The sequence below is a fragment of the Burkholderia sp. NRF60-BP8 genome (assembly GCF_001522585.2).
Classification (GTDB): domain Bacteria; phylum Pseudomonadota; class Gammaproteobacteria; order Burkholderiales; family Burkholderiaceae; genus Burkholderia.
Map to the genome: position 1 here is coordinate 631,406 of NZ_CP013374.1, position 57,671 is coordinate 689,076.

Annotated in this window: 49 protein-coding genes and 2 pseudogenes (2 of these 51 running past the window's edge); 26 read left to right on the forward strand and 25 right to left on the reverse strand. The window is 66.7% G+C overall.

The window, feature by feature from the left end; all coding sequences use genetic code 11:
• Positions 1-698: the 3' portion of a LysR substrate-binding domain-containing protein gene (locus WS54_RS32490; RefSeq protein WP_059781970.1), read on the forward strand. 193 nt of this gene lie to the left of the window's left edge; 698 of the gene's 891 nt are visible here — the last part of the coding sequence; the start codon falls outside the window, past its left edge; it ends in the stop codon at positions 696-698.
• 22 nt (positions 699-720) lie between these two features.
• On the opposite strand, the gene WS54_RS32495 is transcribed toward WS54_RS32490, so the two are convergent.
• On the reverse strand, positions 721-1,572 hold the full coding sequence (locus WS54_RS32495) for a LysR substrate-binding domain-containing protein (RefSeq protein ID WP_059781972.1): 852 nt from the start codon (positions 1,570-1,572) through the stop codon (positions 721-723).
• Positions 1,573-1,683: 111 nt separating this feature from the next.
• Here WS54_RS32495 and WS54_RS32500 point away from each other — a divergent pair, with 111 nt between their 5' ends.
• Entirely contained in the window at positions 1,684-2,331 is a 648-nt protein-coding gene (locus WS54_RS32500) for a LysE family translocator (RefSeq protein ID WP_034209446.1), read from the forward strand.
• Between the two features lie 60 nt (positions 2,332-2,391).
• Here the strand turns inward: WS54_RS32500 and sfnG are convergent, their stop codons facing one another.
• The 3 genes from sfnG to WS54_RS32520 form a co-directional block, all read right to left on the reverse strand.
• A complete protein-coding gene (gene sfnG / locus WS54_RS32505) occupies positions 2,392-3,495 on the reverse strand; it encodes a dimethylsulfone monooxygenase SfnG (protein WP_034208865.1) in 1,104 nt (367 codons plus the stop codon).
• Positions 3,496-3,532: 37 nt separating this feature from the next.
• Positions 3,533-4,093: an FMN reductase gene (gene msuE / locus WS54_RS32510; protein WP_059781976.1), complete on the reverse strand. Its 561-nt coding sequence runs from the start codon at positions 4,091-4,093 to the stop codon at positions 3,533-3,535.
• A gap of 184 nt (positions 4,094-4,277) precedes the next feature.
• The gene (locus tag WS54_RS32520; protein ID WP_080747843.1) at positions 4,278-4,571 is read right to left on the reverse strand and encodes a hypothetical protein; all 294 of its coding nucleotides are present in this window, start codon (positions 4,569-4,571) and stop codon (positions 4,278-4,280) included.
• Here WS54_RS32520 and WS54_RS32525 point away from each other — a divergent pair.
• Both WS54_RS32525 and WS54_RS32530 read left to right on the forward strand, forming a co-directional pair.
• Positions 4,570-5,706, forward strand: coding sequence for a sigma-54 interaction domain-containing protein (locus tag WS54_RS32525; protein WP_082725101.1), 1,137 nt, complete (start codon positions 4,570-4,572; stop codon positions 5,704-5,706). The genes WS54_RS32520 and WS54_RS32525 overlap by 2 nt on opposite strands.
• A gap of 241 nt (positions 5,707-5,947) precedes the next feature.
• Complete coding sequence (locus WS54_RS32530; protein ID WP_034208863.1) at positions 5,948-7,648, forward strand: dihydroxyacetone kinase family protein; 1,701 nt, start codon at positions 5,948-5,950, stop codon at positions 7,646-7,648.
• 16 nt (positions 7,649-7,664) lie between these two features.
• On the opposite strand, the gene WS54_RS32535 is transcribed toward WS54_RS32530, so the two are convergent.
• Positions 7,665-7,952, reverse strand: coding sequence for a DUF1330 domain-containing protein (locus WS54_RS32535; RefSeq protein ID WP_034208862.1), 288 nt, complete (start codon positions 7,950-7,952; stop codon positions 7,665-7,667).
• Between the two features lie 261 nt (positions 7,953-8,213).
• Here WS54_RS32535 and WS54_RS32540 point away from each other — a divergent pair, with 261 nt between their 5' ends.
• Positions 8,214-9,599, forward strand: a complete 1,386-nt coding sequence (locus tag WS54_RS32540) for an MFS transporter (protein WP_059781978.1) — start codon at positions 8,214-8,216, stop codon at positions 9,597-9,599.
• Positions 9,600-9,900: 301 nt separating this feature from the next.
• Positions 9,901-10,833, forward strand: coding sequence for an MBL fold metallo-hydrolase (locus tag WS54_RS32545; protein ID WP_059781980.1), 933 nt, complete (start codon positions 9,901-9,903; stop codon positions 10,831-10,833).
• Positions 10,834-10,974: 141 nt separating this feature from the next.
• Here WS54_RS32545 and WS54_RS32550 read toward each other — a convergent pair whose 3' ends face one another.
• The 11 genes and pseudogenes from WS54_RS32550 to WS54_RS32600 all read right to left on the reverse strand — a co-directional run bounded on the left by WS54_RS32550 (position 10,975) and on the right by WS54_RS32600 (position 22,307).
• Positions 10,975-12,369: an aspartate aminotransferase family protein gene (locus WS54_RS32550; protein ID WP_059781981.1), complete on the reverse strand. Its 1,395-nt coding sequence runs from the start codon at positions 12,367-12,369 to the stop codon at positions 10,975-10,977.
• Positions 12,370-12,389: 20 nt separating this feature from the next.
• Positions 12,390-13,868, reverse strand: coding sequence for an NAD-dependent succinate-semialdehyde dehydrogenase (locus tag WS54_RS32555; protein ID WP_059781983.1), 1,479 nt, complete (start codon positions 13,866-13,868; stop codon positions 12,390-12,392).
• 121 nt (positions 13,869-13,989) lie between these two features.
• On the reverse strand, positions 13,990-14,460 hold the full coding sequence (locus WS54_RS32560; protein ID WP_034208857.1) for an Lrp/AsnC family transcriptional regulator: 471 nt from the start codon (positions 14,458-14,460) through the stop codon (positions 13,990-13,992).
• 1 nt (position 14,461) lies between these two features.
• Positions 14,462-15,499: a N(2)-acetyl-L-2,4-diaminobutanoate deacetylase DoeB gene (doeB, locus tag WS54_RS32565; RefSeq protein ID WP_059781985.1), complete on the reverse strand. Its 1,038-nt coding sequence runs from the start codon at positions 15,497-15,499 to the stop codon at positions 14,462-14,464.
• 3 nt (positions 15,500-15,502) lie between these two features.
• Positions 15,503-16,711, reverse strand: a complete 1,209-nt coding sequence (doeA, locus tag WS54_RS32570; RefSeq protein ID WP_059781987.1) for an ectoine hydrolase DoeA — start codon at positions 16,709-16,711, stop codon at positions 15,503-15,505.
• A gap of 10 nt (positions 16,712-16,721) precedes the next feature.
• Positions 16,722-17,726 carry a cyclodeaminase gene (locus WS54_RS32575; RefSeq protein WP_059781989.1) on the reverse strand — a complete coding sequence of 335 codons (1,005 nt, stop codon included), beginning with the start codon at positions 17,724-17,726 and terminating at the stop codon, positions 16,722-16,724.
• A gap of 1 nt (position 17,727) precedes the next feature.
• Positions 17,728-18,699, reverse strand: a complete 972-nt coding sequence (gene eutB / locus WS54_RS32580) for a hydroxyectoine utilization dehydratase EutB (protein ID WP_034208853.1) — start codon at positions 18,697-18,699, stop codon at positions 17,728-17,730.
• Positions 18,700-18,806: 107 nt separating this feature from the next.
• Positions 18,807-20,219, reverse strand: a complete 1,413-nt coding sequence (gene ehuR, locus WS54_RS32585; RefSeq protein WP_059781990.1) for a MocR-like ectoine utilization transcription factor EhuR — start codon at positions 20,217-20,219, stop codon at positions 18,807-18,809.
• Between the two features lie 146 nt (positions 20,220-20,365).
• Complete coding sequence (locus tag WS54_RS32590; protein WP_059781992.1) at positions 20,366-21,208, reverse strand: HpcH/HpaI aldolase/citrate lyase family protein; 843 nt, start codon at positions 21,206-21,208, stop codon at positions 20,366-20,368.
• A gap of 65 nt (positions 21,209-21,273) precedes the next feature.
• Positions 21,274-21,408, reverse strand: a pseudogene (locus WS54_RS32595) (acyl-CoA dehydrogenase family protein); the annotation flags it as partial.
• A 38-nt stretch (positions 21,409-21,446) separates the two neighbouring features.
• A complete protein-coding gene (locus tag WS54_RS32600) occupies positions 21,447-22,307 on the reverse strand; it encodes an FAS1-like dehydratase domain-containing protein (RefSeq protein ID WP_059781996.1) in 861 nt (286 codons plus the stop codon).
• 322 nt (positions 22,308-22,629) lie between these two features.
• Between WS54_RS32600 and WS54_RS32605 the strand changes: the two genes are divergently transcribed.
• From WS54_RS32605 to WS54_RS32635, 7 genes are all read left to right on the forward strand, one after another.
• A complete protein-coding gene (locus tag WS54_RS32605; protein WP_034208849.1) occupies positions 22,630-23,109 on the forward strand; it encodes a MarR family winged helix-turn-helix transcriptional regulator in 480 nt (159 codons plus the stop codon).
• On the forward strand, positions 23,106-25,229 hold the full coding sequence (locus WS54_RS32610; RefSeq protein ID WP_034208848.1) for an FUSC family protein: 2,124 nt from the start codon (positions 23,106-23,108) through the stop codon (positions 25,227-25,229). Before WS54_RS32605 ends, WS54_RS32610 begins: the two co-directional genes overlap by 4 nt.
• 34 nt (positions 25,230-25,263) lie before the next feature.
• Positions 25,264-25,476 carry a DUF1656 domain-containing protein gene (locus WS54_RS32615; protein WP_006481008.1) on the forward strand — a complete coding sequence of 71 codons (213 nt, stop codon included), beginning with the start codon at positions 25,264-25,266 and terminating at the stop codon, positions 25,474-25,476.
• A 1-nt stretch (position 25,477) separates the two neighbouring features.
• A complete protein-coding gene (locus tag WS54_RS32620) occupies positions 25,478-26,446 on the forward strand; it encodes an efflux RND transporter periplasmic adaptor subunit (RefSeq protein WP_034208847.1) in 969 nt (322 codons plus the stop codon).
• A complete protein-coding gene (locus WS54_RS32625; protein ID WP_059781998.1) occupies positions 26,443-27,954 on the forward strand; it encodes an efflux transporter outer membrane subunit in 1,512 nt (503 codons plus the stop codon). Before WS54_RS32620 ends, WS54_RS32625 begins: the two co-directional genes overlap by 4 nt.
• Positions 27,955-28,137: 183 nt before the next feature.
• Positions 28,138-28,563: a TOBE domain-containing protein gene (locus WS54_RS32630; protein ID WP_059782000.1), complete on the forward strand. Its 426-nt coding sequence runs from the start codon at positions 28,138-28,140 to the stop codon at positions 28,561-28,563.
• Positions 28,564-28,638: 75 nt separating this feature from the next.
• A complete protein-coding gene (locus WS54_RS32635; protein WP_059782001.1) occupies positions 28,639-29,226 on the forward strand; it encodes a nitrogen fixation protein NifQ in 588 nt (195 codons plus the stop codon).
• A 342-nt stretch (positions 29,227-29,568) separates the two neighbouring features.
• Here the strand turns inward: WS54_RS32635 and WS54_RS34340 are convergent.
• Both WS54_RS34340 and WS54_RS32645 read right to left on the reverse strand, forming a co-directional pair.
• Positions 29,569-29,865 (reverse strand): annotated as a pseudogene (locus tag WS54_RS34340) (EamA family transporter); the annotation flags it as partial.
• A gap of 255 nt (positions 29,866-30,120) precedes the next feature.
• Complete coding sequence (locus WS54_RS32645; protein ID WP_059782005.1) at positions 30,121-30,792, reverse strand: ProQ/FinO family protein; 672 nt, start codon at positions 30,790-30,792, stop codon at positions 30,121-30,123.
• Positions 30,793-31,436: 644 nt separating this feature from the next.
• Here WS54_RS32645 and WS54_RS32650 point away from each other — a divergent pair.
• The gene (locus tag WS54_RS32650; protein WP_059782007.1) at positions 31,437-32,021 is read left to right on the forward strand and encodes a DUF2889 domain-containing protein; all 585 of its coding nucleotides are present in this window, start codon (positions 31,437-31,439) and stop codon (positions 32,019-32,021) included.
• Positions 32,022-32,129: 108 nt separating this feature from the next.
• Here the strand turns inward: WS54_RS32650 and WS54_RS32655 are convergent, their stop codons facing one another.
• Complete coding sequence (locus tag WS54_RS32655) at positions 32,130-32,621, reverse strand: flavodoxin family protein (RefSeq protein WP_027786281.1); 492 nt, start codon at positions 32,619-32,621, stop codon at positions 32,130-32,132.
• Positions 32,622-32,795: 174 nt separating this feature from the next.
• Positions 32,796-33,449 (reverse strand): TetR/AcrR family transcriptional regulator, encoded by a 654-nt coding sequence (locus WS54_RS32660; protein ID WP_059782008.1) that lies wholly within the window; start codon positions 33,447-33,449, stop codon positions 32,796-32,798.
• 83 nt (positions 33,450-33,532) lie between these two features.
• Here WS54_RS32660 and WS54_RS32665 point away from each other — a divergent pair, with 83 nt between their 5' ends.
• The 4 genes from WS54_RS32665 (at position 33,533) to WS54_RS32680 (ending at position 39,094) form a co-directional block, all read left to right on the forward strand.
• Positions 33,533-34,657 carry an MBL fold metallo-hydrolase gene (locus WS54_RS32665; RefSeq protein WP_059782010.1) on the forward strand — a complete coding sequence of 375 codons (1,125 nt, stop codon included), beginning with the start codon at positions 33,533-33,535 and terminating at the stop codon, positions 34,655-34,657.
• Positions 34,658-34,784: 127 nt separating this feature from the next.
• Complete coding sequence (locus WS54_RS32670) at positions 34,785-35,801, forward strand: AraC family transcriptional regulator (protein ID WP_059782012.1); 1,017 nt, start codon at positions 34,785-34,787, stop codon at positions 35,799-35,801.
• A gap of 1,573 nt (positions 35,802-37,374) precedes the next feature.
• Positions 37,375-38,070, forward strand: a complete 696-nt coding sequence (locus WS54_RS32675) for a ParA family protein (protein WP_059782014.1) — start codon at positions 37,375-37,377, stop codon at positions 38,068-38,070.
• The gene (locus tag WS54_RS32680; protein WP_059782015.1) at positions 38,063-39,094 is read left to right on the forward strand and encodes a ParB/RepB/Spo0J family partition protein; all 1,032 of its coding nucleotides are present in this window, start codon (positions 38,063-38,065) and stop codon (positions 39,092-39,094) included. Before WS54_RS32675 ends, WS54_RS32680 begins: the two co-directional genes overlap by 8 nt.
• 93 nt (positions 39,095-39,187) lie before the next feature.
• Here the strand turns inward: WS54_RS32680 and WS54_RS32685 are convergent, their stop codons facing one another.
• Both WS54_RS32685 and WS54_RS33835 read right to left on the reverse strand, forming a co-directional pair.
• Positions 39,188-40,504 (reverse strand): replication initiation protein, encoded by a 1,317-nt coding sequence (locus tag WS54_RS32685; RefSeq protein WP_034208836.1) that lies wholly within the window; start codon positions 40,502-40,504, stop codon positions 39,188-39,190.
• Between the two features lie 1,982 nt (positions 40,505-42,486).
• Entirely contained in the window at positions 42,487-42,780 is a 294-nt protein-coding gene (locus WS54_RS33835) for a hypothetical protein (RefSeq protein WP_159086718.1), read from the reverse strand.
• A gap of 132 nt (positions 42,781-42,912) precedes the next feature.
• Between WS54_RS33835 and WS54_RS32695 the strand changes: the two genes are divergently transcribed.
• Positions 42,913-43,227 carry a hypothetical protein gene (locus WS54_RS32695; protein ID WP_059498804.1) on the forward strand — a complete coding sequence of 105 codons (315 nt, stop codon included), beginning with the start codon at positions 42,913-42,915 and terminating at the stop codon, positions 43,225-43,227.
• Positions 43,228-43,405: 178 nt separating this feature from the next.
• On the opposite strand, the gene gcvA is transcribed toward WS54_RS32695, so the two are convergent.
• On the reverse strand, positions 43,406-44,311 hold the full coding sequence (gene gcvA, locus WS54_RS32700; protein WP_059782018.1) for a transcriptional regulator GcvA: 906 nt from the start codon (positions 44,309-44,311) through the stop codon (positions 43,406-43,408).
• Positions 44,312-44,452: 141 nt separating this feature from the next.
• Here gcvA and WS54_RS32705 point away from each other — a divergent pair, with 141 nt between their 5' ends.
• From WS54_RS32705 to WS54_RS32725, 3 genes are all read left to right on the forward strand, one after another.
• Complete coding sequence (locus tag WS54_RS32705; RefSeq protein ID WP_034208833.1) at positions 44,453-45,751, forward strand: adenylosuccinate synthase; 1,299 nt, start codon at positions 44,453-44,455, stop codon at positions 45,749-45,751.
• Positions 45,752-46,042: 291 nt separating this feature from the next.
• Complete coding sequence (locus WS54_RS32715) at positions 46,043-46,993, forward strand: LysR family transcriptional regulator (protein ID WP_059782019.1); 951 nt, start codon at positions 46,043-46,045, stop codon at positions 46,991-46,993.
• Positions 46,994-47,270: 277 nt separating this feature from the next.
• Positions 47,271-48,242, forward strand: coding sequence for an aliphatic sulfonate ABC transporter substrate-binding protein (locus WS54_RS32725; RefSeq protein ID WP_059782021.1), 972 nt, complete (start codon positions 47,271-47,273; stop codon positions 48,240-48,242).
• 60 nt (positions 48,243-48,302) lie between these two features.
• Here the strand turns inward: WS54_RS32725 and WS54_RS32730 are convergent, their stop codons facing one another.
• Entirely contained in the window at positions 48,303-49,283 is a 981-nt protein-coding gene (locus WS54_RS32730) for an AraC family transcriptional regulator (protein ID WP_059782023.1), read from the reverse strand.
• Positions 49,284-49,870: 587 nt separating this feature from the next.
• On the opposite strand from WS54_RS32730, the gene WS54_RS32740 reads away from it, so the two are divergent.
• From WS54_RS32740 to WS54_RS32755, 4 genes are all read left to right on the forward strand, one after another.
• Positions 49,871-50,764 (forward strand): LysR family transcriptional regulator, encoded by an 894-nt coding sequence (locus tag WS54_RS32740; protein WP_059782025.1) that lies wholly within the window; start codon positions 49,871-49,873, stop codon positions 50,762-50,764.
• Positions 50,765-50,975: 211 nt separating this feature from the next.
• Entirely contained in the window at positions 50,976-52,214 is a 1,239-nt protein-coding gene (locus tag WS54_RS32745; RefSeq protein WP_059826936.1) for an efflux RND transporter periplasmic adaptor subunit, read from the forward strand.
• Between the two features lie 15 nt (positions 52,215-52,229).
• On the forward strand, positions 52,230-55,421 hold the full coding sequence (locus tag WS54_RS32750) for an efflux RND transporter permease subunit (protein WP_059826938.1): 3,192 nt from the start codon (positions 52,230-52,232) through the stop codon (positions 55,419-55,421).
• Positions 55,422-55,423: 2 nt separating this feature from the next.
• The gene (locus tag WS54_RS32755; RefSeq protein WP_108042052.1) at positions 55,424-56,932 is read left to right on the forward strand and encodes an efflux transporter outer membrane subunit; all 1,509 of its coding nucleotides are present in this window, start codon (positions 55,424-55,426) and stop codon (positions 56,930-56,932) included.
• A gap of 132 nt (positions 56,933-57,064) precedes the next feature.
• Here WS54_RS32755 and WS54_RS32760 read toward each other — a convergent pair whose 3' ends face one another.
• Positions 57,065-57,671, reverse strand: the 3' portion of a protein-coding gene (locus tag WS54_RS32760; protein WP_034208825.1) for a dienelactone hydrolase family protein. 107 nt of this gene lie beyond the right edge of the window; 607 of the gene's 714 nt are visible here — the last part of the coding sequence; its start codon lies off the right edge, out of view; the stop codon is at positions 57,065-57,067.

Genomic DNA, 57,671 nt, shown 5'->3' on the forward strand with positions numbered 1-57,671 from the left:
CCGACGTCGGCCGCCGCTACTTCGGCGAGCTGACCGGCGCGCTCGGGCGCATCCGCGGCGCGACGTTGCAGGCGATGTCGCATCGGGCGGGCGCCGGCTCGCTCCGGCTGGCCACGTTGCCGACCTTCGGGTCGAAATGGCTGCTGCCGCACCTGCACGGCTTCTATGCCGCACATCCGGGCGTGACCGTGCACCTTCATTCTCGAATCGGCGCGATCGATTTCCTCAACGACGACCTCGACGCGGCGATCACCGTCGGCACCGGCGACTGGCCGGGCCTGCATGCGCATCGGCTGTACAACGAGTTCCTGATCGCGATCGCGCCGCCCGTCGCGGGCAGCGGCCGCAAGGCCGACGCGCGCACGCCGGCCTGGGCCGCGAAGCAGACGCTGCTGGGCGTGACGAGCAATCAGCAGGCCTGGGCCGAGTGGTTCTCGCACTATCGGCTCGATCATCGCAAGATGCGCATCGGCCCAAGTTTCGAGCTGACGTCGCATCTGATCCAGGCCGTGCATGCCGGAATGGGGATCGGGCTGGTGCCGAAGGTGCTCGTGGAAGACGAATTGAGCCGTGGCGAGCTCGACTCGATCGGCGACGCGATTACCAGCCAGCGCAGCTATTACCTCGTCTACCCGCCGGGCAACGAAACGCTGCCGTCGCTCGTCGCCTTCCGCGAATGGCTGCTGACGTCGTGCTGACGCGCCGCCGGCGATGGGCCGCTCAGGCGCGCCATTCGCCGAGAATCTGCTCGGCGAGGTAGTCGCACGGCGGGCGCGCGGACTGCGCGCTGCGGGCGAGCACGACCTCGAGTTCGCCGAGCGACGGTAGCCCGTGGCTCTCCGTCAGCTGCAACAGGTGATCGGGCACGCAGCAGCGCGCGAGCGGCGCGACGGCGAGACCGGCCTCGACCATGCTGAGCAGGCCGAGAAAGCTCGGGCTTTCGTATGACATCCGGTACGGAATCTTCCGCCGGTTCAGCGCCCTGACCGCGTGATCGCGGGCCATGCTGCCGCCGTGCGTGAAAAACGCCACCGGCAGCGGCCGCTCTTCCCACACGTCGCGTTTCGGCGAGCCGGCCCAGACGAGCGGCTCCATCCGGATCAGCTCGCCCGTCACGCCCTTGATTCGCGTGAGGCACGCGAGGTCGACCGTGTTGTCCTTCAGCATCGGCACGAGCGCGCTGCTCGGCTGGCCGATCACGCGCACTTCCACGCGCGGATGCATCGCCGCGAACTTGCCGAGCACCTGTGGCAGCAGCGACGAGATGTAGTCGTCGGGCACGCCGATCGTCACGCGGCCGCGCATCTCCGGACGCACGACCGACGCCCACGCCTCGTCGCGCATCGCGAGCATCCGGCGGCCGTAATCGGCGAGCATCCTGCCGTCGTCGGTCGCCGTCACGTTGCGCGTGTCGCGGATGAACAGCGGCTTGCCGAGCGCGTCTTCCAGCGTCTTGATCTGCATGCTCACCGCCGACGGCGACCGGTGCACGGCCTGTGCGCCCTGCGCGAACGATCCGGATTCCGCGACGGCCACCACCATCGCGAGCACATCGAGGTCGAGCTTCTTCATGACGATTCAGAAAAACTGATCAATCGATTCAGTTTATCCCGTTTTACTGTTCACCTCCATCGCCGGACAATCGACGCCATCAGCACTCATTCGATGCAGGAAGCGGAAAACATGCACACGTCCGGATCGCTCTACGGGTTTCTCGTCATCGGCGGCATGCTCGCCGTCACGCCGGGGCCGAACATGGTCTACGTGATGTCGCGCTCGATCGCGCAAGGGCGGGCGGCCGGGCTCATTTCGCTCGCCGGCGTGATGATCGGCTACCTGTTCTACATGTTCGCCGCCGCGTTCGGCATCACGACGCTGTTCATGAGCGTGCCCTATGCGGGCAGCGTGCTGGGCGCGGTCGGCGCAACCTATCTGCTGTACCTCGCATGGCAGGCGGTGCGGCCCGGCGGCCGCTCGCCGTTCGAGGTGAAGGCGCTGCCGGCCGAGCAACCGCTGCGGCTGCTCGCGATGGGCGCGACGACCAGCGTGCTGAACCCGAAGCTCGCGATGCTGTTCGTGTCGCTGCTGCCGCAGTTCATCGACTACGGACGAGGCAGCGTGTTCGGCCAGTCGCTGTTTCTCGGCTCGCTGCTGATCGCCGCGTTCGCGTCGGCCAACGGGCTGGTGGCGCTCTGCTCGAGCGGCCTCGCGACGTTCCTGCACGGCCGCCCGACGCTGCTGCTCGCGCAGCGCTGGGCGATGGGCATCATCCTCGGCAGTCTCGGCGTGCAGATGGTGATCGAGGCATCGAGGCTGGCGGGCGTCGCGTGAACGTCGCGCCGCCGCGCGGTCCTGCGCGATCGCGGACCACGCGCGTGCGTCGGACGGGCGTCACGCGGCAACGGCCTGCCGCCGCGCCTCCAGTTCGCGCACGAGCGGCAGCACGCGCCGGCCGAAGTATTCGACTTCCTCGATGAAGTGCAGGAAGCCGGCCAGCACGAGATCGACACCGATCGCCTTCAGCGCGACGATCCGCTCGGCGATCTGCTGCGGCGTGCCGATCAGGTTCGTGCGAAAGCCGTCGTTGTACTGCACGAGATCCTCGAACGTCGATTTCGCCCAGTTGCCCTCGCCTTCGGGCGAGGCCTTGCCGGCCTCCTTCACCGCATCGCCGAACGCGTGCACCGCTTCGACGTGCGCATGCCGGATGATGTCGTCGAGCACGGCCCGCGCTTCTTCCTCGGTGTCGCGCGCGATCACGAACGCATTGACGCCGATGCGCACGCGATGGCCGTTCGCGGCCGCCTTCGCGCGAATGTCGTCGATCTGCGCCTTCAGGTTCTCCGGCGTATTGCCGTTCGTGAAATACCAGTCCGACACGCTCGCCGCGTTGTCGCGCGCCGCGCGCGAGCTGCCGCCCTGGAAGATTTCCGGATGCGGCTTCTGCACCGGCTTCGGGCTCAGCGTGTAATCGTTGAAGCGGTAGAAGTCGCCCTTGAACGTGAAGTTGTCCTGCGTCCAGATGCCCTTGAGCGCCTGGATGAATTCCTTCGAGCGCCGATAGCGTTCGTCGTGCTCGAGCCACGGCTCGCCGATCGCGGTGAATTCGCCCTTGAACCAGCCGCTCACGACGTTGATCGCGATGCGCCCGTTCGAGATGTGGTCGATCGTCGCGAGCTGCTTCGCGACCACGGCCGGATGCCACGGCCCCGGCAGGATCGCCGCGAGCACCTTGAGCTTGGTCGTCGCATGCAGCAGCGCCTGGCTGAACGACACCGACTCGTGCTGGTATTCGGCGCCATAACCGGCCGTGAAGCGGATCTGGCTCAGCGCATAGTCGAAGCCGGCCGCTTCGGCCGTGCGCGCGAGCTTCTGGTTGTATTCGAGGCTCCAGTCGGTGCGCTGCTCGATCGTACTGACGACGAGGCCGCCGCTGACGTTCGGCACCCAGTACGCGAATTTGACGCCGTCGGCGGAAGAGTCGGAAAGGCTCATGAAAGTGTCCTGGTCGAAGGGGAAACGAAAAAGCGGCTTACGCGGCCGCGGCGGAAAGCGCGTGCTGGCGCAGTTGCGGCACCGCGCGGTCGACGGCGAGCGCGATGCGCTCGCGCAACGCCGGGCTCGCGATCTGGTACCGGTCGAAATCGCTTTCGGATGCGTACACGCCGATCGGCAGCGTGCGCGCCTGGAAGAAGCTGAACAGCGGGCGCAGCTGGTGGTCGATCACGAGCGCATGACGCTCGCTGCCGCCGGTGGCCGCGAGCAGCACCGGCACGTCGACGAGCGCGTCGTGGCGCACGAGGTCGAACAGATGCTTGAAGAGGCCCGTGTACGACGCGCGATACACCGGGCTCGCGACGACGAGCGCATCGGCCGTCTCGATCGCGCGGATCAGCGCGTCGAGATCGGCCGGCACCTGCGCGCGCGTGAGCGCGCCGGCCAGCCGGCTGCCGATCTCGCCGAGTTCGATCAGCCGCGCGTCGATCGACAGCGCGGCGCCGAGCGCCGTGACGATCGCGTCGGTCAGCGCCAGCGTGCGCGACGGCCGCTGCAGGCTGCCCGATATCGCGACGACGTTGAGAGGGTGGCTCATGCGATGCGTTCCCGTGGTGAAGCCGCATGCAGTGCGGCGATACCGGTTCGGGTCAGCAAGGAGCGTGCCATTGGCGCGGATGCGTGAAGGAAATTTCATCTGGATGACGAAATTTTTTGCCATCGCCCGCCGGCACTGGCGTTCCGCCAAATGCGCGATAGTGGCAAGCATCCCGGCTCACGCGTCACATCGATATTCCGCGCCACGATGAACCGGGCGCAGCGGATTTGCTGATGCACTGCTGATCAGGCAGCAACGCATCGCGCGCGCCAGCGTCGAATTCGACGCTTCGACGTCGTCGCACCGCCGCTCTTGCTCGCCATTGCAGGTTCCGCAGCAATCGCGCTTTGGTTATCAGAAATCGATGCTTTTCGCGCGCGGCGAAACGTTCAACACTCTGCTGACTACGCAGCAGCCACACCGCGGCGCCCGCCGGCACGGGCCCGCTTTGCCCGGCCATCCAACGGTTCATCGCCATGACTTCCATTTCCGCATCGCCGCGCCCGTTCAATCTTCGCGTCGTCGCCGCGTCCCGCGACCCGGCCGGACTTCAGCCCGCCGGGCACGCGGCGCCGGTGCTCACGTTGCCCGAACGTCACGCGCCGGCCCGCGCGCATGCGCAGGTGTTCGCCGATCCGCATTCGCTCGCGCTGCTCGAACAGGTTCGCCGCGTCGCGCCGAGCGACGCGAACGTGCTGATCGTCGGCGAGACGGGCACCGGCAAGGAGCTGATCGCGCGCCACGTGCACGCGCTCGGCGCGCGTCGCGACGGGCCGTTCGTCGCGGTGAACTGCGGCGCCTTCTCCGACACGCTCGTCGACAGCGAACTGTTCGGTCACGAGAAAGGCGCGTTTACGGGCGCGTTCAGCGCGAAGCCCGGCTGGTTCGAAGCCGCGCACGGCGGCACGCTGTTTCTCGACGAAATCGGCGACTTGCCGCTCGCGATGCAGGTCAAGCTGCTGCGCGTTCTGCAGGAGCGCGAGGTCGTGCGGCTCGGTTCGCGCACGGGCATTCCGGTCGATGTCCGGGTGGTCGCGGCCACCAACGTCGACCTGCAGCAGGCGGTTGCGGCCGGGCGGTTTCGCGGCGACCTGTTCTACCGGCTCAACGTCGTGCAGCTCGCGGTCCCGCCGTTGCGCGAGCGCCCGGGCGACATCCTGCCGCTCGCGCGCCACTTCTTCGACATTTACCGCGACCGGCTCGGCGGCGGGCCACGCCGCATCGATGCACGCGCCGAGCGCCGGCTCGAGGCACACGGCTGGCCCGGCAATATCCGCGAACTCGAGAACGTGATCCATCACGCGCTGCTGGTGAGCCGGCACGACGCGCTGCAGGACACCGACCTGCACATCGCGCCGTCGTGCCTGCCGACCGCTGCCGCGCCCGCAGCCGGTTCGTCCACCGACGCGCAGGCAGCGCTCGAACACGCGCTGCGCGACCTGTTCGACGAAGGGCACGGCAATCTGTTCGAACGTATCGAGGACACGGTGATGCGTGTCGCGTTCGAATTCAGTCACCGCAACCAGATCCGGGCCGCGCAGTTGCTCGGCATCAGCCGTAACGTGCTGCGTGCGCGGCTGATTCGCGCGAAGGCGATTTCCGCGCTGAAATAGCGGCGCCGCCGCTGCGCCCCCGGGCGCCATCGCGTCGCGATCTGCGCCGCGACGTCCGAACCTGATGTATCGTGGCGCGAAGCGCACGCTTCGTTGCCCGCCCCGCGTCCGGTCGCCCGTCATGCGACCGTCGGCGACCGGCAACGGGTCACGCACGATCCTCCGCAACACGAAAACGAAAGTCGTCCGGCGCCCGTGCGCGCCCGGCCGAACCCCGTTCACCCGTCCGGAATCCGTCGCCATGAAAAAGCTTGTGAACCGCCCGTCCGACGTCGTGCGAGAAATGCTGGAAGGCATCGCGCGGCAATCGCCGCATCTCGCGATCCTCGGCGACGAGCATGTGCTCGTCCGCCAGCCGCTGCCCGAGCCGTCGCAGCGGCCGGTCGCGATCCTGTCCGGCGGCGGCAGCGGCCATGAGCCCGCGCACGGCGGCTATGTCGGCGAAGGGATGCTGAGCGCGGCCGTGTGCGGCGAAGTGTTCACGTCGCCGTCGACCGACGCCGTGCTCGCCGCGATCCGCGCGAGCGCCGGCCCGAACGGCGCGTTGCTGATCGTGAAGAACTACACCGGCGACCGGCTCAATTTCGGGCTCGCCGCCGAGCTTGCGCGCGCGGAAGGCATTCCGGTCGAAACCGTCATCGTCGCCGACGACGTGTCGCTGCGCGGCCGCGTCGAGCGCGGCCAGCGACGCGGGATCGCCGGTACCGTGCTGATCCACAAGCTCGCGGGCGCTGCCGCCGCGCGCGGGCTGCCGCTCGCCCGCGTCGCGAGCATCGCGCGCGACGCGGCGGCCGAGCTCGGCACGATGGGCGTCGCGCTCGACGGCTGCACGATCCCGGGCGCCGACAAGTCCGGCTTCAGCCTCGCCGATCACGAGATCGAGCTGGGCCTCGGCATCCACGGCGAGAAAGGCGTCGAGCGCCGCGCGCCGCTGCCGGCCGATGCGCTGGCCGACACGCTGCTGTCGAGCATCGTCGCCGATCTCGTGCTCGACCGCGACGAACGCGTTGCGCTGTTCGTCAACGGCCTCGGCGCGACGCCGGACATGGAACTCGCGATCGTGCTGCGCGCCGCGTTCGACAACCTGAGCCGGCGCGGCATCGTCGTCGCCCGCGCGTGGGCCGGCACGTTCCTGTCCGCGCTGAACATGCCCGGCTGTTCGATCTCGGTGCTGCGGCTGAACGACGAGCGCGCGGCGCTGCTCGATGCGCCGACGCAGGCGCGCGCATGGCCGGGCGGCGGCCTCGTGAACACGCGGATCCGCGTGGCCGCGGCCGCGTCGCAGGACGCGCCACCGCCGCCGCTCGATGCGGCCGGTCGCGCGTGGGCCGCGCGCCTGCAACCGGCGCTGCACGCGGTCGCGCAGACGCTGATCGATCACGAGCAGACGCTGACGGATCTCGATGCGGCAGCCGGCGACGGCGATCTCGGCGCGAGCATGCGGCGCGCCGCGCAGACGATCCTCGAATTGCCCGACACCGCGTACGGCACGCCATCGGGTGCGCTCGCGGCGCTCGGCGCCGCGTTGCGCCGCGCGATCGCCGGCAGTTCCGGGCCGTTCTACGCGACCGCGCTGCTGCGCGCGTCGCGCCGGCTGGCCGACATCGCCGAGCCGTCGCCGCGCGACTGGGCAGCGGCATTCCGCGCGGCGGTGGATTCGATCGGCGAACTCGGCGGCGCGCGGGCGGGCGACCGGACGATGCTCGATGCACTGGTGCCGGCCGTCGACGCATTCAGCCGCGCGCTGGACGGCGATCGCGATCCCGCGAGCGCATGGATGGCGGCCGTCGAAGCGGCCGAGCAAGGTGCGCAGGAAACGGCGCGCATGACGCCGCGCGCGGGGCGGGCAAGCTATCTGGGCGAGCGGGCGATCGGTACGCCGGACGGCGGGGCGGTGGCCGTCGCGTACTGGTTGCGGGCGTTGCAGCCGCACGTCCGGTAACGACGCGCGGCCGCGTTCAGACGCCCTCGACCAGCACCGCGCGATAGCGGGCGCCCTTGAACCGATGCTGGACGACCCGCTGGTATTCGGGGCCGTGATACCACGCGTGCGCGGCCTCCTTCGACGGGAACTCGACGATCACGACGCCTTCCGGGCCGTCCCCCTCGAGAATTTCCTGCGGCCCGTATGCGGCGAGCACCTTCACCGGATGGCCGGCAAGGGTCGCACCGACCTGGCTCGAATAGGTGTCGAGCTCATGCTGGTCCTGCGTGCTTTCCCGCGTAAAAACGATGTAGGTCGCCACGATACGCGCTCCTGATGGAAGGTGAAAAAAGGGACGCCACGCGCTGCACGGTCCGATCGACCTGCATGGCAGCGTGCAGCTTACCGCCGTTCGCCGCCCGGCGCCGCGAAGCGCCAGCGGCGGCCCGCGCCAGCCCCCAGCCCGGCACGGGAAAACCCCGATCCCCACATCGTCCTATGACATCCGGCATCGCAAATTGGCGGGATTACTTTGATCCTCGTCGGCGCCCGCCCGGGCGCATGCTGATAGCGAGGATCCCTCATGCGATACGTGCCATCGTGGACTTCCGTTTCCGCCGCGTCGTCGACTCCCGACGACGCGACCACCCAACGCGGCGACGAGCCGCACTGTCTGCCGCGGGTCGCGATCGCGGCCGCCGCCCTCGGCAATGCGACCGAATGGTTCGATTACGGTATTTACGCGTACGGTCTCGCGTACATTTCCGCCGCGCTGTTTCCCGGCAACACCGCGAGCGCGACGCTGTTCGCACTCGGCACGTTCGCGATCTCGTTCCTGATCCGCCCGCTCGGCGGCCTGTTCTGGGGGCCGCTCGGCGACCGGCTGGGCCGCAAGCGCGTGCTCGCGCTGACGGTCCTGACGATGTCGGGCGCGACGTTGCTCGTCGGCCTGCTGCCGAGCTACGCGACGGCCGGCTGGCTCGCCCCGGCCGCGCTGATCGTGCTGCGCATGGTGCAGGGGTTCTCGACCGGCGGCGAATACGGGGGTGCGGCCACCTTCATCGCCGAATACGCGCCCGATTCGCGGCGCGGCCTGTGCGGCAGCTTTCTCGAATTCGCGACGCTCGCCGGCTTCTCGCTCGGCGCGTTCCTGATGCTCGGCTTCGCGCTGCTGCTCGGCGATTCGGCGATGCATGCGTGGGGCTGGCGCCTGCCGTTCCTGGTCGCGGCGCCGCTCGGCCTGATCGGCTTCTATCTGCGCTCGCGCCTCGAGGAAACGCCGGTATTCCGCGAACTCGAGGAACAGGCGCACCGCCGCGAGAAAAACGTCCTCGCCGCGCTGCCGATCCGGTTGCTGCTGGTGCGCTACGCGAAGCCGCTGCTGCTGCTCGGCGGGCTCGTCGTCGCGCTGAACGTCGTCAACTACGTGCTGCTCGCGTACATGCCGACCTACATGCACAAGGAGCTCGGCGTCAGCGAGAACATGTCGCTGCTGATTCCGCTGATCGGCATGCTCGCGATGATGGTGCTGCTGCCGTTCGCCGGCTGGCTGTCGGACCGCGTCGGCCGCAAGACGATGTGGTGGATCTCGCTCGTCGGGCTGTTCGTCGCGGCCGTGCCGATGTTCACGCTGATGACGCACGGTCCGCTCGGCGCCTTCATCGGCTTCGCGGTGCTCGGCGTGCTCTACGTGCCGCAGCTCGCCACCATTTCCGCGATGTTCCCGGCGATGTTCCCGACCCACGTCCGGTATGCGGGCATGGCGATCGCGTACAACGTGTCGACGTCGCTGTTCGGCGGCACCGCGCCGATCGTCAACGACTGGCTGATCGGCAAGACCGGCAACGCGCTGATTCCCGCCTACTACATGATGGCCGCCTGCGCGGTCGGGCTGATCGCGCTGCTGGCGGTGATCGAGACGCGCGGGTGTTCGCTGCGCGGCGACACTCTTCCCGGCCAGCCGGGCTGACCCGCGCGCCGGCGGCGCCCGGCTTCCCATAAACGGCATCCATTGCATCGCCCGCCGTCCGGCAACGGACGGCGGGCGATGTGCATTTCGAGCGGCGAAGCCCGCTGTCGGATTGTTGTCGCCCGGACAACACGATGTGCACGCGTGCAACGCTGTTGGCGTGTGTCGGCCGTCACTACAATCGCTGGCAACGTTCGATCGAAATCCGGTCGAACCGAAGCGCGCGATCGTCACGATCGCGCTCGCGAACCGCGCAGCGTCGCGCGGCTCGATCCCCACTCGACGAACAGGATTACTGAACATGAACGCACCCATCCGCAACGTCCAGCCCGTCATCGCCCGCTTGGGCAACGAAGGTTCGGGCGAGCTCGTTTCGTCCCGCTACGCCGTGCGCATCGGCGAAGTCGATGTCGTGCTGATCAGCGACGGCGTGCTGCCGCTGCCGACTTCCACCATGTCGACCAATGTGAGCGAAGCGGACCGCAACGCATGGTTCGACGGCCGCTTCCTGCAACGCGACATGTTCGACTGGGCGCTCAACATCGCGCTCGTGCGCAGCGGCGATCGCCTGATCCTGATCGACTCGGGCGTGGGCGACGGCTTCGAATACTTCACGCGCGCCGGGCGCTCGGTCATGCGTCTGGAATCGGCCGGCATCGACCTGGCCGCGATCACCGACATCGTGATCACGCACATGCACATGGACCATGTCGGCGGGCTGAACGTCGACGGCGTCAAGGCGAAGCTGCGCCCGGACGTACGCATTCACGTATCGGCCGCGGAAGTGGCGTTCTGGAAAAATCCCGACTTCAGCAAGACGGTGATGCCGGAAACCGTTCCGCCCGCGCTGCGCAAGGCGGCGGCGCGGTTCGTGGAACTCTATGGCGAGAACATCGTGCAGTTCGACCGGACCGTGGGAGTCGCCGCGGGCGTGTCGGCGCGGGTGACGGGCGGCCATACGCCCGGGCACTGCGTGGTCGACGTCGCATCGAACGGAGAAAAGCTGACGTTCGCGGGCGACGCGATTTTCGAGGTCAACTTCGACCATCCCGACTGGCAAAACGGCTTCGAACACGATCCGGACGCGGCGGTCGACGTGCGTATCGCGCTGTTCAACGAAGCCGCGGACACCGGTGCGCTGCTCGCCGCGGCCCATGTCGCGTTCCCGTCCATCGGCCATGTTGCAAGGCACGGCGACGGGTTCCGTTTCGTTCCAGTCGTGTGGGACTACTGATGATATGTCGGTAGCCGACGTGCACCTCAGGCGATGCACCGACGCCTTTTCCAGACCGTATCGGCAAGAAAAAACGCCGCCGCACTTGCATGCGGCGGCGTTGCATCGCGCGCCGAAGCGCGCATCAGGACCGCTCGAACATCACGCGACGGCCGACAGGTTCCGCTCGGCAACCTCGTCCACTGCATCCTTGACGATCGCGACGATCTCGTCGGCCTCTGCCCGCGTCATCACGAGCGGCGGCGCGAAACCGAGAATGTCGCCGTGCGGCATCGCACGCGCGATCACGCCGCGCTGCAGCGCGGCCGCCGACACCTGCGCGCCGATCTTCAGCGCGGGATCGAACGGCGTGCGTGCGTCCTTGTCGGCCATGAACTCGAGCGCGGCCAGCATGCCGACGCTGCGCACCTCGCCGACGAGCGGATGCGCGCCGAACGCGTCGCGCAGCTTCGCGCCAAAGTAGCCGCCGACGTCGGCTGCGTTGCCGACCAGGTTCTCGCGCTCCAGGATCGCGAGGTTCGCGAGCGCGGCGGCCGCGCATACCGGATGGCCCGAATACGTCCAGCCGTGCCCCATCGGCCCGTGCTCCTGCGAGCCGCGCGCGATCACGTCCCACACCTTCTCGCCGACGATCACGCCCGACAGCGGCGCATAGGCGCTCGTCAGACCCTTCGCGACCGTGATCAGGTCGGGCGCGATCCCGAAGTGCTGCGCGCCCATCTTCGAGCCGAGACGCCCGAACCCGCACACGACTTCATCGGAGATCAGCAGGATGTCGTGCCTGCGCAGCACGGCCTGGATCGCGGGCCAGTAGCCGGCCGGCGGTTCGATGATGCCGCCCGTGCCCATCACCGGCTCCGCGATGAAGGCGGCGATCGTGTCGGCGCCTTCGCGGGCGATCAGCTTCTCGAGTTCGTCGACGCAGTACGCGACGAACTGCGCTTCGTTCATGCCGGCCGGCGCCTTGCGATACCAGTGCGGACACACCGTATGCTTCACGCGATCGATCGGCAGGTCGAAATGCTGGTGGAAGCTCGGCAGGCCCGTGAGGCTGCCCGTCACGATGCCCGAGCCGTGATAGCCGCGCTCGCGCGAGATGATCTTCTTCTTGTTCGGGCGGCCGAGCACGTTGTTGTAGTACCAGACGAGCTTGACCTGCGTCTCGTTCGCGTCGGAACCCGACATCCCGTAATAGACCTTCTTCATCCCCGCCGGCGACCAGTCGATGATGCGCGACGACAGCTCGATGATCGCGTCCGACGCGTGGCCGACGTACGTGTGGTAATACGCGAGCTGCTTCGCCTGTTCGTACATCGCGTCGGCGACTTCGGTGCGGCCGTAGCCGATGTTCACGCAGTAAAGGCCGGCGAACGCGTCGATATAGCGCTTGCCCTGGTGATCCTCGATGCGGATGCCTTCGCCGCCGCGCACGATCTTGCCCGGCAGCGCGCCGGTCTCGTGATCGTATGCGTGCGTCGACGGGTGCATGAAGTGGGCGCGGTCCTCGCGCAGCAGTGCGTCGATCGATTTTTGCATGATGTGCTCCTTTGAATGGGTCAGGCCGTCGCCGCAACCGGCAGGCCGAGATTGCCGAGGCAGAAGTACTTGGTTTCGGTGAACGGCTCGAAGCCCTCGGTGCCGCCTTCGCGCCCGAGGCCCGACGCCTTCATCCCGCCGAACGGAATCGGCGCGCCGGTGAATTTCACGCCGTTGACCGACACCATCGCGAAATCGAGCCGCCGCACGAGCTGGAAGATCGTGTCGATGCGCGTCGCGCATACGTAGGCGGCGAGGCCGTACTCGGTGTCGTTGGCCGTTTCGACGGCTTCGTCGAGCGTGTCGAACGCGCTGACGGCCGAGATCGGCGCGAAGTTTTCCTCGTCGACCACGCGCATGCCGGGCGCGGCATCCGCGATCACGGTCGGCTCGTAGAACCAGCCGCCGAGCGCATGCGGCCGCCCGCCCGCGACGATGCGCGCGCCGCGTGCCCGCGCATCGTCGACGCGCGCCACCGTCGCGTCGAACGCGGCCTGATGCATCAGCGGACCGACGTCCACGCCCTGCTCGAACGCGGGCCCCGTCTTCAACGCGCGCACCGCGTTCGCATACCGTTCGACGAAGGTGTCGTACAACGGGCGCGCGACGAGTATCCGGTTCGCCGCGCAGCAGTCCTGCCCCGACGTCTGGAACTTCGCGCCGACGGCAATCCGCACCGCCTGGTCGACCTCCGCATCCTCGGTCACGATCAACGGCGCATTGCCGCCCAGTTCGAGCGCGATCTTGCGGATGCCGGCCTTCGCGGCGGTTTCGGTCACGAGCCGTCCGACCCGCGTCGAGCCGGTGAAGCTCACCGCACGCACGCGCGCGTCGCCGACCAGCGTTTCCATCGCCATCTGCGGCTCGCCGAGCACCACGTTGAACACGCCGGCCGGGAAGCCTGCCTCGTCGGCGAGCTGAGCGAGCGCGAGCGCCGAGAACGGCGTTTCGTGCGCGGGCTTCACGACCACGGTGCAACCGACCGCGATCGCGGCCGCTGCCTTGCGCGTGATCATCGCGGCCGGGAAATTCCACGGCGTGATCAGCGCCGCGACGCCGACCGGCTCCATCACGGTGCCGAGATGCGCGCCGTCGATGTGGGTCGGAATCGTGCGGCCGGCGACGCGCTTCGCCTCGTTCGCGAACCATTCGACGAAGCTCGCCGCATAGCGGATCTCGCCGCGCGCTTCGGCCAGCGGCTTGCCCTGTTCCAGCGACAGCAGCGCGGCCAGATCGTCGACGTGACGCAGGATCAGCGCGTGCCAGCGCAGCAATGCCGCGCTGCGCACCGCTTGCGGCGTCCAACGCCAGCTTCCGTACGCGCGCTGCGCGGCGTCGACGGCCGCGACGATCTGCGCGCGTTCGAGCATCGGCACGTGGCCGATCACCGCCTGGTCGGCGGGGTTGACGACGGCGACCGTCGCGGCACTGTCGCTGTGGATCCAGCGACCGTCGACGTAACAGGTCGACTTGAACAGAACGGGGTGTCCGGGCAGCATGCTGCGTCTCCTCGTTGGTGGGCACGGACTTCATTGTGTCGCGCCCGCGCATGCGGAAATTTCGGTTTGCACCGCCTGAAATGCCGGTTTTTTCCGTATTGCCACGCGCCGGCGCGAACTTTCACAGCCAGTCCGGCGCGCCGCCGGATCCGCACTTCACGACCTTCGTCACGATGTACGTGAAGTAGCGCTCGATGCCGAGGTCTTCCATCAGCAACGCATCGATGAAGCGCTGGTAATGGTCGATGTCGCGCGCGACCACGTGCAGCACGTAGTCGACGCCGCCGCCCGTCGCATAGCACTGCGCGACCTCGGGCGCCGCGGCCACGCGATCCTCGAAGCGCCGCATGTCGGGTGCCGTGTGCCGCGACAGCGTCACCTCGACCACGATGCGGCTGCCGGAGAACGCGCCGATCCAGTCGACGTCCGCGCGATAGCCGCGAATCACGCCGCTTTCCTCGAGCTTGCGCACGCGCTCCCAGGCCGGCGAAATCGACAGGTTCACGGCCTCGGCGAGCTTCGACTTCGTGATGCGCCCGTCGCGCTCGAGCAGGCGCAGGATCGCGAGGTCGTATCGGTCGAGCTTGATCACGTTATGCGTCGCCCCAGGCCGCCACCGGGATGTTGCGCTCGACGATGTCGGCCACCACCGCGATCGTGTCGCCCGTCTGCACGATGCCCGGAAAATGCCGCGCGGCGAGCAGCCCGCGCCGCCGTGCGACGTATTCGACCGGCGTGACGCCCGTACGGTCGATGTCGTGCACGCGCGCGAGCACGTCGCCGGCCTCGACCTCGCTGCCCAGATCGACGCACATCTCGAGCAAGCCGCGATGCTCGCTGGTCGTGTAGCAGGCGCCGTCCGGCATGTCGAGCAGCGTCGTCGTGCGCGGCGCGCCGCCCGCGCCGGCGCGCCGCGCGAGCACGCCGGCATGCGCGAGAAAGCCGCGCACGCCACGCTCCGCGATCGCGACGCTCGCCGCCGTCGACGTGCCGCCACCGCCCAGCTCGGTCGACACGAACACCTTGCCGGCTTCCTCCGCCGCGCTGTCGTACAGGCCGACGCTGTCGAGTTCCAGCATGCGCATCGAATACGGCGCGCCGAACGCGCGCATCGCGCGCTCGCAGCGCGCCTCCTGGTCGCGGTCTTCCAGTACGTGAATCGCCGCGAACGGCACGAAGTCGAGCGTGCGGCCGCCCGCGTGAATGTCCAACACGTGCGTCGCGAGCGGCAGCAGGTGGCGCTGGAAGTAATCGGCGATCTTCTCGGTCACGGTGCCGTCCGGCCGGCCCGGGAAGCTGCGGTTCAGGTTGCCGGCATCGATCGGCGACGTGCGGCAACCGGCGCGGAACGCCGGGTAGTTCATGAACGGCACGACGATCACGCGGCCCGTCACGTCGGCCGCCTTCAGCGAACCGGCGAGCTTCGACAGCGCGACCGGCCCTTCGTATTCGTCGCCGTGATTGCCGCCGGTCAGCAGCACCGTCGGCCCGTCGCCGCGTTTCACGACGGTCACCGGAATCATGATCGCCCCCCACGCGGAATCGTCGCGCGAGTAAGGCAGCTTCAGGAAGCCGTGCTGTTCGCCGTCCGCGTCGAAATCGACGGTCGGTGTAATCGGAGAAGCACGCATCGCCTACTCCTTCACGAACAGCTTGCGCGGCACGTTGCAGAACGTCTCGACGCCGGTCTCGGTGATCAGGATGCTTTCCGTGATCTCCAGCCCCCAGTCGTCGAGCCACAGCCCGGGCATGAAATGGAACGTCATGCCGGGTTCGAGCACCGTACGGTCGCCCGGACGCAGGCTCATCGTGCGCTCGCCCCAGTCGGGCGGATAGCTCGCGCCGATCGGATAGCCGCAGCGGCTGTCCTTCTCGATGCCCGCGCGGCGCAGCACCGCGAAGAATGCGTTCGCGATGTCCTCGCATACGTTGCCCGGCTTCGCGGCCGCGAGTCCCGCTTCGATGCCCTCGACCACCGCGCGCTCGCCGTCGATGAAGTGCGCGGGCGGCTTGCCGAGATAGACGGTGCGCGACAGCGGGCAGTGATAGCGGCGGTAGCAGCCGGCAATCTCGAAGAACGTGCCGGCGCCGCGCGAGAACGTCGAGTCGTCCCAGGTCAGGTGCGGCGCGGCCGCGTCCGCGCCGGTCGGCAGCAGCGGGACGATCGCCGGATAATCGCCGCCGAAGCCGTCCGCGCCGCCGATGCCGGTCGCATAGATCTGCGCGACCAGGTCGCTTTTCTTCATGCCCGGCTCGATCGTCTCGACGATGTGCGCATGCATCCGCTCGACGATGCGCGCGGCCACGCGCATGTACTCGATCTCGCGCGGCGACTTCACCGCGCGCTGCCAGTTGACGAGTGCGGTCGCATCGAGCCAGCGCGCGGCCGGCAGATGCTGCTGCAGCGACGCGTACGCCGCCGCGCTGAAGTAGTAGTTGTCGAGCTCGACGCCGATGCGCAGCGTGCTCCAGCCGCGCGCCGCGATCACCTCGGTCGACAGGTAATCCATCGGGTGGCGCGCGGTCGACTGCACGTAATGATCGGGATAGCCGACGATATTCTCGTGCGCCATGAACGCGGTGCGCTTCGCGCCGTTCGCGTCCTGGCCGCGGCCGAACCACACGGGTTCGCCGTCCAGCGCCAGCAGCACGCACTGGTGCACGTAGAACGACCAGCCGTCGTAGCCGGTCAGCCAGCTCATGTTGGTGGGGTCGGTAACGATCAGCAGGTCGATGCCGGCCCGCTCCATCGCCGCGCGCGTCTTCGCGATGCGCGCGGCATATTCGCTGCGCGCGAACGCGAGACGCGGCGCGGCGTTCTGGGTTTCGATGACTGCGGACATCTGTCTCCTCTCAAGTCGTGAGGTCGTTGTGAAAAATCGTGCCCACTTCCGCCGCGCGGGCGCGTTGCAGCGCGAGCACGGCAATCGCGGTGTCCTGCGCGCCGGTGCCGGTCAGGTCGCAGATCGTGATGTCGTCGCGATGCGTGCGGCCGTCGCAACGGCCGGTAATCACTTCGCCGAGTTCGGGAAACACGGCGTCGGCCGCGACGGCCCCGGCCGCGATCGCGTGCGCGAGTTCGCCGGCCACGCGGGTCTGCTGCAGCCGGTCGCAGAAATAGCGTGCGGCGCCGAACACCGACGGCGCGAGTTCGGTCTTGTAATCGGCGTCCGAACCCATCGCCGTCACGTGCAGCCCGGGATGCAGGTCTTCCGCGTGCACGAGCGGTGCGCGGCTCGGTGTGGTCGTCACCGCGATGTCCGCGTCGGCCAGCGCCGCTCGCACCGAGCGCGCGACCGTCGCGTCGATGCCGTGCGTCGCGCGCACGTCGGCCGCGAATGCCGTGGCCCGCGCGGTATCGCGCGCCCACACCGTCACGTGCGTGATGTCGCGCACGAGCCTCAGCGCGGCGAGCTGCAACCGCGCCTGCTCGCCCGCGCCGACGATCGCCGCGCGGTGCGCATCGGCCCGCGCGAGCCGGCGCGCGGCCACCGCGCCGGCCGCCGCGGTGCGTACGGCCGTCAGGTAGCCGTTGTCGAGCAGGACGGCCTCGGTCAGGCCGGTGCGCGCGGACAGCACGAGCATCAGCCCGTTCAGGCTCGGCAGCCCGAGCGACGGGTTGTCGAAAAAGCCCGGGCTGACCTTGATCGCGAAGCTGTCGAAGCGCGGCAGGTACGCCGTCTTCACGTCCACTTCGGCGTCGCGCGCCGGCAGCGCGAGATTCAGAATCGGCGGCATTACGACCGCGTCGGTCGCGAGCGATGCGAACGCGGCCTCGACCTGGTCGATCGCGGCGAGATCGAGCGGCACCAGCGCACGCAGTTGCGCCTGACCGAGCAACGTGACGGGATGGGCCATGTCAGTTCTCCGAAACGAGCCGGCGATGCACGGCCATGTCGATGTTCGCGCCGCTCACGACGACCACGATCGGGCCGTTGCGGTCGCGGCGCACGATCCGCTCGTCCAGCAACGCGGCGAGGCCGACCGCGCCCGCACCTTCGACGACGAGCCGCTCTTCCCGATACGCATGCGCGATGCCGCGTGCGATGGACGGCTCGTCGAGCAGCACGACGTCGTCGGCCAACGCGCGCGTCATGTCGAACGTGTAGCGATTGTCGAGGCCGATGCCGCCGCCGAGCGAATCGGCCAGCGTGGGCTGCTCGTCGACGTCGACCGGGCGGCCGGCCGCGAGGCTCGCGTGCATCGCGGCGCCGCGCACCATCGATACGCCGATCACCTCGATCGGCGGCCGGATCGCCTTCGCGGCAAACGCGACGCCGCTGAACAGGCCGCCGCCCGACAGCGGCACGACGAGCGTCGCCGTATCGGGCAGCGCCTCAAGTATCTCGACGCCGATCGTCGCCTGGCCCGCGATGATGCGCGGATCGTCGAACGGCGGCACGTACGCATGGCCTTCGTCGCGCGCGAGGCGCCGCGCTTCGACCTGCGCGTCGTCCTGGCTGTCGCCCGCGATCACCACGCGCGCGCCGAGCGCCGCGACTGCGTCGACCTTGTTGGCCGGCACCAGCGACGACATGCAGACGGCCGCGTCGATGCCGAGCGCGCGTGCCGCATGCGCGACCGCGCGGCCGTGGTTGCCGGTCGACGCGGTGACCACGCGCGTCACGCCCTGCGCCGCGAGTTCCGCGAGCGCGTTGGTTGCGCCGCGCAGCTTGAAGCTGCCGGTCGGCTGCAGCGTTTCGAGCTTCAGGTGGACGGGCGCGCCAACGCGCGCGGACAGCGCGGCGGACGCGACGAGCGGCGTACCGTCGGCGCGCCCGGCGAGGCGGCGGCGCGCACGGTAGACGTCGGACAGCGACAGGAAGGACATGGAACGCACGCCTCGCGACGAATGTGATGCGATCCAGTCTAATGTTCCAAATCGCGCTTTCGAATGTCCTGATACATTGCGCGCGACGTCGCGGCAGCGCCGCCGGTTCAGTGGAAATCGTTCAGGTGCGGATACTGTTCGAACACGCCCGCGATGGTCTCGAGCGCCGCGTTGCATGCGGCATCCGACGTTTCGGCGCCGATGCAGACGCGCACCGCGTTCGGCCGCTCCGTGCCGCCGACGAGAAACGGATCGGGCGACGTCACCGCGATCTTGCGGGTGCGCAATTCGCGAACGAGCCGCTCGGCCTGCCAGTAGTCGGGCACGCGCAGCCAAGCCGAAAGCGCGTTCGGGTGCGCACCGAGCACATACGGCCCGAGCGCGGCCTTCACCATCTCCTGGCGTACCGCGAGCCGCCGGCGCTGCAGTTCGACGAGCCGCCGCGCGGTGCCGTCGGCGATCCAGCGCGTCGCGATCTCCGCGATCGGCGACGTCGCCATCCAGCTGCTCACGCGCAGCACGCTCTCGACGCGCAACGCGAGCCGCCGCGGCATCGCGAGATAGCCGGTGCGCAACCCGGTCAGCACCGATTTCGTCATGCTCGTGCAGTAGAAGCCGAGCTCCGGAATCAGGCCGGCGATCGGCGTGCCCGTCTTCTCCGGGAGCGGGCCGTACACGTCGTCCTCGATCACGTACACGCCGTAGCGCGTCGCGATGCGCGCGATCGACCGCCGCCGCGACTCGGTCATCAGCGACACGGTCGGGTTATTGAGGGTCGGCGTACACACGAGCGCGCTGATCCGCTCGCCGTCGCACATCTCCTCGAAATGTTCGGGACGAATGCCGTGCTCGTCCATCTCGAGCCCTTTCAGCGTAAACCCGAGCACGTTCGCGGAGCCGATCACGCCGTGATCGGTCAGGCTCTCGCACAACACGGTATCGCCCGGCCCGACGATCGACGCGAGCGCGAGAAAGATCCCGTGCGCCGCGCCGTTCGTGACCAGCAGCGATTCGCGATGCACCGGCATGTTCAGCGACGCGAGCCACGCGGCGCCGGCGTCGCGATGCGCGTCGAGGCCGGCGATCGGCCGGAACGAGCGGATCCACGGCTGATCGTCGGTGCCGGCCAGCGCCGCGCACACGCTTCGCCACGCGGCATCGTGCTCCGGCGTGTGCACGATGCGGGCGATCGAGAAGTCGACCAGTTCGCGCTCGGTCGTATCGAGGATGTAGTTCGACATCGATTCGGTCACGCGCGCGGCCACGAAGCTGCCGCGGCCGACCTCGCAGCGGATCAGCCCCTGGCGCTCCAACTCCTTGTATGCGTTGGTGACGGTCTGCACGCTGACGCCGAGGCTCGACGCGACGTCGCGCTGCGGCGCGAGCCGCGCGCCCGGCGCAAGCGCGCCGTTTTCGATGTCGCTGGCGATCGCCTTCACGAGCCGCTTGTATTTCGACTCGATGCCGTGCACCGCGCCGATCGCGTCGCGCCAGCCTGCCGATACCTCGGTCCGTCCCATCTCGATGTCTCCGTCGTGGCTTGCGCATGGTCGCTCAGAAAGCCACCCCGAAAATATTGTCCTAGTGCAATCGCGCGCGAAAGCAGGACTTGCGGGTCGAATCGGCGGTGCAATCGGCGTGCCCGGCAAGGGGACGGGCCGGTCTTTTATTGTTCGGACGAATGTCGCGGGCTGCCTACCCGCGCAGAATGGGCCAGAATGCGCCGCGCCTTCAGGATCACCGGCGTGTCGATCATCCTGCCGTCGAGCGCGACCGCCGCGCCGCCGCTCGCCTCGACGGCATCGAGCACGCGCCGCGCCCACGCCTGTTCCGCGTCGGTCCACGCATAGGCGCGGTGCACCGCGTCGAGCTGCTTCGGGTGAATGCACAGTTTCCCGCCGAAGCCGAACCGCCGCGCGTCGCGCGCATGCCGTTCGATCGCGGCGGGATCGTCGATGAACGTCGACACGCCGTCGACCGGCGGCGCGATCCCCGCCAGCCGCGACGCGAGCACGATCCGCGAGCGGAACGCGTTCAGCGCTTCGCCGTCGCCGTCGATCCCGAGATCGACCTGGAAATCGAGCGTGCCGAACGCCACGCGCACGACGCGCGGCGCGGCACACACCTGATCGAGCCCCGCGATGCCGGCCGCCGTCTCGACGATCGGCAGCAGTTCGAGCGCACGATGCGCGTGAGCGAGCACCGCGTCCACCTGCGCACGCGTGTCGCACTTCGGCAGCATCACGCCGGCCACGCCCGGATGCACGGCGATCACCGCGATGTCGTCGGCGAACCATGCGGTGTCGGCTGCATTCACGCGCACCCACACGGGCCGCGCGGCATCGAGTTGCGCGACGACCGCGTCGCGCGCCGCCGGCTTGCCGTCCGGCGGCACCGCATCCTCGAGATCGACGATCACCGCGTCGGCGCCGGCCGCCCGCGCCTTCTCGAAGCGTTCCGGACGATTGCCGGGAACGAACAGCCACGAACGGGCGGACGCGGACGTCATGCCGAGGCCTCCGGAAACAGCGTGCCGATCGCGTCGCACGACGTGGCCTGCCGCGCGTCGGCAAGGAGCCGCTCGACCTCGGCGTCGGGATAGCCGCGTGCGTCGTCGATCCGGCGGAAATACTCGCCGGGAAACGGGCTGCACAGGTCGCGCACCGCTTCGCGGATGTCCTGGCACGGGTCGTGTTGCGTCGTCTGCATGTCCGTCGTCGATGAAGGAAGGAAAGGCAGCAAGCGCGTCATACGAGGGTCGCCGTGGCCTGCATCGTCAGCCAGCCGTCGCGATCTTTCGCCCACAGCTCGATCGTGCGGCCGTCGTCCGACGGCTTGCCGCACAGCGCGAACGGCTCCGAATCGAAGGTCGGGCGCACCGCGCGGAACGCGAAGCTCGCGAGCGTCGCGTCCGGCCGTTCGCGGTGCACGAGATCGACGAGCAGCGTCGCGATCAGCGGGCCGTGCACGACGAGCCCCGGATAACCTTCTTCGTGCGTCACGTAGCGGCGGTCGTAGTGGATGCGATGGCCGTTGAAGGTCAGCGCCGAATAGCGGAACAGCATCACCGCGTCGGCCGTGACCGTACGCGACCACGTCTCGCCCACGGGCGGCGCGACCGGCTTCGGCGCAGGCGCACTTGCGTGCGGCGCGTCGCGATAGACGATGTCGTGCTCTTCCTCGACGCACAGCGCGCCGCCGGATTCGATCCGGTGCTGCACCGTCACGAACACGAGCCGGCCGCTGCGGCCCGTCTTGTCCTCGATGTTCGCGATCGTCGATTCGCGCGTCGCGCGCTGCCCCGCACGCAGCGGCGCATGGAACGTCAGCCGGCCGCCGGCCCACATGCGGCGCGGCAGCGGCACCGGCGGCAGGAAGCCGCCGCGCTTCGGGTGACCGTCCGGGCCGACCTCGGCCAGCGGCGCGATCGGCAGGAAGTAGAGCCAGTGCCACATCGGCGGCACGACGTCGCCGGGCGACGGGCGATCGAGCGTGGCGGCCAGCGCGTTCAGCGGGAACGCGGTGATGTCGTCGCCGAGCGTTTCGGTCTTGCCGAGCCACGCGTCGAGCGATGCGGACGTGGCGGGCTGCGAGGATGAGGTCGACACGGGCGGAGCCTCCGGTGCGCTTGCAATGGCCCCAATATGCACGCCGCGCGCGGGTTCGTGAAGTCGGCTTTCCCGAACCGGGACTTCGTATTTGCTTGACGCGGCCGTGCGTCGTGCTTCCGGGCGGTTCTCGTCTGACTATTCAATATAGTCGCCGCGCGGGACGTGGGCGGTTCGGGGTCGCCAGCCTTACGGCTTGCCCCCGGCCGGCACGCCGCCTAAATTGCTTCAGACGGGCCGGCCGTGCCGCATACGACGTGTCATCCGGGTGACGAAAAACGATAGTTTGCTATCGAATGTTTTTGCCCCTATCATCTCGCCCATGACCAATCTGCACGACCTCCGCCTCGCCGTCAGCAGCCTGCTCGTGCTCACCGCGCGCAAGTGGCGCCGCACCAGCGACGGCGTGCTGACCGCGTACAACGTATCCGAGGCGTGCGCGACGCCGCTGCTGATCGCCGGCCGCCTCGGCGAAGGCGTGCGGCAAGGCACGCTCGCCGAGCACGTCGGCATCGAAGGGCCGTCGCTCGTGCGCCTGCTCGACCAATTGTGCGCGGCCGGCCTCGCCCGCCGCGACGAGGATCCGCACGATCGTCGAGCGAAGACGATCTCGCTGACGGCCGCCGGCCGCGCAATCACCGCGAAGATGGAGGAAGACCTGCGCGCGCTGCGCGCACAGGTGCTCAAGGGCGTGTCGCGCGCCGATCTCGAAGCGACGCTGCGCGTGCTGAACGCGTTCAACGCGGCCGATCTGCATCCTTCGGCGTCGCACCCGTCCCGCCCCGTCGATTCCGCGTCATGACCTATCCGAGCCTTCGCGACTGGCTGTTTTCGGGCAAGACGTTCGCCGCGTCGATGCTGGCGCTGTATCTCGGCCTGTATTTCCAGCTGCCGCGCCCGTATTGGGCGATGGCGAGCGTCTACATCGTGTCGAACCCGTTCGTCGGCGCGACGCGCTCGAAGGCGCTGTACCGCGCGCTCGGCACCGCGCTCGGCGCGGCCGCCGCGATCTTCTTCGTGCCGCCGTTCGTCGAGACGCCGCTCCTGTTCAGCATCATCGTCGCGACCTGGTGCGGCACGCTGCTGTACCTCGCGATCTCCGACCGCACCGCGCGCAGCTACGTCTTCATGCTCGCCGGCTATACGATGCCGCTGATCGCGCTGCCGACCGTCACCGATCCGTCCACGGTGTTCGACGTCGCAATCGCGCGCACCGAGGAAATCGTGCTCGGCATCGTGTGCGCGAGCGTGGTCGGCAGCACGGTGTTCCCGAACCGGCTCGCGCCGACGCTGATCGAGCGCACCGACGCATGGTTCAAGGACGCCGCGTTCTACGGCCGCGAAACGCTGTCCGGGCACCTGGCCGGCAAGGCGCTGTCCGCGTGCCGGCAGCGGCTCGCCGCGACGATCACCGGCCTCGAATTCCTGCTGAGCCAGCTGGGCTACGACCATGCGCATCCGCGTGTGCTCGCGCGCGCGCAGGCGCTCGCGGGCCGGATGCAGCTGTTCCTGCCGCTGATGTCATCGCTCGCCGATCCCTTGATCGCGCTGATGCGCGACCTGCACGTGCGCCCGCCCGCGCTCGACGCGCTGCTGGCCGACGCCGCGAAGTGGTTCGACGCGCCGCTGCCGGCCGTCAAGACCGGCTCCGACGGCGACATGGCGCACGATCCGGTCGCGGACGACCTGCGCGAGCGCATCGCCGCGCTGCAGCCGCCCGACAGCGCGCTGGCGAGCTGGGACGGCGCGCTGCTGTCGAATGCGCTGTGGCGGCTGCGCCAGGTCATCGACATCTGGCAGGACTGCCGCTCGCTGCGCGCGCTGATCGCGAACGAGTCGGGCGTGTGGCAGCCGCGCTACCGGCACTGGCGGCTCGGCGGCACCGAGCGCTTCTTCGATCGCGGGATGATGCTGTTCTCGACGCTGACCGTCGTGTTCGCGATCGTGTTCGCGTGCTGGCTGTGGATTTCGTCCGGCTGGCACGACGGCGCGGCCGCCGTCACGCTCGTGGCCGTGTCGTGCAGCTTCTTCGCCGCGCTCGACGAGCCGGCGCCGCTGGTGTTCAAGTTCTTCCTGTCGACCGCCGCGAGCGTCGTGTTCGCGGGCCTGTACCTGTTCGTCGTGCTGCCGCACGTGCACGATTTCGCGATGCTCGTGCTGATGTTCGCGGGCCCGTTCATCCTGATCGGCACGCTGCTGCCGCGCCCGCAGTTCAACATGGTGACGATGCTCGTCGCCGTGAACACGGCCACCTTCATCAGCATCCAGAGCGCGTACGAAGCCGATTTCTTCGTGTTCCTGAACAGCAACCTCGCGGGTGTCGCCGGGCTGCTGTTCGCCTACGTCTGGACGCGTGCGACGCGCCCGTTCGGCGCGGAACTCGCGGTGCGGCGCCTGCTGCGCTCGGGCTGGGAGGACGTCGCGCGCTCCGCGTCGACGCAGCCGCTCGACGATCAGCGCAACCACGCATCGCGGATGCTCGACCGCGTCACGCAACTGCTGCCGCGCCTCGGCGCGTCCGACGACCATCGCCATCCGTCTATCGAGAGCTTCCGCGACCTGCGCATCGCGTTGAATGCGCTCGACTTGCGCCGCTCGCGCCGCCGGCTGTCGGGCGACGTGCCCGACGCGATCGATCGCGTGCTGGCCGGCGTCACCGATCACTACACGCGCTGCGCGGCCGCGAACGCGCGCCAGCCCGCGCCGCCCGCGCTGCTCGCGACGATCGACGACGCGCTGCAGCGCGTGGCCGGCCGCACCCTGCCGGGCGCCGCGCCGGCCGACGGCGCGCCCGCACCCGCGGCGCCAGCCACGCACCGCCGGCTGCGCGACACGCTGCACGCGCTCGTCGGCCTGCGCCTGTCGCTGTATCCGGCCGCGGCCGCGCAAGCGCCGCAGGCCCCGGACGGAGCGCGCGCATGAGCCGGCTTTCCACCCTGTCCTTCCGACCGCGACCATGATCGGCGAAATCGATATCTTCGGCGTGTTCGTGCCGGCCCCGCTCGTACTGATGCTGATCGCTTACCTGATCAACATCGTCGTGCGCGCGGTGCTCGAGCGCGTCGGCTTCTACCGCCTCGTCTGGCACCGTTCGATCTTCGACCTCGGCATCTACGTGTTCGTGCTGGCCGCCGTCGTGATCGTGTCCCACCAACTCGTGGCTACCTAACGTGAAAAAAACCTGGCTCTCGGCAGGGCAAGTCCTGCTCACCCTGATCGTCGTCGTCGTGGCCGGCCTCGTGCTGTGGCGCATCATCAACTACTACATGTTCTCGCCATGGACGCGCGACGGGCACGTGCGCGCCGACGTGATCCAGGTCGCACCGGACGTGTCGGGCCTCATCACGTCGGTGCAGGTCGCCGACAACCAGGCCGTCAAGCGCGGCCAGGTGCTGTTCGTGATCGACCAGGCGCGCTACGCGCTCGCGGAGCGGCTCGCCGAAGCAACCCTCGCGCAGCGCCGCGCGACGCTCGCGCAGGCGAAGCGCGAATACGCGCGCAACCTGCAGCTCGGCAACCTGGTCGCGAGCGAACAGGTCGAGGAAAGCCGCACGCGGGTCGAGCAAGGCGAGGCCAGCGTCGCCGATGCGCAGGTGTCGCTCGACACCGCGAAGCTGAACCTGCAGCGCACGACGATCGTCAGTCCCGTGGACGGCTACCTGAACGACCGCGCCCCCCGCGTCGGCGAATACGTGCCGGCCGGCCGCGCGGTGCTGTCGGTCGTCGACCGCAACTCGTTCCGCGTCGACGGCTACTTCGAGGAAACCAAGCTGCGCGGCATTCATATCGGCCAGCCGGTCGACATCATCGTGATGGGCGAGCCGCATGCGCTGCGCGGTCACGTGCAGAGCATCGTCGCCGCGATCGAGGATCGCGACCGCACGCAAGGCGCGAACCTGCTGCCGAACGTGAATCCGGCGTTCAGTTGGGTGCGGCTCGCGCAGCGCGTGCCGGTGCGGGTCGTACTCGACGAGGTGCCGGACGATTTCCGGATGATCGCGGGCCGCACCGCGACCGTGTCGATGCGCGGCGCCGAAGCGCGCCGCGACGACAACGCGAAACCGGTTGCCGCCAGCGCCGCGGGTGCGTCCTCGACCGCATCCGGTACGGCCGCGAGCGCCGTGGGAGCATCGCAATGAAGCGGCACCGTCTGCGCGTCGCGGCGACGCTCGCCCCGCTTGCGCTCGCACTCGGCGCGTGCAAGTCGGTCGGCCCCGACTACAAGCTGCCGCAACAGGCGTACGTCAATGCGCCGCTCGCGAACCATGCGCTCGACGACGCGAACGGTGCGCTGGTGTCGCGCGACGCGGTGCCCGGCAACTGGTGGCAACTGTACGACGACCCGGTACTCGACGGGCTCGTGCGCGATGCGTTGAAATCGAACACCGACCTGCGCGTCGCCGCGGCGAACCTCGCCCGCTCGCGCGCGGCGTTGGTGGTCGCCAACGAACAGGGCGGCTTCTCGGGCCGCGCGGAAGCGGCCGTGCAGCGTGCGCAGGAATCGGCCGAGCAATACCTGCTCGAAAACAAGCTGCCGGTCGTCAACGAAGGCGCGGTCGGCATCAACGTGTCGTACGAACTCGACCTGTTCGGCAAGCTGCGGCGCGGCGTCGAAGCCGCACGCGCGGACAGCGAGGCCGTCAAGGCGGCCGGCGACCTGGCGCGCATCACGGTCGTCGCCGACGTCGTGCGCGCGTACGTCGAGGGATGCTCGGCCGGCGACGAACTCGCGATCGCGAAGCAGTCGCTCGCGCTGCAGAAACAACGCGTCGCGCTGTCGCAGCGACTGCGCGACGCCGGGCGCGGCAACCAGACCGACGTGACGCGCGGCGTGACGCAGGTGCACACGCTCTCCGCCGACATTCCGCGCTTCGAAGGCCGCCGCAAGATCGCGCAGTACCAGCTCGCCGCGCTGCTCGCGCGCGCGCCGGCCGACCTGCCGAAAGCCGCCGCCGAATGCGAACGCCTGCCGAAGCTGCGTCAGCCGATTCCGATCGGCGACGGCGCCGCGCTGCTGCGCCGCCGTCCCGACGTACGCGAGGCCGAGCGGCAGCTCGCAGCCGCGACCGCGCGGATCGGCGTGGCGACCGCCGCGCTGTACCCGTCGGTCAGCATCGGTGCGTCGGCCGGCTCGGTCGGCGTCGCCGCCGATCTGTTTTCGTCCACCACGAATCGGTGGTCGTTCGGCCCGCTGATCAGTTGGTCGTTCCCCGTCAACGGCCAGCGTGCGCGCGTGCGCGAAGCCGAGGCCGCGACGGGCGGCGCACTCGCGCACTTCGACGGCGTCGTGCTGAATGCGCTGCGCGAAACGCAGTCGAGCCTCGCGACCTATGCGGCCGACGTGCAGCGCGCGGATGCGCTGCGCACCGCCTACGAATCGGCCCGCAATTCCGCTGCCGAAACGCATCGCCTCTATGCGGCTGGCCGCGAATCGTTCCTCTCCGATCTCGACGCGACACGCACGCTGACGAGCGTGCAAGCGCAGGTCGCGGCGGCCGAAGGCCAGGTCGCGGCCGACCAGGTGCGGCTCTTCCTCGCACTCGGCGGCGGTTGGGACAGCGATGACGCAACGGCCGCAGCGGACGCCGGCGCCGCCGCCGCCGCCGCCGCCGCCGCGGCACCCGCGACCGGCGCGTCGGCGCCGTAGCATCATCGCCGTCGGCACGAAACGCATGCATGCGTGCAACGTGCCGTGACGGTGGGGGTTCCTGATTCGCGCGATAACAGCCGCGACGCGCTGCGCTCCCGCTTTGACGGTACACTGGCCGATGCATTTCCATTCATCTGCCACGCGGCCGCCCCGGCCGCGGCATCCACCCGGAGAGTCATCATGCGAACCAGCGCCCGCAACCAGTTCGCCGGCCAGATCGGCGCCGTCAAACCCGGTGCCGTCAACGACGAAGTCACGCTGCGCACGCAGGACGGCCTCGAGATCGTCGCCGTGATCACCCACGGCAGCGCCGCGTCGCTGGGCCTCGCGGCCGGCACGAAGGCGTTCGCGCTCGTCAAGGCGTCGTCGGTGATCGTGATGGTCGACGTCGACAGCAGCAAGGTGTCGGCCCGCAACTGCGTCGCGGGCACCGTCGCGTCGGTCGCGAAGGGCGCGGTCAATTCGGAAGTCGTGATCAAGTCCGCAGGCGGTGCGGAGATCGTCGCGATCGTCACCAACGACAGCGTCGATCGTCTCGGCCTCGCGAGCGGCACCGCCGCATCGGCGGTCTTCAAGGCATCGAGCGTGATCGTCGGCGTCGAATGATCGCGTGACGAACGCGATGGCGAATCATCGTGCGCCGCGTAGAAGTGCTAACGGACTCTTGCCCGGAGACTGACGATGACCGCTTCGGCCGATCGCATGCATGAACGGGTGTTGCAGTCGTTGCAATCGGCAGCGACCAACGTCGATGTGCCCGACGCGCAGTTGTTCGGTGCACTCGTCGCGGCACGCGCGGGTCGCAACGAACTCTCGCTGCTGGGCTTGTCCGCCGGCCAGTTCGCCGGCCTGCTGGCCCGGCAGTTTCCGCATCTGCGATCGATCGATACCGCCGCGCTCGCGCCGACGGTCGCGCCGCCACTGTTGCCGGACGCCCACTCGGCATTCGTCGCGACGCTGCACGCACGGCTGATGGCCGACGCGAATCCTGCCGTCGCCCGCGACGATGCCGACTGCCTCGCGTCGATCGTCGCGCATGCATGCCTGCGCCCCGATCATTTGTGGCGCGACCTCGGGCTCGATGGGCGCGATGCCGTATCCGCGATGCTCGAGCGCTTTTTCCCGGCGCTCGCCGCGCGCAACGTCGCTCATCTGCGCTGGAAGAAGTTCCTTGCGCAGGAAGTGGCCGCGTCGCTCGGCGTGCCGCCCGGGCCCGCACCCGGATGCCCGGGTTGCGAGGATTTCGGTTTCTGTTTTCGTCGAGCGTGATGGTCGTCGCGGCGACGTGCGTGCCGATGTCTGTTGCGTCGCATCGTCAGCCGGGACCCGTCGTGATGCGACTTCGACGCCACATTGCGCTTTCGCGAACCCGCAGACCGCCGATATTCGCGCAACGACGACCGGATGTTCGTCAAACGCGCAGACCGGTTGTCGGAGTTGGTCCCGCACCTCCAACGCGATCCGGCGACGAGCGGCGTCCAGTGCACGAAGCCCGCATCTGCCTCGACGACGTGACGGCAATCCGCATGCCGGGACCGACGTTCGGCTGTGTGCGTTCCCATGAATGGTCACCTTGAAATGCGCAGCGTCCATCGCTGACGACACAGTCAGTTGTCGATGCCGGTGATGAATGTCAGGAAAATGCGCGTGGCTGTGCGTGATCGGCAGATGCACGTGCGAATGCGAGTGCGGTTCATCGCCGTCATACGGAAAGTCGCGTGCGTGCTGATGAGGGTCGTCGTGCCGATGCCGATGCTCGAGCCGCTCGTGCGCATGCGTGTGTTCGTGCCGTTCGCGCACATGCAGCCAGATACCGAGCGCCATCAGCGCGGCCGCGATCCAGCACGTCGCGGGTAGCAGCGCGGGCAAGGTCAGCAGCGACAGCACGACCCCGAACAACGGGGCGACGTGCCGAATAATTAGCGATGCATATTATTTCGCAATCTAAACGTCGCGCGCACCAACGTCGATCGATGAACGTCAGTCGTCCGGTTGCGTTGTCTGTTCGACGAGGGAGGTAAGGGAGATGAGGTACCGGCAGGTTTTACGGCGGAGGAGGCAGTCCCGACCTGCCTCTGTCGAGGCAGGTCGGTCTGTCGTGTCATGCACTGCATGCGACTTGCATGCGGGGAAGCACCGTAGGGTCGACGCGCGTCGTGCGAATTACTCGTTGCCGGCCGCTTGTTGTTCGACCTGCGGCGCGGCGTCGGCCTGGACCTTCGCTTCAGCTTCGGCTGGCGCCGATTGCGGCGCGGCAGCGGCCTCGGCCTGCTGCTCGGCCTTCGGCTGCTGCGGCGCCCCCTTGGCCGATTGTGCCGCGCCCTTGCCGGGGCGACGCGCCTTCAGGCGGCGCGCACGCGCCGCGTCGTCGTGCGTCACGCGTCCGGCTTCGTTGCCCTGCAGGTCGACGCGCACCGCGTCTTCGACGAGGCAGGACCAGTAGCGGTTGCCGCGGCACCACGTCGACATTGCTTCGCGCAGTTCGGCTTCGTTGAGGCCGACCGCCTGCGCTTCGCGTGCGAGATCGTCCCAGATGCCGACCTTGAGCGGCACTTTGGGGGCCGGATTCTTCGGGAACGCGCGCGGAAACTTCCGCTGCAGTTTGCCGATTGCGACGATGACCGGATCGACCGGCGCCGACGGCTTCGCCGAAGCAGGCTTCGCCCGGTGCTGCGCCTTCGCGCCGGCAGCCGGCTTGGCGCCGCGGGACGGCTGGTCGCCGGATTTCGGCTTCGCGCCGGCGTCCGTCGGCGCAGCCGGCCGCTTCGCGTTGCGCTCCTGCTTGGCCTTCGCCGCGAGCTGCGCCCGCAATTCGGCAAGTTGTTCAAAACCCATAAATTCAATCCACCAGGAATATAAGGTGTGGTTCGCGCGGCCGTGCCGTGGGGCACGAAAGCGTCGCCGCCATGCGTGCGGCCGGCCTGCCGCCGGTGCGGAATACTACGGGGCCGCATCGTGCACGCCACTCTGTTTTCAGGCACCCGGCCTCGATGCCGGACAAGACAGGATTGGAAGTATACCGGTACGCGGGACGGCCGGTTGACTCGCCGGTCTGCATTTACCCGATCCGCGACGCCGAAAATGCGTCCGCGCGGTCGTGTTGCGCATTATATGGATACGTTTCCGGATGTCACGCCATTCGCGGCCGCTACCGGAAATGGGGCTGTGTGCGCACCCGGTCCGCAATCTTCCGCACGGCTACCGACGAACAGTGTCGTGCCGCATCCGCGACGTGTTGCGTGGCCCCCGACGTCGCGCAACACGCCCGCCCGACCGTCGTTTGCGCCGGCATCGGTTCCCGACTCGTTGCGTCCGCATCGATCTCGCCGCGGACGAAGATATCCGAAAGTGCGTAGTATGGCCGAATCGAGTTCGTTGGCAGCATGTCCCCGCAGCTTTTCGCCGCGCGCCCGATCGGCCGTCCGTGCGCGATCCCGTTGCCTGCGAAAAGACCCGGTTACTCACGATGGAGCGGATGCATGGTTTACCAAGACGACACCCCGCACGACGACGTCACGCGCGAGGAGATTCACCATCGGCAGATCGACATGCGCGGCTATCGACGCAGCGATGGCCTGTTCGAAGTGACGGCCTGCCTCGCGGACCGCAAGACCAGCGATTTCACGCCACCCGGCGGCACGCGGACGGTCGCCGCGCTGACGCCGCTCCACGATCTCGGCGTGACACTGGTCTTCGACATCGACATGGTCGTGCGCGCCGTATCCACGTTCATCCGTTCGCATCCGTATGCGCAGTGTCCGGGCGGCGGCGACTCGCTGCAGGCGCTCGTCGGATTGAACATCGGCGCCGGCTGGAACAGCGAGGTTCGCAAACGCCTGCCGTCCTGCGATACGTGCACGCACCTGAAGGAATTGCTCGGCCCGATCGCCACGACGGCCTATCAAACGATGGTCGGCATGCGGCGATCGTCGCTCGATTACCGCGACGGCGACGGCAAGCCGCTCAAGATCGACAGTTGCTACGCATACGGCGCATCGCGCGATCTCGTGAAGCGTCTTTGGCCCGAATATCACCAGCCTCCGGCGACGGCAAAGAGCAGCTAGCGCGCCGGCATTCGGCCGGTTCGGCGTTTGCGGAATGAATGGCATCGAGCGAACGGCCGCAGAGTTTGGCTTCGTCGATTCGGCGCAGCGGCGCCGCCGCAGCCGTCATCAGAAAACACCTAGCGCCAGCCCGGCGGCAAGCCCTGCACCCAGTTCGGCGCAACGCGCGAGCGCGTCGCGGTCGATCGTCTTCGTCGCGAGAATCCGCTCCGGCGTCTGGGCATGCGTGCAGACGATCAGGCCGGGCGCGACGTTCTTGAGCCGCCATCCGGTCGCGATCCGGTCGATCTGGCGCAATGCATTCTGTCCGTCGCTTCCCGCGCAGATCATCGCCGCATACGGACGGCCGTTCACGCGATCGAGCGCCGCGTAGTAGCAGCGATCGAAGAAATCCTTCATCAGCCCCGACATCGCCGCAAGATTCTCCGGCGTCGCGAACAGGTATGCGTCGGCGGCCAGCACGTCGTCCGCGCTCGTCGCGTCCGCGCGCTGCAGCCTGACGTCGACGCCGGGCTGCTCGCGAGCCGCGCCGGCAGCCGCTTCGGCCATCTGCTGCGTGCCTCCGGTCATCGTGTGATAGACGATCAACAGCGTCTTCATGGATAGTTGCTCGCAATCGGCTTCGGATGCGCCGACGGTATCGTCGAGTTTGGCTCGATGGCCGGTCGGCACGGGTGGGCGCCATTTTTCGGTCGTTTTCCCCCGGATCGGCCGGCTTCGTGCATTGCAACGATTTCGATTGGCCCGCGCTTGCGGATGCTTCCGGCCGCGCATTCAGTCCTGCATGCGATGCGATGCTGTGCCGTCGTCCGGTCGCGCGTAGTACGCGAGGAACATGTCGGCGGCCGATTCCGCCACTTTCTGCTGTTCCTGCGCCGTCAACGGCGGCTGGCCCATCGTGATCTGCGGCCAGAACGCGAATGCCTTCACGGCCCCATGCAATTGATGCGCGGCGAACACCGGATCGGCGACCGACAGACGACCGGCGGCCGCAGCCGCACGCACCCAGATCGTGACGTCTTCCTCGCGCTCGCCGAGGCGTTCGACCATGTCGCGCGCGCGCTCCGGCGAATGGATGGCCGCGCCGATCGCGACACGCGCCAGCGCGATGAACGCCTCGTCGTTCATCAACCGCAATTTGCGGTCGAGCAGCGCGAGCAGTTGCTCGCGCAGCGGCACGTCGGCGCGATAGGTCGGCGAGTTGCCGGTCCGCGTCGCATCCCACAGCTTGTTCAGGATCGCGGCGAACAGCGTCTCCTTGCCCGGGAAGTGGTTGTAGACGGTGCGCTTCGACACGTCCGCGCGCGCAGCGATGCGATCCATGCTCGTCGCATCATAGCCCGCCGCAAGAAATTCCTCGATCGCCGCGTCGACGATGGCCGCGCGCTTTCGGTCGGTCAGACGCTGAGGGGGAGTGCTGTTATCCATTCGGAAATTTTACACTGGGCAGTTTACTTATCCCAAAAATAAACTACACTGTTTAGTGTACTTTATTCTCCGGATGATCCGACATGGCATCGCCTCTCGTTATGATTCACCGCATCCTGGGGTTCGCGGCAGCCCGACGTGGCCGGACGCTGTCCGGCAGTTCGCCGCAGCACAATGGCGAGCGCTTTGCCAATGTCGCCCCGCGACCCGCGGAAGGATTGGGGAAGACGTTGAGAATCGCATGGAACATGCTGATCAACAAGCCGCGTCATACCGTGCCCGCCGGTGCGTTGCCCGTCGATTCGCTGACCCGCGCGGAACTCGACGCGGCGCCCGATTGCAGCCTGTACCGGCTCGGCCATTCGACGCTGTTGCTGAAATTGCGCGGCGAATTCTGGCTGACCGATCCGGTCTTTGCCGAGCGCGCGTCGCCGTTTCGGCGCATCGGCCCCAAGCGCTTTCATGCGCCGCCGATCGCGTTGGAAGATCTTCCGCCGCTGCGTGGCGTGATCCTGTCGCACGATCATTACGATCACCTCGACCGCGACACGGTGCTCGCGCTCGCCGCCACCACGGGCGTGTTCGTGACGACGCTGGGCGTCGGCGATCGGCTGATCGAATGGGGTATCGACGCGAACAAGGTCCGCCAGCTCGACTGGTGGCAAAGCATGGACGTGGCCGGGCTGACGCTGACGGCGACGCCGGCGCAGCACTTCTCGGGCCGTAGCCTGTTCGACGGCAACAGTACGCTGTGGGCGTCGTGGGTGATCGTCGACGACGACCTGCGTCTGTTCTTCAGCGGCGATACGGGTTATTTCGACGGCTTCCGGGAGATCGGCGAACGCCTCGGGCCATTCGACGTCACGCTGATCGAAACAGGCGCCTATGATGCGCAATGGCCGTACGTGCACATGCAGCCGGAAGAAACCATGCAGGCGCACATCGATTTGCGCGGACGCTGGCTGATCCCGATCCACAACGGCACGTTCGACCTCGCCATGCATCGGTGGCAGGAGCCGTTCGAGCGTGTGACGGCGTTGGCGCTCGTGCGCGGCATCGAGCTGTCGACACCGAGGATGGGCGAACGCGTCGATCTCGGCGCACCGCATCGTGGTGAGCGCTGGTGGCGCACGGTCGACGAGCGCGCGGCAGCGCCGGCGACGAAATCGCGACGCTGGCAGCTTTGCGCATCGCAGGCAACGAAGTAGCCCGCCGGTCGCGGCACGTGCCTCCCGAGTAGATGGCGGCGCCACGATTCCGGGTGGTGCACGCGTTGCCGGCCTCGCCGCACGTCGGCGGGCTGTCTGTCGATCCGATTACCCGAGTAGAGAAGGCATGCATCCGGTACCCGTCCAATACATACCCGGCCAACGAGACGAGGATGTCGGCATCGCGACATTCGATCACGCAGGCCACCGTCCGACCCGCCGCAGCCGCGAGAAAGAGCTGCGACAGACGCTCGCGGAGCGCGTCGCGAAATGGACCGAAGGCGTCGATCACCTCGATACGGCCATTCCCAACCTGAGCTTTCATCGAAGGGAAGCGCCAACGCTGCCGATGGAATGCATGGTCGAACCGAGCTTCGGCCTCGTCGTTCAGGGCGCGAAGCGAGTCATGCAGAGCGGAGACGCCTATATTTACGACGCCGACCGCTTTCTGATCACGTCCCTCGATCTGCCCGGTTCGACGCAGATCATCGAGGCCAGCTCCGACAAACCGTTTCTCGGGCTGGGTCTCAAGCTCGATTTCCGCGTCATGGCCGAGTTGATGATGCAAGTCGCACCGGATCACGACGATACGCCTGCAGGCCGCGGACTCGTCGTCGGCGACATGACCGAACCGCTGTACGACGCGCTGAACCGGTTACTCGCGTTGCTGGACGACCCGAACGCCATTCCCGTTCTCGCACCGTACGTCGAGCGGGAAATTTACTATCGGCTGCTGACGAGCGACCAGGGCGCGCGGCTACGCCAGATTGCGTCCACCGGCAGTCAGTGCAATCGCGTGTCACGCGCGATCCGGTGGTTGCGCGCTCACTATGACGAGTCGTTGCGCGTCGATGATCTCGCGGCGCAGGTTCAGATGAGCAGTTCGACCTTCCATCACCACTTCCGTCAGCTCACCGGCATGAGTCCGTTGCAGTATCAGAAATGGATACGGCTCAACGAGGCACGTCGGCTGATGCTGGCTGAGCGGCTCGACGCTGCGTCGGCGGCCTTCCGCGTCGGGTATGCGAGCCCAACCCAGTTCAATCGGGAATATAGCCGGCTGTTCGGCAATTCCCCGCGAAGGGATATCGATAGCCTGCGAGGGGGCGCGGACGTCGCGCTATCGATCGTGGCGAGTTATTGATCGCGCTGGGCGACGGGGAAGATGTGCCGGCATTGGACGGGGCCGCGAAGTTGGGATCGGCTTCTCGCATGTGGGGTCAAGCGGACATACTCGTCGTCCGAAGATTACGGTGCACGGGCCGCGCTCCGGATTCCTTCCCCTCCGGCCTGAGCGTCTTCTCGCGATGCTCTGAGATTCCAGGAATCGGGTACCAACATATGCGTTGTCACGTGACAACTGGCGCTAAATATAGGCGCACGTGGCGCCGAATTGGCGGCTCGACGCGACTCAGCGGAGCCTCGGCCTTCCGGCACATCGACAACTTTCTGCGGCGTCTGTCGAGAAATGTATCAAAAACCACAAATCACGTATCGATAAGAACAAATCCGCACGCGATCTCACCAACTTTCTCCGTCGGTGCGCTGAAATAGCATACGCCCCCATTTCCAGGCGCCGTAGCGCTCATTTTGCGTGAAACAACATGAAGAATGTGGCGCAAGCCATTGCCGTACAAGGATTTCTGGCGGACTGCAATTTTCAGAGAATGTTTCACGACCCGGCCCGTTTGGGTTGTCCCGCCGATCTGACACACTGATTCGGCGCCAATTGCAGCCTATATGCGCGGCAATCTCGACACTTTGCAGTCCTCGGGCGCAGAGCACCACTGCCTGTAACGAAGCTATCCCCTGCCCTACCGATCGGCGCCTGTGACAACGCCCACTCCCTTTCACTAAATAGGGACACATCATCGCCATTGCGATATCCCGTTTGAAGCATGCCACGACAATCGCCCCCGGTATTGTTTCAGAACGCGAGCGCACGCGCGACGATAGAGGAGTCAAACGTCCGGTCTTGTCCGGATCTCGCTAAGCCAGAGGTCGATTGCGCGTCGCTTCATATTTGCCTCCCGCTGTGTGAGCTTCCAAACATCGGCTCCTGTTGTCACGTGACAACTCGCCGATTCACTGACGGGCTCGGCGGACCTAAAGCGATCGACGACAGCTTTTTCTGAGCATATGCCTGTTGCATAGTGAAGATCGGCCCAGCCGCGACAACTCCTTTGAGGATCGCGAAGTAGCGCCGAGAGGGTGCGGGTGGCTGCGTTTGTCACGTGACAACTCATCTCGTTGCCGGATAAGCATATGCGGTCATGGGCTGCGCACTAGGACTGGGACAAAGCGATTTCTCCCCGTTCGAGTCGCAATTGCATCGAAGATTCCTCGAGACGTATGTCCTTGGAGGAAGCCGGTGTTCAGCGGCTTGTCACGTGACAACTATTCACACTCTCGACAACATCAAGGGCTCGGATCCGTATCGAGCCGCGGATGAAATCAACGCACGATGAGGCACCAAGTACTCGTGCAATGTTTTCACTATCAATGTCGAAGAAAGTTGTATTCCTCCAACTTATGTTTTTCTCAATCATGATCGAGCGCCTTTATCACGCCATTGCTTACGAATAGCGTCTTGGCCATCTGGCCTATTTGTCACGTAACAACCACAACGACCAATAAAACGTCCGCGATCTCGAGTACTTTTCTGGACATTTCATGAATAACTACATATATTACGCAAAACTCCGTGGAGAAATTCAATGGCTTTCAAGATCGCCGTCAGTAATCAAAAAGGTGGAACTGGAAAGACGACCATCTCCGTCAATATCGCGGCTGCGTTCGAAGCCGGCGGCAACAAGGTCGCGCTGATCGATGCCGACCCCCAAGGCACTTCTGTCCGTTGGGTCACGAGTGGCGAGAACACACTCCCGATGACGGTCCTGTCGCTGGCGCCCGCCGGTCGCGGCATCGGCGGCGAGATCAAGAAGCAGGACGCAAATTTCGACGTGATCGTCGTCGACTGCCCCGGCAACCTCGAAGATCCGCGTATTGCATCCGTCCTCGAAGTGGCGGACTTCTGCCTCGTGCCACTTTCGCCGTCGCCGGCCGATCTGTACAGCACCGTCGCGATGATCCGCATGATCGAGTCAATGCGCGCCGTTCGAAATCCTCAACTTTCTTCCGCATTAATGCTGAATAGCGTCAATGGAAGAACTAAAATGCGTGAAGAAATTTTAAAAATTCTAAGAGCTGAAGAAATAGGGGAGCATCTGCTCGATAGCCAGATCGCGCAACGCGAGGTCTATCGTCAGACGTTCGCACTCGGCACCACGATCCATCACCACAATCGATATCTGAAGGGCCTGAAGGAAGCCCGTGCGGAAATCGAAAAGCTGGTCACGGAAATGGCCCAATACATCGCGTCGACGCGCGCTACCGGAGCTGCCCATGGCTAAGGACACCTCGAAAGACAAGAAGCCGGCCGGCAACCTGCATCTGGCAGCCGGCCTGTTGCGCGGGCTCGCGCAGGAAAATGCGGCGCTTGAGACGCGGCTGCCCGAACCGGCGGCCGCATCGGCTGCCGTCGTCGAAGCGACGCCCGCCAGTGCCCCGGCAGCAACCGCGCCCGCCGATACGCCCGATCTGGGCGCGCCGCAGAAGGTGCTGGTCAAGGACTGCATCCCGAACCCTTTCAACCCGCGCGTGTTCTACTCGGAATCGAGCCTGCACGAGCTCGCACTGACGTTGAAACGGGAAGGGCAGATCGAGCCGATCAAGGTTACGCGGCTCCCCGAATTTCCCGGCAAGCTCGTCGTGATCGACGGGCAACGCCGGCTGCGTGCGACGAGCATCAACGGCGACGAAACGATCAATGCGACGTTCCGCACGGATCACACGCCCGAGCAGCTCTATACGATCGCGTATCGGGCAAACCACGACCACGAACGCCAGACGATCTTCGACGATGCGGTCGCGTGGAAACGCCTCCTGGACGAAAAAGTCTTTGCCGACCAGAACACGCTGGCGGAGAAAATCGGCAAGGACAAGGCATCGATCAGCAAGACGCTGTCGCTGAATGCGTTGCCGAACACGCTGCTGGAGCGGATGGCCAGTGCGAGCGACGTGGTCGGTCTGCAGGCCGCGTACTTCCTGAAGCTGATCTTCGAACGTCTGGGCGAGCCGACGGCCGACCGGCTGCTGACGGCCGTGATCGACCGGAAGAAATCCGTCCGCGATCTCGAGAATTTCCTGCGGACGCAGAGCGACGGCGCCAAGAAAGCCGGACGCACGCGCTACAGCGTTCGCCATGACTTCGCGCTCGAATCGCGCGCGATCGGCCAGTTGAAGACTTATCCGGACGGGCGTCTGGACCTGCAACTCAAGGGAGTCGACGCATCCCACCAGGAAGCGCTTGCCGACAAGCTCAAGACCGTCATCGACGCGTACGTCGCCGATCTGGCGACGGCCACGTCGAAGTAACGCGCCACCGGCACAAGGCCTCGCCTCCGCGCGGCGCCGCGAAGCCGAACCGCACGACGGCTCGGCACACGGCGCACGACAGCGAGGCCTCGCTCAGTTGCCTGCGAGGCTGCTTTTGAGCAGGAATTCCAGCAGGTCGTCCGAGGTCGGCTCCCCCCAGGTGTCGAGCGCCAGCCATCGGAAGAAGCTGGTCTGCGCCAGCTTGCTCGCCTTCTTTTTCGGCGACAACGTCAAGTCCTTCGAACCCGCCACCGTCTCGTTGTAACGCTCGATCAGCTTGGTCTGGTCGTCGATCTCCAGTTCGCGGAAATACGCGCCGGCTTCCTCGACCTTCGCCGCCAGATACTTGTCGCGAATCTGTTCCTGCTTGCTCTGCGCGGATTCCTTCGCCGGCGCGACCGTTTCGGTTCCCTGCCCGTCGGCCAGCGTGTAACCGTGCGTCAAGGCCTTGCGGAAATACGCGGCCACGTTGTCGACGGGCGCCGCATTCTTCTTCGTAGTCCGATTGAGCGTATAGGCGATCGCCGCCTTGATGCGCTGCACGCCGTATTGCGTGATCAGCCGGCGCGCTTCCGAGCGCGGAATACCGAACTTCGCGACCTCGTCGACCAGCGCTTCGTTCTTGACGTCGCCGTCTTCGACCGTATCGGTGCTCTCCTTGCGTGTCACCTTGAACTGCACTGCTTCCACGCTGCGGCCGGATTTGTGTTCGATCAGCTCGAGCGTGTGGTCCGATACTTCGTTCACCTCCTGGATGCACGGCACCAGGACCTTGCTCTTGAACAGCTTGTATTCCTTGTACGACTGCGATGCCTTGTCCTGGCCGAGAATGAGGTCGCGGAATTTCGGCAGCGGAATCTTCGCGGTGATGCCGATCCCTTCGTAGCGCACGGTGTTTTCCCACAGCGCGAGCGAGTGCGACCGCCGGAACTCGCGAGCGATTCGCATATCGATCAACGCGTAGATTTCGGGATTGAGCAGCTCGCTGCGGATCTGGTCGGAGAAGCTGTACTTCAGCACCGATTGCTCGAGTTCCGCGCCGGCAAGCAGGCCCGACGCTTTCCAGACCGTCGAACGGTCCGCGGCCAGGTAGTCCCAGTTGACGACGGTACTGATCAACGAGTTGACCGTGTCCTTCACGTACTTCGTGTTGTTGCTGTTCAATCCGCTCTCGTGCGACAGCGACGCGATCGAGATCGAGAAGCTCGTCCGGCCCGGTTCGAACGCCTCCTGCCGAAGCGCGTTCTTGATCAACGAGCTGAACATCTTGCGCTGCTGCAGACCGATCTTTCCCGACTTCGGCGCGATATGAATCGCCTGGACCGCCTTGCGCAGCAAGTCGGGAGGCTCGGGTGTCTGAAACAGCGAAACCTGTTTATCTGAGCCTTTGCTTGCGGGCTTGCGCGGCATCGTGGTGTCCGGGTAAGGTTGCCTTATTGAAATCGGACTTTATACCTTTTCGTGCCGCGGAGCAACGCCCTTATTCCAGAATCACATTCAATATCTCGCCTAACCGACTGATACAGAAGGGAAAATTGATATTGTTATGTTTGTGCGGGACCCCATATCCGTCTACCTTTCGATCAAAAAGCCTCCCAAAAGTCGCTACCTTTCCCGGGTGGACGGAAAAACCCGGCACAAGATTTGCCACCGCAAAGGTACCCGTCCATGGGGGAAACGGGCGAAATCGATAGCGCCGGGTGGATGCGTGATGCCCCGCAACATGACCGCGGTTTCTCCCATAACTTGCTACCTTCATCGATTCCCATAGGAGGGTACCTGTCACTACCGTCGACGGTATTGCTTTCTATCCCGACGGTAGAAATCGCTCCCATAAACGGCAACCATTCATTTTTCCCATAAAAGGTAACCTGTCTGCGGTCCTGGTCCTGTCTATGGGAATGCTTCACGGGGCCATCGAGCAAAAGGCAGCGAACGGATTGAGAACGTATCCCATGAATGGGTACCTTCGAGATCTCCCATAACGAGCTACCTGACGAAAATCGCTGTGGAAACATCGGACTGCCGATCGAGAAATGCATCCCAGAAAAGGCTACCTTCGTGTGTTCCCATAGATGGCTACCCAGCTCGATCTACGGTCGATTTCCCATAACCGGATACGTTCGCCCCATATCCACAACCCTGATTCCCCACAACCTGGTACCCCAAACCCCAAATCCACAGACCTGAAACCCCACACCCTGCCACCTGTGCTCCCATAAATGGGTACCGAACACCGCTCAAACCCTTACCAGACAAGGATGTGAGCCGTCTAAAAGTAGTTAAAGAAGTAAACGTGGTTTACCAAAGATGTAAACACACGTGTGCTTGCACAGAAAGACGAACCCCATAAACCGCTACCAATGGGAGCCGTCTGTGGGACACCAGCCGCCCAGCCCGGCCGCCTCAGGCTGACTTGCCTCTATTTGAAGCCCTGTTCCTGGAGAACGCCTTGCCTGACAAGGCATCCCCGAGAGGTGAGTGCCTACTCACAAGCTCCCAAACGTAGAAACTTATGGGAGGAAATCCCCCGATTCGGCATAGAGGTTCCCGTCTATGGGACCCGAAATCCTGCTCCTGGCCGGCTCGGTACCCTGTGATTGACCCGCGGAACGGATCCCGTCACTTTCCTTCACGGCAGTTCGAAATCATCCTGGACTGCCTGCGAGAAGTCTTTTGTACTCGCGCAGCCTCGTCTGTAGACAAGTTTTTGTCGATCGCCTGTGACGTCGCTCGCCAGATTTAGCCTGTGAACTGTGCCCAGAGGCATCCGGGCCGAACTGTTCGTCATCCCCGCGTCCCGTCCGTTTTCTACCTTTGGAAGCCCCCGGGAAGTCATGCCGAACCCGTCACGGGCAACGAGAGGACCTGGACCCCGCAGGAAAACGGGCTCGGACCGAGATGCCACCGCATCGAGGTCCGGGGCCGGACGATCGTGGCGAGCCAACGTGAAGATGCCGGCGGTACCGAAGCTCACCGCAATCGACTTCCACGATGCTCCCGAACATGCTCACCTTTAAAAAACCGGACTCCCGGAAAAGCTCACCGATCGGGCTGAGCACAGGTATCAGCAAGCGGTGTAGATTGCCGCTCCGTTCATATAAGGAATCGTCGATCCGAGCGACAAGAAACGATCGGTATCCCTGTGTGACGCCTGATGCGTCGACAAGCACGGTCGCATGGGCGAACAGACTTTCGCAGCCATGTGCGCATCCGTCAGACGAGCGCTGCTCGTTCATGTCGGTTTCGGCTCGTTCGCGTAATCGATCATGCGACGTCTTCACCGCTTGCACAGCCCCCGCCATTTTTCGTCGGACCTTGCCAGTCGACAACAAGCCGCGCCTCCACGGCTAGCCTTCTGCATTGCAAGGCGGCAAGGATTGCCGGACGAATCACCGCGCGCCGCAATGACGCAACGTAACCGTGATCGCCGACCACGCGAATCGTGGTCGTTTATGGGAGGAACCGTCGTTCGAGCCGCGTCGAACGATGACGCGACGCACGGATCGACTACTGTGCGGCGATCGTGCCAGCACGACGATAGTCACGTCGCACATCGCCGTATCGATATCACCACCAGTGAAACAACCGCCGACGCCGTGCGTCGTCGCGTATCCAACGATCCCCGTCATCGAACGCACGAACCACGGCGTCTCCCATACGTGTATCCCCAGTTCCGTCAGCACGTTGGCGCCACATTTTTTGCGACACGGTTATGATGCTCTGGTCCTGATCGCGACATGACGACCGGTCAGGGCAGGGGCGGTATCTCGATGGTTTTTCAAACCGTGATGGTCATCAAAAAAGAGAGTTCAGCGATGCGAATCCAGATCAGAAAACTCACGCTGGCTGCGACTGCGGCCGCTTTCCTGTTCGGCTCGGCCGTTCCGGCGTTTGCGCAGACCGACGCCGCCAGCGCACCGGCTGCGCAGGACGCCAAGGCCGCGAAGAGCGAAGCGCGCAAGGCGGCCAGGGCCAAACGCAAGGCCGAGCACAAGGCTGCGCGTGCGAAGAACACCGCCGAACTGAAGAAACTCGAAGACGCCGGTTACAAGCCGGCGGCCAATGATCCGAACTATCCGCAGAATCTGCAAAACGCGGAAAAGAAGGCCGGCGCCGCAGCAAGCCAGTAAGTCAGTAAGTCAGTAAGTCAGTAAGCGTCGGCAGGCGGCAAGCCACGGTTCGATCCGCGGCTTGCCGCGTGCGTCGCGATCATGCGTGCACGCATGACAATGCATGTTCCACACGCTTACGCGATTCGATTCGGAATCCTGCATATTATGAAGAGGCACGAAACGCATGCAGCGGCGGTCAGCGCCGCCCACCCGACGCAGTTCCGTTTCCCCTTGCCTTCAACCAGTCCTTGAACGCGCGTACGGCGTCGTCGTCCGCCCGCGCCGACGCCACATACGTGAAGTAGCGCCACGGCGGCAGCGCCGGTTCGCTGAACGGCTGAACGAGGCGGCCTTCGGCGATGTCGTCGGCCACGAGCGCGATCGGCCCCATTGCGACGCCGAGACCGTCGAGCGCGCCTTGCAACGTCAGGTAGAAATGCTCGAGCGTGAGCGAGTGCCGCGGAACGAGATTCGGGTGCCCGGCCGCGGCGAGCCATTCCGGCCACATGCCCGGATAGGTTGCCGCGTGCAGCAGCGTGAAGCCCGCGAGATCGGCGGGCGTATCCAGCGCCCGGCCCTCCAGCAACTTCGGCGCACACACCGGCAGACGGACTTCGGACAGGAATTCTTCCGCGACGTATCCATCGATGGCCTGCGGGCCGCCGCGAACGATCAGGTCGACCTTGTCGCGCAGCTTTTCGATCGGCTCGTTCGACGTCGACAGCCGCACCTCGATGGCCGGATGCGCAACCTGGAACGACGACAGCTTGGGGACGAGCCAGCGCAGCGAGAACGTCGCGGGCGCGCTCACACGCAGTACGCGCTGCTGTGCGCGGCCGAAGTGCTGCGCGGTGGCGAGTGCGATCCGGTCGAACGAAGCGCCGACCTCGGCGAGGTACGCGCGGCCGGCCGCGGTCAGTTCGACGCGCCGGTTGTGGCGTTCGAACAGCGGCCGGCCGAGCCATGCTTCCAGTTGCTGCACATGCCGGCTGATCGCGCCGTGCGTGACGCACAGCTCGTCGGCGGCCAGCGTGAAGCTGCCGAGCCGCGCGGCGGCTTCGAACGCACGCAGCGAATTCAACGGAGGGAGTCGTCGGGCCATTGCATCGGCTCGCGTGAAATTTACTCACACGATGGTTCAGGTTTAATCGTTTGATCGGGCGATCCGGCTACGCCAATATGGCACACAAACGGCCGATCTGGGCTGAACGAGTGTCTGAATTTCTCACATGGAGTACGGAACATGCCGAACGTGGTGGTCGTGGGCGCCCAATGGGGTGACGAAGGCAAGGGGCGCATCGTGGATTGGCTGGCGGCGCAGGCCGATCTCGTCGCACGCTACAACGGCGGCCACAACGCGGGTCACACGCTGGTCGTCGGCGGTCGCACGTACAAGCTCGCGCTGCTGCCGAGCGGCATCGTGCGCGGCAAGCGCGGCGTGATCGGCAACGGCGTGGCGCTCGACCCGGAAGCGCTGCTCGCGGAAATCGGACGGATGGCCGCGCTCGGGTTGTCGGTGACGCCGGACAACCTGTCGATCGCGGAGAACGCGACGCTGGTGCTGCCGATTCACCGTGCGATCGATCAGGCGCAGGAGCGTTTGCGCCGCGAACCCATCGGCACCACGCTGCGCGGGATCGGGCCGGCCTACGAGGACAAGGTCGGGCGTCGCGGGCTGCGCGTCGGCGATCTTGCGGAACCGGGCGAGCTCGCAGCCAAACTCGACGTGCTCGTCGACCATCACAACGCGTGGTTCCGAGGCCTGGGGCTCGACGAGTACGATCGCGATGCGATGCGGGCGACGCTGGTTGCGCTTGCACCGAAGATCCTGCCGTTCGTGCGTCCCGTCTGGGCCGACCTCAACGACGCGACCGATCGAGGCGAGCGCATTCTGTTCGAGGGTTCGCAGGCCGTGATGCTGGACATCGACTGGGGCACGTATCCGTTCGTGACGTCGTCGGGCACCGTCGCATCGGCCGCGGCGGCCGGCACCGGGCTCGGTGCGGCGAAGCTCGGTCACGTGCTGGGTGTCACGAAGGCGTATGCGACGCGGGTCGGCGGCGGCCCGTTCCTCACCGAGCTGACCGATGCGACCGGCGAAACGCTGCGTGCGCGCGGACAGGAATTCGGCGTCAATACCGGCCGGCCGCGACGCTGCGGATGGCTCGATGCCGCGCAACTGCGTCAGGCCGTCAGGGTCTCGGGCATCGATTCGCTGGCGCTCACCAAGCTCGACGTGCTCGACGGCTTCGAGTCGATCGAGCTGTGCGTCGGTTACGAATTCGACGGCGTGCGTGTCGACCACCTGCCTGCGAGCCTCGATGCGCAGTCGCGCGCGAAGCCGCTCTACGAACGGTTCGAAGGCTGGCAAGGTTCCGTGAAGGGCGTGCGCGAGCGTGCGGCGCTGCCCCGAGCCGCGCAGGACTTCGTCGCGCGCATCGAAGCGGTGGCGGGTGCGCCGGTTTCGATGATCACGACCGGCGCGGAACGCGACGATACGATCGTGTTGCGCAATCCGTTCGATGCGGCGGGCGCCGCGTAACGCGCGAGACGCGAAGGGTGTCAATCGAGAGGGGGATCATGGTCGGCGGGTAGTTTTTGCCGACCGCTGCCGTTGGCCTGTCCGCACCTTCGATACGCACGTACGTTCGGCCCGGATGCCGCGCGGCGAGCGGCCCGGCAGCCCGATTCCGCATCCGGATCGTGCCGCATACGGCGAACTGGACACGCCTGCAACGCTGCTGTACTGTTCCGCACGATTCGCGCCAGACCGGCGTGTGCCGGCGCCGCCGGCACCCCGGCGGCGCGACGTGACAATCCCGGGGACAGGTCGATGGACACGTTACAGATGATGCGCATTTTCGTCCGGGTCGCGGAGGAGGGCAGCTTCACGAGCGCGGCCCAGCGCCTGGACATCACGACGGCCTATGCATCGCGCTCGGTCGCGCAGCTCGAAACGCATCTGCGCACGCGCCTGCTCAACCGCAGCACGCGCCGCATCGCGCTGACTGACGCCGGGCAGCGCTATCTCGACCGCTGCCAGCGTATCCTCGGCTATATCGACGAAGCGGAAGCCGAGGCGGCCGATGCGCAGGCGAAGCCGTCCGGACGGTTGCACGTTCACGCGACGACGAGCTTCGGCCAGTCTTACGTGGTCCCCGCGGTCGTGCGCTACCGCGAGCGCTATCCGTCGGTCGCGGTCGAGCTGACGCTGTCGCAGCACGTGCCCGACATCATCGACGAAGGCTACGACGTGTCGCTGCAGTTGAGCACGACGGAGCTGCCCGATTCCGGGCTGGTGTCGCAGCGGCTCGGCGACGTGGGCAGCGTGTTGTGCGCATCGCCTGCCTATCTGAAGAGGCGCGGCACGCCGCGCACGGTGAGCGATCTCGCCGGTCATGCGTGCCTGCAGATCGTCACGCCGCTTTTTCCGCGCGACCGCTGGCATCTCGACGGCCCGAACGGCCGCGAAACGTTCGAACTGCCGGTGCCCGATTTCCAGGTGAATATCGCCGATGCGCTCGGCGCCGCGCTGCGCGCCGGGCTCGGTATCGGCTCGCTGCCGATCCCGGCTGCGCTGCCCGCGCTCGCGAGCGGCGCACTGGTGCGCGTGCTGCCCGACTACCGGCTGCAGAAGCTGACGGTCTATACGTTGTATGCGTCGCGTCAGTATCTCGATGCGAAGATCCGCACGTTCGTCGATTTCCTGCGGGAATGCGTGCCCGAGCTGCTCGCCGCCGACGAGGCCGCTTTGAACGCTTGCTGCCCGTCCCGTCACTCCTGATAGACGCAAGGTCGGTGTCGTGAGTACCGCGCACCGTCTTGCGGCTCGACGTAATTGATTCGGAATCCTGCGTTAAAAGCGGGCAACGAATGCACGTGCACACGGACGGTTCCTGACAACGCTGCTCGTGCTGCCGTCAAGTCCTTATGAAAACGCTTGCTTTCGATATCGAACATCGTTGGTTCGGCGTGCGGCGGCCGCCTTTTAGAATCGGTTCGACCTGATTCATCGCATGCGTGCGCTCCGCTCGCGCCCACTTCATCGAACCCGAAACGACATGGCAGATCGATACTCCAGTACCCGCCGCCGGCTGCTTCATGCCGGCCTGGCGATCGCGGCAGGCTTCGCCGCCCATCCGGGCCTTGCGCTGGCTGGCACGGCCGCTACGCGTACTTTGCGCATCGGTTATCAGAAAGGGCCGCTCAGCCTGCTGAAGGCGCGCGGCACGCTGCAGGGCAAGCTCGCGACACTCGGCGTGAACGTCACGTGGACCGAATTCCCGTCGGGCCCGCCGCAACTCGAGGCGCTGAACGCGGGATCGATCGATTTCGGCGATGTCGGCGAAGCGCCGCCGATCTTCGCGCTCGCGGCCGGCGCGCCGCTCGTCTACTACGCGCAGACGCCGGCCGGTCCGGCAGCCGAAGCCGTGGTCGTCGCGAAGGATTCGCCGGTCAAGACCTTTGCCGACCTGCGCGGCAAGCGCATCGCGCTGGTGAAGGGATCGAATACGCACTTCCTGCTGGTCCGGCTGCTGCAGGCCGCGAAGCTCGGCTATACCGACGTCACGCCGGTCTGGTTGTCGCCGTCCGATGCGCGGGCCGCTTTCGAGAATCGCTCGGTCGATGCGTGGATCATCTGGGATCCGTTTCTCGCAGTGGTCCAGCAGGCGTTCGGCGCGCGCATCGTCGCGGACGGTACCGGGCTCGTCGAGAACCGCGGCTACTACTTTGCGTCACGCACGTATGCGCAGCGCAATGCGGACGTGCTCGATGCGGTCGTGTCGGAACTGGCGACGATCCAGCGCTGGCTCGATGCGAACCGCGCGCAGGGCGCGGCCGAATTCTCGAAACTGTGGGGAATTCCGGAGCCGGCCGTGGCGCTCGCGTTTCGCCGCGCACGCTTCGGTGTCGAGCCCGTCACCCGCGACACGCTCGCGTACCAGCAGCGCATCGCGGACGTGTTCCATCAGGCCGGCATCCTGCCGAAGCGCGTCGACGTCAGCCTGGCTGCACCGCCCTCGCTCGCATGAGCCGGGAGCCGGCCCGACGAGCGGGTTCGCGATGAGCCGCGAACCCGTCGCGATATCCGTTCATGGCGCGACGCGCGACAGCGGTACGGCTTCGCCGCGCAGTCTCGTAACGTCGCGGCCCGGCGCGTCGCCGAACAGCCGCGCGTATTCGCGGCTGAACTGCGACGCGCTCACATAGCCGACGCTTCGGCACGCCTGCCGCGCGTCCATCGCCGCCAGGCACATCAGGCGGCGCGCCTCCTGCAACCGCAGCACCTTCTGGCATTGCAACGGACTCATCGACGTGACCGCACGGAAGTGATGGTGGAAAGTCGACGGGCTCATCTCCACCCGTCGCGCGAGCGCGTCGACCGCTATCGGATCGAGGTAGTGGTCGCGAATCCATGCGACGGCGCGCGAGATCCGTTGAGTCGTCGAACCGGCGTCGCCGATCTGCGCGACGCGCGCGCCCGACGGGCCGCGCAGCAGCCGGATGAGGATTTCGTCGACGATCAGCGGTGCGAGCAGGTCGAGGTCGTCGGGCTGTGCGATCAGTTGCATCAGCCGCGCGACGGCGTCGACGATTTCGGGCGTTGCGTCGAGCGTGTCGAGCGCGCGGTAGTCGACGGCTTTCGGCAGCCCGCGCGGAAAGACCACCGGCGTGAGCGCCGCGATGCGGCGCGGATCGAGCGCGAGTTGCGCGTAAAGGAACGGCTCGGTCGGGTTTGCGCGGGTCACGCGTCCGGTCACGGGCAGATCGGCGGTGGCGACCAGCATCCGCGATTCGTCGATCGGGTACGTCTCGTCGCCGACGCGCATCGACTTCGCGCCTTGCCCGACGATGCTCAGGCACGCGTGGTGCACGCCGTGGTTCCACTGCGGCGACGGCGCGCCAGCGCGCGCGACGCGCATGCCGCGCAACGGGAGGTCGAACATGCCGTCGTGCGGCGCGTACGCGGCGATCAGCGCCGCGAGCCGGGCCGCGGGCGACCGGGCGCGCGGCCGAGCCTCGTGATCGGTCGGGTGGCGCGGTTGCGGCGGCGTTTCGGCGTCGATTTCCATGTTGCGTAAGCGGGTGGCGGCGTGGTCGATGCAATGGGCGCGGCTGTGATCCGCTGTCGCGGTGCAGGCACGGCGGTCACATCGTACGGCCAGTTGCGTGCGCGGGATTGCCTAAACCTGTCCGAAATTAGCCCGATCATCCGGACCTGCATGATTGGCGATCGTGCTGTCGTCGTTGCGCGGTGTGCGGCGCACAAATTCGGAAATTAAGGCAAAACAATCGCAGGATCGGGCAAGCCATTTTTCGGTGGTTTCCCTACCATTGCAGCTGCTGAAGGAAATGCGATTCAGCGCGCCCGGATGATGCGGGCACCCTCGTCCGCGTGATGCGCGGCCGCCGCCATGCCGCGTGCGTCGCCCCGCGAATCGCCGGAAAAGACTCAGGACTGCTATCGAACGATCGTGCATCGGGCTTGCCGAGGCCGGTTTGCGTCCGTTGCAAGCCGGCCCGTGCGTGTCGCACGTGCCGACCGACCCGGCCGAGCCGGTGTCGGTGCCGCCGCATTGGCCGGGCCGATGGGGCCGGCTGTGGCGCGGCGGCGGGTACAGGCATACGGGCAGTCGTCCGCGCAGGGAAATCCGGACAAATGGACCAACTTCAATCGATTCGGGCATTCGTGACGGTGGCAAGAGAAGGCGGGTTTCGCCGGGCGGCGACGCGGTTGCGTGTGTCGACGGCGATGGCGAGCCGGCTGGTCGATGCGCTCGAAACGCGCCTCGGTGCACGCCTGCTTCAACGCAGCACGAGCCACCAGTCGCTCACGGAAATCGGCGAGCTGTATCTCGCGCGCGTCGAGCGGATTCTCGGCGCGATCGACGAGATCGACGGCCGCTTCGTCGCGATGGGCAGCAAGCCGGAAGGCGTATTGCGCGTGGCCGCGCCGGTCGCGTTCGGGCTCAGCCAGTTGAGCGCGTTGCTCGATCGCTTCGTGCACCGGTTTCCGGACGTGCGGCCGACCGTGACGCTGACCGATACCCACGTCGACCTGGCCGCCGAGGACATCGACGTCGCGTTCCTGACGGATGACATGCCGGTGTCCGGCGCCCATGCGCTGCATACGCTGGCCGCGTACGAATCCGTGCGGGTCGCGGCGCCAGGTTACGTCGCCGCGCACGGCGGCGCGGCTGCGTCGGGCGACTGGCCGGACATCGCGGCCGTGCGGCTGGAACTGCCGGCGACCGACGACGCTCACGCGGCCGGGATTCGATCCGGCGCGGCGCCCGGCAATACGGGCGTCGGCCATCTCGAGATGGCGCGGCGGCTGGCCGTGGCCGGCATGGGCGCGACGGTGCTGCCCGCGTATCTCGTCGACGCCGATCTGGCGGCCGGCACGCTGGTGCGCATTGCACCGGTCCACCCGCTCGCGCCCGTCACGCTGAAGCTCGCACATGCGCGCGCCGCGCGTTTGCCGGCCGCCGCGCGCGCGTTCATCGAATTCGTCGGCGCCGCGTTCCGGCCCGCGAGCCAGCGGCCAGGCTGAACCCGCGGCAACGCGATCCCGCCGGACCGCGGGTTCGCCGCTCTTTATCGGAAGCAGTTCGGCACACGAACGCTTCGCAGGGTGCAACGCACACCCGCAACACGCGTCCGCATCCGCGCTGGACAGGAAGCTGCAAGTCCGCCGCGCGTCAGGACCATGAGGAGATCTGGTGATTCCCATTGAAGGTCGTCTAATTGTGAGAGGTCGCTCCATGCGCGTCGAACGGGTTCCATACCGCTTAATCACCGCCGCAACGGCTGCCGTTTTCCTGGCCGCGTGCGGGAAAAAAGAATCGGCACCGCCGCCGCCAACGCCGGAAGTCGGCGTCGTCACCGTGCAGCCGCAAGCCGTGCCGGCGGTGGCCGAGCTGCCGGGCCGCACCAGTGCGTTCCTCGTCGCGCAAGTGCGTGCGCGGGTCGACGGCATCGTGCTGCGCCGTGAATTCACCGAAGGCACCGACGTCAAGGCCGGCCAGCGCCTCTACAAGATCGATCCGGCGCCGTACATCGCCGCGCTGAACAGCGCGAAGGCGACGCTGGCGAAGGCGCAGGCGAACCTCGTCACGCAGAACGCGCTGGTCGCGCGCTACAAGGTGCTGGTCGCGGCGAACGCGGTCAGCAAGCAGGACTACGACAACGCGGTCGCCACGCAAGGCCAGGCCGCGGCGGACGTCGCGGCCGGCAAGGCGGCGGTCGACACCGCGCAGATCAACCTCGGCTATACGGATGTCGTGTCGCCGATCAGCGGCCGCGTCGGCATCTCGCAGGTGACGCCGGGCGCATACGTGCAGGCGAGCCAGGCGACGCTGATGTCGACGGTGCAGCAGCTCGATCCGGTGTACGTCGACCTCACGCAATCGAGCCTCGAAGGGCTGAAGCTGCGTCAGGACGTGCAGAGCGGGCGTCTGAAGACGAGCGGCCCGGGCGCGGCGAAGGTGTCGCTGATCCTGGAAGACGGCAAGACCTACTCGGAGCCGGGCAAGCTGCAGTTCTCGGACGTGACGGTCGACCAGACCACGGGCTCGGTGACGATCCGCGCGGTCTTCCCGAACCCGGGCCGCGTGTTGCTGCCGGGGATGTTCGTGCGTGCACGGATCGAGGAAGGCGTGAACGAGAACGCGTTCCTGGTGCCGCAGATCGGCGTCACGCATGACCAGAAGGGTCAGGCAATTGCACTGGTCGTGACTGCGGCCAACAAGGTCGAGATGCGTCCGTTGACGACCACCGGCACGTACGGCCAGAACTGGATCGTCGAAGGCGGTCTGCAGGCGGGCGATCACGTGATCGTGCAGGGCGTCGACAAGGTGCGCCCGGGCGCGACGGTGAAGACCGTGGCCGCGCAGCTCGCTCCGGCGGCGGACGCCGCATCCGCCGCGCCGGCAAGCGCCGCGCCGGCGAGTACCGCGGCCCATGCCGCAGCGAGTTCGGCCGCCGCGTCGAGCGCGCAATAACAGGGAGTCCGTTTCATGGCCAAGTTCTTTATCGATCGCCCGATCTTCGCGTGGGTGATCGCGATCGTGCTGATGCTGGCCGGCGTCGCATCGATCTTCAAGATGCCGATCGCGCAGTATCCGACGATCGCACCGCCGACGATCCAGATCCAGGCGAACTATCCGGGCGCTTCCGCGAAGACGGTGGAAGACACGGTGACGCAGGTGATCGAGCAGCAGATGAGCGGACTCGACAACTTCCTGTACATGTCGTCGACGAGCGACGATTCGGGCAACGCGACGATCACGCTGACCTTTTCGCCGGGCACGAATCCGGACGTCGCGCAGGTGCAGGTGCAGAACAAGCTGTCGCTCGCGACGCCGAACCTGCCGCAAGTCGTGCAGCAGCTCGGCATGCAGGTCACGAAGTCGAGCAGCAACTGGCTGATGTGGTTCGCGTTCAACTCCGAGGACGGCCGGATGTCGAAGGAGGACCTGACGAACTACGTGGCGTCGCACGTGCTCGATCCGCTGAGCCGCGTCAACGGCGTCGGCCAGACGCTGCTGCTCGGTTCGCAGTTCTCGATGCGGATCTGGCTCGACCCCGTCAAGCTGACCAACTACAGCCTCACGCCGACCGACGTGACGGCCGCGATCACGCAGCAGAACGTGCAGATCGCGGGCGGCCAGATCGGCGGCACGCCGGCGAAGCCGGGCACCGTGCTGCAGGCGACGATCACCGAATCGACGCTGTTGCGCACGCCCGAGCAGTTCGGCAACATCCTGCTGAAGGTCAACCAGGACGGCTCGCAGGTTCGCCTGAAGGACGTCGGCCGCGCGGCGCTGGGTTCGGAGAACTACACGTTCGACACGAAGTACATGGGGCAGCCGACGGCCGGCCTCGGCATCCAGCTCGCGACCGGCGCGAACGCGCTGGCGACCGCGAACGCGTTGCGGGCCAAGATCGACGAGCTGTCGAAGTATTTCCCGCATGGTCTCGTCGTGCACTACCCGTACGACACGACGCCGTTCGTGCGCCTGTCGATCGAGGAGGTGGTCAAGACGCTGATCGAGGGCATCGTGCTCGTGTTCCTCGTGATGTATCTGTTCCTGCAGAACCTGCGGGCGACGATCATCCCGACGATCGCGGTGCCGGTCGTGCTGCTCGGCACGTTCGCGATCATGGGCGTCGTCGGTTTCTCGATCAACACGCTGTCGATGTTCGGCCTCGTGCTCGCGATCGGCCTGCTGGTCGACGATGCGATCGTGGTGGTCGAGAACGTCGAGCGCGTGATGGCCGAGGAGGGGCTGTCGCCGAAGGAGGCGACCCGCAAGGCGATGAGCCAGATCACCGGCGCACTCGTCGGCGTGGCGCTCGTGCTGTCGGCGGTGTTCGTGCCGGTGGCGTTCTCCGGCGGCTCGGTCGGCGCGATCTATCGTCAGTTCTCGCTGACGATCGTGTCGGCGATGGTGCTGTCGGTGCTGGTCGCGTTGATTCTGACGCCGGCACTGTGCGCGACGATCCTGAAGCCGGTCGAAAAGGGGCATCACGAAGAGAAGAAGGGTTTCTTCGGATGGTTCAACCGGACCTTCGATCGCAGCCGCGATCGCTACACGGGCGGCGTGAACCACGTGATCCGGCGCTCGGGCCGCTGGCTCGTGATCTATCTCGCCGTGTTCATCGCGGTCGGCGTGATGTTCGCGCGCCTGCCGAAGTCGTTCCTGCCCGACGAGGACCAGGGCTACATGTTCATGATCGTGCAGACGCCGTCGGGCTCGACGCAGGAAACGACCGGCAAGACGCTCGACAACATCAACACGTACCTGACCACCGCCGAGAAGGATGTGGTCGACTCGGTGTTCACGGTCAACGGTTTCAGCTTCGCGGGCCGCGGCCAGAACGCGGGCCTCGTGTTCGTGAAGCTGAAGCCGTACGAGCATCGCCAGCGTTCGGACCAGAAGGTGCAGGCGCTGATCGGCCGGACCTTCGCGCACTACTCGCAGTACAAGGACGCGATGGTGATTCCGTTCAACCCGCCGTCGATTCCCGAACTCGGTACCGCCGCCGGCTTCGACTTCGAGCTGACGGACAACGCCGGTCTCGGCCACGATGCGCTGATGGCCGCGCGCGGCCAGTTGCTCGGGATGGCCGCGAAGGATCCGGCGCTCGCGCTGGTCCGCCCGAACGGCCTGAACGATACGCCGCAGTACAAGGTCGACATCGATCGCGAGAAGGCGAACGCGCTCGGCGTGACGGCCGCGGCGATCGACCAGACGTTCTCGATCGCGTGGGCGTCGCAGTACGTGAACAACTTCCTCGACACCGACGGCCGGATCAAGAAGGTGTACGTGCAGGCCGACGCGCCGTTCCGGATGACGCCGGAAGACATGAACATCTGGTACGTGCGCAACAGCGCGGGGGGGATGGTGCCGTTCAGCGCGTTCTCGACCGGCCACTGGATCTACGGATCGCCGAAGCTCGAGCGCTACAACGGCGTGTCGTCGATCGAGATCCAGGGACAGGCCGCGGAAGGCAAGTCGACCGGCCAGGCGATGGCGGCGATGGAAGCGCTCGCGAGCAAGCTGCCGGAAGGCATCGGCTATTCGTGGACGGGGCTGTCGTTCCAGGAAATCCAGTCCGGCTCGCAGGCGCCGATCCTGTACGCGATCTCGATCCTCGTCGTGTTCCTGTGTCTCGCGGCGCTGTATGAAAGCTGGTCGATCCCGTTCTCGGTGATCATGGTCGTGCCGCTCGGCGTGGTCGGCGCGCTGCTCGCGACGATGCTGCGCGGCCTCGAGAACGACGTGTTCTTCCAGGTGGGCCTGCTGACGACCGTGGGCTTGTCCGCAAAGAACGCGATCCTGATCGTCGAGTTCGCGCGCGAGCTTCAGGCAGGCGGGAACATGGGGCCGGTGCGTGCGGCGATCGAGGCGGCGCGCCTGCGGCTGCGCCCGATCCTGATGACGTCGCTCGCGTTCATGCTGGGCGTGCTGCCGCTCGCGGTTAGCAACGGCGCGGGCTCGGCGAGCCAGCACGCGATCGGCACGGGCGTGATCGGCGGGATGATCACGGCGACGTTCCTCGCGATCTTCATGATCCCGATGTTCTTCGTGCGGGTTCGCGCGATCTTCGGCGGCGAGACGGAAAACGTCGACGACGCATGGCGTCTCGTCCAGGCCGATCTGCAGCGCGGCCGCGACGACGCACACGATTCGAAGGGGCAGTAACGATGCAAAAACACGCTTTGACTGCAATCGCAGTCGCGCTCCTTGCCACGGGGTGCACGATGGCGCCGCATTACAAGCGGCCCGACGCGCCCGTCGCGCAGGCGTACCCGGCCGGCGGCGTCTACGCGACGCAGCCGGGCGCGGCCGGCGCGCGCAGCGCGAACGGCCAGGCGGCGACCGCCATCGGCTGGCGCGAGTTCTTCGTCGATCCGCGCCTGCAGCGGCTGATCGAGATCGCGCTGAAAAACAACCGCGACCTGCGCGTGTCGGTGTTGAACATCGAGGCGGCGCGTGCGCAGTACCAGATCACGCGCGCGGGGCTGTTCCCGACGCTCGACGGTACGGGCACGGGCAACCTCCAGCGCTATCCGGCCGGTGTGTCGCAGACGGGCCAGCCGCTGATCTCGCGCGTGTACAACGTCGGGCTGTCGGCGTCGTGGGAACTCGACCTGTTCGGCCGCGTGCAGAGCCTGAAGGATCAGGCGCTCGCGCAGTACCTGTCGACGTCGTACGCGCGGCAGGCGTCGGAGATCTCGCTGGTGTCGCAGGTGGCGGATCAATACCTGACGCTGCTGTCGACCGACGATCTGCTGAAGGTCACGGAGAACACGCTGAAGACCGCGCAGGCGTCGTACGACCTGACCAAGCTGCAGTTCGACAACGGCACGGGCTCCGAGCTCGAGTTGCGTCAGGCGCAGACGGTGGTCGAGACGGCGCTCGCGAACCAGCAGGCGCAGGCACGTGCGCGCGCGCAGGCGCTGAACGCGCTGGTGCTGCTGATCGGCGAGCCGCTGCCGGACGATCTGCCGGCGGGCCTGCCGCTCGATGCGCAGAACCTGCTGACGGACGTGCCGGCCGGGCTGCCGTCGGATCTGCTCACGCGTCGTCCGGACGTGATGCAGGCCGAGCAGACGCTGCTGGCCGCGAACGCGAACATCGGCGCGGCCCGCGCGGCGTTCTTCCCGAAGATCTCGCTGACGGCCGCGTTCGGCACCGCGAGCCCGACGCTGGGCGGCCTGTTCAAGGCCGGCACGGCGGCGTGGTCGTTCGCGCCGAACATCGCGCTGCCGATCTTCGAGGGCGGCCAGAACATCGCGAACCTCGATCTCGCGAACGTGCAGAAGCGCATCGAGATCGCGAACTACGAGAAGGCGATCCAGTCGGCATTCCGCGAAGTGTCGGACGGCCTGGCCGCACGCGGCACGTACGACCAGCAGATCGCGGCGCTCGAGCGCAACGAGCACGCGCAGCAGCGTCGCTTCGACCTGTCGGACCTGCGTTACAAGAACGGTGTGGACAGCTACCTGTCGGTGCTGACCGCGCAGACGGATCTGTACTCGGCGCAGCAGTCGCTGATCAGCGCGCGTCTGGCGCGCTGGACGAATCTGGTCGATCTGTACCGCGCACTGGGCGGAGGCTGGATCCAGCGCGCGGGCGAAGCGCCGCGCGCGCCGGATGCGCCGGTCGATTACGACAAGGCGGCTGCGTCGGCAACGGCGACGAACGGCTAAGCGCAACGCACGGCAGGAGCGGCAGAGCCGCGTCCGTCCATCGAACCGAACGGTTGCGAAAACGAACACGCCACGGACGCAAATCCGTGGCGTGTTCTTTTGCACCGTCGCCGCGCGGTGAGCGGCGTTACGTTACGCCGGCTTCGTCCAAAGCGTCCGGCCGAAGAACGTGAGCGTGCGGTCCCACGCCATTTGCGACCACACCGGATCGAACTGCGTGCCGGCGATGCGACCGGGGCCGACGGCCGTTTCGTTCGCGAACGCATGGTGCGCGAGATAGCGATGGAATTCGAAGCCGACCTTCGCATCCGTGAGCTTCTTTTCCAGTGCGTCGACCTGGTCGATCTTGAAGAACGCATCCTGCGTGCCCCAGTGGCCCATCAGCGGCACCTTGAGCTTGGCCGGATCGAGGTAGTCGAGCGGCGGAAGGCCGTACCACGTGACGCCGGCATCCGCTTCGGCATGTTGCAGCGACAGCAGCGTGAGGGCGCCGCCCATGCAGAAGCCCGTCACCGCGACGCGCGGCGCCAGCGTTTTCAGGTGCGCGACCGCGCCCGGAATGTCCTGCGACGCGGCGTCGCCGAAATCGAGGCCGGTCATCAGATGGTGCGCTTCTTCCTCCTCGACCGTCGACTTGCCGCGATACAGGTCGGGCACGAGCGCGAAATAGCCGCAGCGCGCGAGGCGATCCGCGACGCCGCGGATCTGGTCGTTCAGCCCCCACCATTCCTGGATGACG

Coding starts and splice junctions, on each gene's coding strand:
- WS54_RS32495 (WP_059781972.1), bottom strand. CDS start 1,572: ATGAAGAAGCTCGACCTCGATGTGCTCGCGATGGTGGTGGCCGTCGCG.
- WS54_RS32500 (WP_034209446.1), top strand. CDS start 1,684: ATGCACACGTCCGGATCGCTCTACGGGTTTCTCGTCATCGGCGGCATG.
- sfnG (WP_034208865.1), bottom strand. CDS start 3,495: ATGAGCCTTTCCGACTCTTCCGCCGACGGCGTCAAATTCGCGTACTGG.
- msuE (WP_059781976.1), bottom strand. CDS start 4,093: ATGAGCCACCCTCTCAACGTCGTCGCGATATCGGGCAGCCTGCAGCGG.
- WS54_RS32525 (WP_082725101.1), top strand. CDS start 4,570: ATGACTTCCATTTCCGCATCGCCGCGCCCGTTCAATCTTCGCGTCGTC.
- WS54_RS32520 (WP_080747843.1), bottom strand. CDS start 4,571: ATGGCGATGAACCGTTGGATGGCCGGGCAAAGCGGGCCCGTGCCGGCG.
- WS54_RS32530 (WP_034208863.1), top strand. CDS start 5,948: ATGAAAAAGCTTGTGAACCGCCCGTCCGACGTCGTGCGAGAAATGCTG.
- WS54_RS32540 (WP_059781978.1), top strand. CDS start 8,214: ATGCGATACGTGCCATCGTGGACTTCCGTTTCCGCCGCGTCGTCGACT.
- WS54_RS32545 (WP_059781980.1), top strand. CDS start 9,901: ATGAACGCACCCATCCGCAACGTCCAGCCCGTCATCGCCCGCTTGGGC.
- WS54_RS32550 (WP_059781981.1), bottom strand. CDS start 12,369: ATGCAAAAATCGATCGACGCACTGCTGCGCGAGGACCGCGCCCACTTC.
- WS54_RS32555 (WP_059781983.1), bottom strand. CDS start 13,868: ATGCTGCCCGGACACCCCGTTCTGTTCAAGTCGACCTGTTACGTCGAC.
- doeB (WP_059781985.1), bottom strand. CDS start 15,499: ATGCGTGCTTCTCCGATTACACCGACCGTCGATTTCGACGCGGACGGC.
- doeA (WP_059781987.1), bottom strand. CDS start 16,711: ATGTCCGCAGTCATCGAAACCCAGAACGCCGCGCCGCGTCTCGCGTTC.
- WS54_RS32575 (WP_059781989.1), bottom strand. CDS start 17,726: ATGGCCCATCCCGTCACGTTGCTCGGTCAGGCGCAACTGCGTGCGCTG.
- eutB (WP_034208853.1), bottom strand. CDS start 18,699: ATGTCCTTCCTGTCGCTGTCCGACGTCTACCGTGCGCGCCGCCGCCTC.
- ehuR (WP_059781990.1), bottom strand. CDS start 20,219: ATGGGACGGACCGAGGTATCGGCAGGCTGGCGCGACGCGATCGGCGCG.
- WS54_RS32590 (WP_059781992.1), bottom strand. CDS start 21,208: ATGACGTCCGCGTCCGCCCGTTCGTGGCTGTTCGTTCCCGGCAATCGT.
- WS54_RS32605 (WP_034208849.1), top strand. CDS start 22,630: ATGACCAATCTGCACGACCTCCGCCTCGCCGTCAGCAGCCTGCTCGTG.
- WS54_RS32610 (WP_034208848.1), top strand. CDS start 23,106: ATGACCTATCCGAGCCTTCGCGACTGGCTGTTTTCGGGCAAGACGTTC.
- WS54_RS32615 (WP_006481008.1), top strand. CDS start 25,264: ATGATCGGCGAAATCGATATCTTCGGCGTGTTCGTGCCGGCCCCGCTC.
- WS54_RS32625 (WP_059781998.1), top strand. CDS start 26,443: ATGAAGCGGCACCGTCTGCGCGTCGCGGCGACGCTCGCCCCGCTTGCG.
- WS54_RS32630 (WP_059782000.1), top strand. CDS start 28,138: ATGCGAACCAGCGCCCGCAACCAGTTCGCCGGCCAGATCGGCGCCGTC.
- WS54_RS32635 (WP_059782001.1), top strand. CDS start 28,639: ATGACCGCTTCGGCCGATCGCATGCATGAACGGGTGTTGCAGTCGTTG.
- WS54_RS32645 (WP_059782005.1), bottom strand. CDS start 30,792: ATGGGTTTTGAACAACTTGCCGAATTGCGGGCGCAGCTCGCGGCGAAG.
- WS54_RS32650 (WP_059782007.1), top strand. CDS start 31,437: ATGGTTTACCAAGACGACACCCCGCACGACGACGTCACGCGCGAGGAG.
- WS54_RS32655 (WP_027786281.1), bottom strand. CDS start 32,621: ATGAAGACGCTGTTGATCGTCTATCACACGATGACCGGAGGCACGCAG.
- WS54_RS32660 (WP_059782008.1), bottom strand. CDS start 33,449: ATGGATAACAGCACTCCCCCTCAGCGTCTGACCGACCGAAAGCGCGCG.
- WS54_RS32665 (WP_059782010.1), top strand. CDS start 33,533: ATGGCATCGCCTCTCGTTATGATTCACCGCATCCTGGGGTTCGCGGCA.
- WS54_RS32670 (WP_059782012.1), top strand. CDS start 34,785: ATGCATCCGGTACCCGTCCAATACATACCCGGCCAACGAGACGAGGAT.
- WS54_RS32675 (WP_059782014.1), top strand. CDS start 37,375: ATGGCTTTCAAGATCGCCGTCAGTAATCAAAAAGGTGGAACTGGAAAG.
- WS54_RS32680 (WP_059782015.1), top strand. CDS start 38,063: ATGGCTAAGGACACCTCGAAAGACAAGAAGCCGGCCGGCAACCTGCAT.
- WS54_RS32685 (WP_034208836.1), bottom strand. CDS start 40,504: ATGCCGCGCAAGCCCGCAAGCAAAGGCTCAGATAAACAGGTTTCGCTG.
- WS54_RS32695 (WP_059498804.1), top strand. CDS start 42,913: ATGCGAATCCAGATCAGAAAACTCACGCTGGCTGCGACTGCGGCCGCT.
- gcvA (WP_059782018.1), bottom strand. CDS start 44,311: ATGGCCCGACGACTCCCTCCGTTGAATTCGCTGCGTGCGTTCGAAGCC.
- WS54_RS32705 (WP_034208833.1), top strand. CDS start 44,453: ATGCCGAACGTGGTGGTCGTGGGCGCCCAATGGGGTGACGAAGGCAAG.
- WS54_RS32715 (WP_059782019.1), top strand. CDS start 46,043: ATGGACACGTTACAGATGATGCGCATTTTCGTCCGGGTCGCGGAGGAG.
- WS54_RS32725 (WP_059782021.1), top strand. CDS start 47,271: ATGGCAGATCGATACTCCAGTACCCGCCGCCGGCTGCTTCATGCCGGC.
- WS54_RS32730 (WP_059782023.1), bottom strand. CDS start 49,283: ATGGAAATCGACGCCGAAACGCCGCCGCAACCGCGCCACCCGACCGAT.
- WS54_RS32740 (WP_059782025.1), top strand. CDS start 49,871: ATGGACCAACTTCAATCGATTCGGGCATTCGTGACGGTGGCAAGAGAA.
- WS54_RS32745 (WP_059826936.1), top strand. CDS start 50,976: ATGCGCGTCGAACGGGTTCCATACCGCTTAATCACCGCCGCAACGGCT.
- WS54_RS32750 (WP_059826938.1), top strand. CDS start 52,230: ATGGCCAAGTTCTTTATCGATCGCCCGATCTTCGCGTGGGTGATCGCG.
- WS54_RS32755 (WP_108042052.1), top strand. CDS start 55,424: ATGCAAAAACACGCTTTGACTGCAATCGCAGTCGCGCTCCTTGCCACG.